Here is a 57,671-nt window from a genome sequence, read left to right on the forward strand (position 1 = left end):
GGTGCGGTGAGAGCCGCACGCCGGGTTCGGCGAGCGGCACGGAGAAACGGACCGGTGACAACACCGGCACCGCGCTCCGTGCCGACTCAACAGACGGGCACACGTGCCCGCACAGCGCGTTGAAGCAGGAAGCCCCCGGAAGGGTCAGACGACCCAGGCCGGAATCCCTGGACTTTAGGCCAGGGAGCACGTCAAGGATGTGTCATCCGCAGGACGTCCAGCGCCCGGTCGAGCTGCTGCGCCGTGAGCAGACCGCGCTCGACGTAGCCGCCCTCGACGACGACCTGACGGATCGTCTTCTGCTCGGCCAGCGCCTTCTTGGCGACCTTCGCCGCCTCCTCGTACCCGAGGTACTTGTTGAGCGGGGTGACCACGGAGGGCGAGGACTCGGCGTACTCGCGGGCCCGCTCGCGGTGGGCGACGATCCCGTCGACGGTCCGGTCGGCGAGCAGCCGGGTCACGTTGGCCAGCAGCCGGATCGACTCCAGCACGTTCTTGGCGATGACCGGGAGCATGACGTTGAGCTCGAAGTTGCCGGAGGCGCCGGCGGTGGCGACGGTGGCGTCGTTGCCGGCGACCTGGGCGCAGACCATGAGCACGGCCTCCGGAATGACCGGGTTGACCTTGCCGGGCATGATCGAGGAGCCGGGCTGGAGGTCGGGCAGGGAGATCTCGGCGAGCCCGGTCCTGGGCCCGGAGGACATCCACCGCAGATCGTTGGCGATCTTCGTCAGCCCCACGGCGACGGTCCGCAGCTGGCCGCTGGTCTCCACGATGCCGTCCCTGGCCCCCTGCGCCTCGAAGTGGTCGCGGGCCTCGGTGAGCGGCAGCCCGGTGGCGCGGGCGACCTCCTCGATCACGGCGGCGGAGAAACCGGGCGGGGTGTTGATGCCGGTGCCGACGGCGGTCCCGCCGAGCGGCAGCTCGGCCAGCCGGGGCAGGGAGGCGTTCAGGCGCTCGATGCCGTACCGCACCTGGGCGGCGTATCCGGCGAACTCCTGACCGAGGGTCACGGGGGTGGCGTCCATCAGGTGCGTCCGCCCGGACTTCACGACGTCGGCGAACTCCTCGGCCTTGCGGGTGAGGGCGCTCGCGAGGTGGTCCAGGGCGGGGACCAGGTCGCGGGTGACGGCGGCGGTGGCGGCGATGTGGATCGACGACGGGAAGACGTCGTTGGAGGACTGCGAGGCGTTGACGTGGTCGTTGGGGTGCACGTCCCGGCCCAGACGTTCGCCGGCGAGGGTGGCGATGACCTCGTTGGTGTTCATGTTGGACGAGGTCCCGGACCCGGTCTGGAACACGTCGACCGGGAAGTGCTCGTCCCACTTGCCCTCGGCCACCTCGGCCGCCGCGTCCTGGATCGCCTCGGCCACGTCCTGGTCCAGCACGCCGAGCCGCGCGTTCACCTTGGCCGCGGCGCTCTTGATCCGCGCCAGCGCCTCGATGTGCGCGCGCTCTAGCCGCTGCCCGGAGACGGGGAAGTTCTCCACCGCCCGCTGCGTCTGGGCGCGCCACTTGGCGTGGACGGGGACCTGGACTTCGCCCATGGAGTCGTGCTCGATGCGGTATTCGCTCATACCGCGTACAGCGCGGGCGGTGGTGCGGATGTTCCGGCGGCGGCCCGAACGGGCGCACGGGCGCGGGTGCCCCTCCGCCGGGCTTTCGCCCCGACGCCCGTCCTGGGGGCTGCCGCCCCCAGACCCCGTTTTCGGCCTGAACGGCCTCGTCCTCAGCCTCCCCGAGCTCTTCGAGCAGGGGGGACCCCAGACGGGCTGTGAAGAGCGTTACGCCAGGCCCGGGCCCCGGACCGGGATCGACGTGAACGTGGGCCGGGGGGCCGGGTTCTGGAAGAAGTCGTTGCCCTTGTCGTCCACGACGACGAACGCCGGGAAGTCCTCGACCTCGATCTTCCAGACGGCCTCCATGCCGAGCTCCTCGTACTCCACGACCTCGACCTTCTTGATGCAGTCCTGGGCCAGGCGGGCCGCCGGGCCGCCGATCGAGCCGAGGTAGAAGCCGCCGTGGGTGTTGCACGCGTCCGTGACCTGCTTGCTGCGGTTGCCCTTGGCCAGCATCACCTTCGAGCCGCCCGCCGCCTGGAACTGCTCGACGTAGGAGTCCATGCGGCCGGCCGTGGTCGGGCCGAAGGAACCGGACGCGTAGCCCTCGGGGGTCTTGGCCGGGCCCGCGTAGTACACCGGGTGGTCCTTGAGGTACTGCGGCATCTCCTCGCCCGCGTCGAGCCGCTCCTTGATCTTCGCGTGGGCGATGTCCCGGGCCACGACCAGCGGGCCGGTCAGCGACAGGCGGGTCTTCACCGGGTACTTCGTCAGCTCGGCGAGGATCTCGTCCATCGGCCGGTTCAGGTCGATCTTCACCACGTCGTCGTCCGACAGGTGCTCGTCCGTCGTCTCCGGCAGGAACCGCGCCGGGTCCTTCTCCAACTGCTCCAGGAACACGCCCTCGGGTGTGATCTTGGCAAGGGCCTGCCGGTCCGCCGAGCAGGACACCGCGATCGCGACCGGGCAGGACGCACCGTGCCGCGGCAGCCGGACCACGCGCACGTCGTGGCAGAAGTACTTGCCGCCGAACTGCGCCCCGATCCCGATCTTCTGCGTCAGCTCGAAGACCTTCTCCTCCAGCTCCTTGTCCCGGAAGCCGTGCCCGAGCGGCGAGCCCTCGGTCGGCAGGTTGTCCAGGTAGTGCGCGGAGGCGTACTTCGCCGTCTTCAGGGCGTACTCGGCGCTCGTGCCGCCGACCACGATCGCCAGGTGGTACGGCGGGCACGCGGCGGTGCCCAGCGAACGGATCTTCTCCTCCAGGAACTTCATCATGGAGGACTCGTTCAGGACGGCCTTCGTCTCCTGGTACAGGAAGGACTTGTTGGCCGAGCCGCCGCCCTTGGCCATGAACAGGAACTTGTACGCGCCGCCGTCCGTCGCGTACAGCTCGATCTGCGCGGGCAGGTTGGAGCCGGTGTTCTTCTCCTCCCACATGGTGAGCGGGGCCATCTGCGAGTAGCGCAGGTTCAGCCTGGTGTAGGCGTCGTGGATGCCATGGGAGAGGGCCTTCTCGTCCTCGCCCGCCGTCAGCACGTTCTGGCCGCGCTTGCCCATCACGATCGCCGTGCCCGTGTCCTGGCACATGGGCAGCACGCCGGCCGCGGCGATGTTCGCGTTCTTGAGCAGGTCCAGGGCGACGAACTTGTCGTTCGCGCTGGCCTCCGGGTCGTCGATGATGCGGCGCAGCTGGGCGAGGTGGGCCGGGCGCAGGTAGTGCTGGATGTCGTGGACGGCCTCCTCGGCCAGCTCGCGCAGCGCCTCCGGCTCGACCTTGAGGAACGTACGCCCGTCGGGCCCCTCGACGGTGGAGACGCCCTCGGACGTCACCAGCCGGTACGGGGTGGTGTCCTCACCCTGGGGGAGCAGATCGGTGTACGCGAACTCAGGCATCTGGCCCATTCCTCACTCGGCAGACGGCTGCCCGCCGACACCGGCGGGCGACAACCAGCGTAGAACCTGGCACCGACAGTGAACCTGTGAGGTCCCGCTCAGTCCCGGTGGGTCGTGGTGCGCGGCACGCCCGTCGCCCACACCCTAGTCGCGATCTATCGCGTTTCGGTACGCTGCTGCCGTGGACCTTCAGAAGCAGACCGAACCGCGTACGGCCGCCGCCCCCGTCGCCGAACTGCGCGCCTCGGACGCCGACCGTGACCGTATCGCCGACATCCTGCGCGAGGCCCTCGCCGAGGGCCGTCTGAACGCCGACGAGCACGCCGAGCGCGTCGAGGGGGTGCTGAACGCCAAGACGGTCGGAGAGTTGGAGGTCTTCATCCAGGACCTGCCCGCCGCCCACCAGGGCCCTACGGCCGCCGCGTACACCCCGGCGCCGAACCGGCCGGCGGCCGGCGCGATACCCCCCGTCGCCGACGAGAACGTGGTGGCGGTGTTCAGTCAGGCCACCCGCCGCGGCCGCTGGCGCCCCGGGCGCCGGGTGCACGCGTACGCGGTCTTCGGCAGCGTGGAGATCGACCTCAGCGAGGCGGTCTTCGAGTACCAACAGGTCGTGGTCAAGGCCGTCTCGGTCTTCGGTGACGTGCAGGTCCGCGTCCCGGAGAACGTGTCGCTGCACGGCACCGGCGGCGGCGTCCTCGGCAACTTCGAGGTGGTCACGCTGGATTCGGCCGAGTCCGAGGCACCCGTCGTCTACGTCGACGGCTGGGCCGTGCTGGGCAACGTCGAGGCGCGGCCGAAGCGGGGCAAGCTCGTCGCGGACATCCTCGACCGGGTCCAGCGCAAGATGGACAAGCATCTGCGCAAGCACATGTGACAACAGCGGTCGTCCTCGGACACCGGCGGTCACTGGTCGGGCGGTTGGGGACTCAGTGCATAGGCGCGCGTACAGCGGGTAGGCCTTGCTGCATCGTCTCTTGGACCCTCCAGCCCGCGAAGCCGTCGTCAGGAGAAGACCGTGCTGCAACCGCCGCATTCGTCGCTGCAGGTAGCTGCCGTTCCGGCCCAGCGGGCGTCGGCGCGTGACAGGGATCAGGATGCGCCCTGGCACACCGAGGCGGTGTGCCGACGCGACGAGGCGGGCCTGTTCTTCGCACCCTCCAAGGAACCCACCGCCGCGCGGCTGTCCCGCGAGGAGGCGGCCAAGCGGGTCTGCGCACGCTGCCCGGTCATGGTCGAGTGCCGCGAGCACGCGCTGCTGCAACCCGAGCCGTACGGCGTCTGGGGCGGCCTCACCGCCGCCGAGCGCCGCGTCGTCCTGGCCCGGCGCCGCCGCCGCGACCTGGAGCTGAAGAACGCGGCCCGCGCCACGGGACGCATAGCGGCGGCGGGGTAGGGTTCGCGCCGGACCGGTCTCCGGCCATGCCGTCCGGGCAACCGGTCGGCGGATCCGCCGGTGACGCCGACCCGGACCGCACCCCAGCCCGTACGCGCATGGGGCGCCCCCTCCGCACCGGGAGCGCCCCATCGCCGCAACGGGTCCGTGGACCGGCTACTTCGCGCGGTCGAAGTCGATCGCGCTGTACGCCCGCAGCTTGCTCAGCCGGTGCTCGGAGTCGATCCGGCGGACCGTGCCGGACTTGGACCGCATCACGATCGAGTCGGTCGTCGCCGTCTCGGCGCGGTAGCGCACACCGCGCAGCAGCTCGCCGTCGGTGATGCCGGTGGCGACGAAGAAGACGTTCTCGCCGGAGACCAGGTCGTCCGTGGTCAGCACGCGGTCCAGGTCGTGCCCCGCGTCGAGCGCCCGCTGCCGCTCCTCGTCGTCCTTCGGCCACAGCTTGCCCTGGATCGTGCCGCCCAGGCACTTCACGGCGCAGGCCGAGATGATGCCCTCGGGCGTGCCGCCGATGCCGAGCAGCAGGTCGATGCCGGTGCCGTCGCGCAGCGCCAGGATCGAGCCGGCCACGTCGCCGTCGGAGATCAGCTTGATCCGGGCGCCCGTCTCCCGGATCTCCCTGATCATGCCCTCGTGCCGCGGCCGGTCCAGGATGACCACCGTGACGTCCTCCGGCGTGGACCGCTTGGCCTTGGCCACGCGCCGGATGTTCACGGACACCGGCGCGTCGATGTCGACGAAGTCGGCCGCGTCCGGTCCGGTGACCAGCTTGTCCATGTAGAACACGGCGGACGGGTCGAACATCGCGCCGCGCTCGGCGGCGGCGAGGACCGCGATCGCGTTCGGCATGCCCTTGGCGGTCAGGGTGGTGCCGTCGATCGGGTCGACGGCGATGTCGACCTCCGGCCCGGTGCCGTCGCCGACGTGTTCGCCGTTGAAGAGCATCGGGGCCTCGTCCTTCTCGCCCTCGCCGATGACGACGACGCCGTTCATCGACACGGTGGAGACGAGGGAGCGCATGGCGCGCACGGCGGCGCCGTCGGCGCCGTTCTTGTCACCGCGCCCGACCCAGCGGCCCGCGGCCATCGCCGCGGCCTCGGTCACCCGGACGAGTTCCAGGGCGATGTTGCGGTCGGGTGCCTCGGAGGGCACCTCGAGTTCTGAGGGCAGATGATGATGCTCGGTCATCGGAGCGCACCTTTCTGATACGACGACGGCCGGATGAGGGTGTTGGCCCCGACTCTATCTCCGGACGGACAGAATGAGCAGGGGGCCCCACGGATGAGCGGCCCGGGCACCTGCGACGATAGGAGGCGTGGCAGGTTCGAACGGCAAGCAGAAGACGGTCCGGGACATGATCCTCTCCCTGGGCCTGATCGGGATCGCGGCGGCGGTCATCTACCTCTTCATCCCGCACGACACCCACGCTCCCGACATCCAGCGGGTCGACTACCGCATCGAGTTGACCACCGCGCGCCGGGCTGCGTCGTACCCGGTGGCCGCGCCCGAGGGCCTGCCCGACACCTGGAAGGCCACCTCGGTCCGCTTCCGGGCCCACGAGAAGGACCACTGGCACCTGGGTTTCCAGGATCCCGACGGTCAATACGTGGCGATCGAGCAGTCCGCGCAGAAGCGCAAGGACTTCATCGACGCGGCCAGCCTGGGCGGGCGCGCCACGAAGATCACCGAGCAGATCGACGGCCGCACGTGGACGCGCTACACCGGCGGCCGCTACGACGCACTCGTGCTGGAAGGCACCGAGGGATCCACGACGGTGGTGGCGGGCACGGCATCCTTCGACCAGCTGACGACGATGGCCCGGGCCCTGAAGACGTCCTGAACACCTGCCCCGGGCCGCCTGCGGGCCTGCCTCGACGCGGACCGTGGCCCTGACGGCGGGCCCTGGCCCGACCGGTGGGCCCTCTGGCCCTGACCAGCCGGCCCCCCGGCCCCGACCACAGGCCTTGGGCCCTGACGGGGGCGGGGTCCCTGGCTCCGACCGCGGACCCCGGCCCTGACCGCGAGCGCTGTCCTGACCACGGGTCCTGGCCTGCGACCGGTGGGTCCCCTTGACCGTGGGCCCTGGTCCCGGCTGCGGGCGTTGGCCCTGACGGCGGGCTTGGTCCGCGGGGCCCTGGTGGACGCGGGCCTGCGTCCCTGGCCAGCGGGTTTCCTGGCCTCGACCGTGGGCCTTGGTCCCGGCTGCGGCCCTGGTCCCGATTGCGGGGCCGGCCCCGACTGCGGGCCCGGCCTCGACCGTGGGCCTTGGTCCCGGCTGCGGCCCTGGTCCCGATTGCGGGGCCGGCCCCGACTGCGGGCCCGGCCTCGACTACGGGCCTTGGGGCCTGACCGGGGCGAGGTCCCTGGTTCCGACTGCTGGCCCGGCCCTGACCGCGGGTTCTGGTCCTGACCGTGGCCCTGGCCGCGACCAGTGGATCCCCTGGCCCTGACCACAGGTCCTGGCTCCGACGTGCGCCGTTGCCCTGACTGCGGGTCCCGGCTCCGACCGTGGCCCCGGCCCCGGCTGCGGGCCCCGGCCCTACTCCGAGCCCCGGCCCTACTCCGAGCCCTCCGTCTCGTCCTGTTGCGCCTCCTCGGCGAGGGCCGCGTCCAGTCGGGCACGGGCGCCCTCCAGCCATCGGCGGCACACCTTGGCCAGCTCCTCGCCGCGTTCCCACAGCGCGAGGGACTCCTCCAGGCTCGTACCGCCCGCCTCCAGGCGCCGGACGACCTCGATCAGCTCGTCCCGCGCCTGCTCGTAGCCGAGCGCCTCATCCGCCTTGCTTGTCATCCGCCCACCCTATGTGTCGACACGAACTGTGAACTCGCCCTCGGCGACCCGGGCCCGCAGGGCCTCGTCCGCCGCCACCTCTCCCGGGTCGCGGACCACGTGCCCGTCCGCCTTCTGGAGCACGGCGTACCCGCGCCGGAGGGTCGCGGCGGGGGAGAGGGCCACCACGCGCGCGTGCGTGTGCGTCAGCTCCGAGTCCGCGCGGTCCAGCAGGTGCCGCAGGGTACGCCGGCCGCGGTCGAGGACCGACGCGATCTGGTCCGCGCGCTCGTCGATCATGCGGTGCGGGTCCTCCATGCAGGGCCGGGCGAGCGCGTGGGCGAGCCCTCGCTCCTCCCGCTCGACGAGCGCCCGCACACACCTGCGGGCCCGGTCGCGCAGCTGCCGTACCCGCTCGTACTCCTCGCCGACGTCCGGCACGACCTTCTTCGCGGCGTCGGTCGGGGTGGAGGCGCGCAGGTCGGCGACGTAGTCGAGCAGCGGTGTGTCGGGCTCGTGCCCGATCGCGGACACGACGGGCGTACGGCAGGAGGCGACCGCGCGCACCAGCTGCTCGTCGGAGAACGGCAGCAGGTCCTCCACGCTGCCGCCGCCGCGCGCCACGATGATCACGTCCACGTCCTCGGTCTCGTCCAGCTCCTTCACGGCCTGCACGACCTGCGGGACGGCGTGCACGCCCTGCACGGCGACGTTGCGCACCTCGAAGCGGACCGCCGGCCAGCGGTGCCGGGCGTTCTCCAGCACGTCCCGCTCCGCGGCGGACGCCCGGCCGCAGACCAGCCCGACGAGCTGGGGCAGAAAGGGCAGGGGCTTCTTCCGCTCGGCCGCGAACAGTCCCTCCGCCGCGAGTGTCTTCTTCAGCTGCTCCAGCCGGGCCAGCAGCTCACCGACGCCCACCGGCCTTATCTCGGCGGCCCGCAGCGACAGCTGCCCGCGCGGCGCGTACCACTCGGGTTTGGCGTGCACCACGACCCGCGCGCCCTCGCCGACCACGTCGGCGATCGCGTCGAACACCTGGCGGTAGCAGGTCACGCGGACGGAGATGTCGTACGACGGATCGCGCAGCGTCAGGAACACCACGCCCGCACCCGGACGCCGCGACAACTGCGTGATCTGCCCCTCGACCCACACCGCGCCGAGCCGCTCGATCCAACCCCCGATCAGCCGCGACACCTCACCGACGGGCAGGGGAGCTTCCGGAGACGTGGAGACAGCCATGCCCGCGAGAGTAACCGCCTCCACGGACAACCCCCACCACCTCGCCACCGGCCCGGGCGGGCACCGCCCGGCCGCGGTCGGGCCGCGCCCATGGGGCGATCTTCGAGCCGCCGTGGCGGCCTTACGATGGGGGGCATGACTGCTTCGTCTGGCCGCCGTGTTCTGCTCGCCGCCCCCCGGGGCTACTGCGCGGGTGTGGACCGCGCCGTGATCGCCGTCGAGAAAGCCCTGGAGCAGTACGGGGCTCCGATCTATGTCCGGCACGAGATCGTCCACAACAAGTACGTCGTGCAGACCCTGGAGAAGAAGGGCGCCGTCTTCGTCGAGCGCACGGAGGAGGTGCCGCCGGGGAACATCGTGATGTTCTCGGCGCACGGCGTGGCCCCCACCGTCCACGAGGAGGCCGAGCGGGGCCGTCTGGCGACCATCGACGCCACCTGCCCCCTGGTGACCAAGGTCCACAAGGAGGCCGTCCGGTTCGCAAAGGAGGACTACGACATCCTCCTGATCGGGCACGAGGGCCACGAGGAGGTCATCGGCACCACCGGCGAGGCCCCCGACCACATCCAGCTCGTCGACGGCCCCGAGGACGTCGCGAACGTCGAGGTCCGCGACCCCTCCCGGGTCGTGTGGCTGTCGCAGACCACGCTGTCGGTCGACGAGACCATGGAGACGGTCGGCGCGCTCAAGGACAAGTTCCCGCAGCTTCTCTCCCCGCCCAGCGACGACATCTGCTACGCCACGCAGAACCGCCAGCTCGCCGTGAAGCAGATGGGCGCCGAAGCCGACCTGGTGATCGTCGTCGGCTCCCGCAACTCCTCCAACTCCAAGCGGCTGGTGGAGGTCGCCAAGCTCGCGGGCGCGCGCCAGGCATACCTCGTGGACTTCGCCGACGAGATCGACGAGAGCTGGCTGGAGGGCGTCTCCACGGTCGGCCTGACCTCGGGCGCCTCCGTGCCGGAGGTCCTGGTCGAGCAGGTGCTCGAACGGCTGGCGCAGCGCGGCTTCGAGGACGTGGAGATCGTCAAGGCGGCCGAGGAGTCCATCACCTTCTCCCTGCCCAAGGAGCTTCGCCGGGACCTGCGCGACGAGGCGGCCGCGCTGGTCGCCGAGCGCGGAGGGTCCGGTACGACGCGGCGGTGACGGTCCGTCGTACGTCGTAACGTGGAGCCATGCAGATCTTCGGTGTGGACATCGGCGGGTCCGGCATCAAGGGCGCCCCTGTGGACCTGGACAGGGGCGACCTGACCCAGGAGCGGCACAAGGTGCTCACCCCGCATCCGGCGACCCCCGACACCGTCGCCGACGGGGTCAAAGAGGTGGTCGACCACTTCGGCTGGACCGGACCGGTCGGGCTGACGTTCCCGGGCGTCGTCACCGGCGGCGCCACGGTCCGTACGGCGGCCAACGTCGACAAGAGCTGGGTCGACACCGACGCGCGCGCGTTGTTCGGCGACCGGCTGGGCGGTCTGCCGGTGACGGTGGTCAACGACGCGGACGCGGCGGGCGTCGCCGAGATGCACTTCGGCGCCGGGCGCGGCCGCAGGGGCACGGTGGTGCTGCTGACCTTCGGCACCGGCATCGGCAGCGCCGTCTTCGTCGACGGCGTCCTCGTCCCCAACACCGAGCTCGGGCATCTGGAGCTGAACGGCCGCGAGGCGGAGAAGCGGGCGTCCAGCAAGGCCAAGGACGACCACGGCCTCAGCTGGGAGCGCTGGGCGCGCCGGGTGGGGAAGTACCTCGCCCATGTCGAGATGCTCTTCAGCCCGGAGCTGTTCATCGTCGGCGGCGGCGTCAGCCGCAAGTCCGAGAAGTTCCTGCCCTTGATCGAGGACATCAAGGCGGAGATCGTTCCCGCCCAGTTGCAGAACAACGCGGGGATCGTAGGCGCGGCGATGCACGCGGTGGAGCACGGCTGAGGCGGTAGGGGCCGCGTCCCGGGGGGCGCCGGCGGCCGCTCCCACGGGGCGGCCCCCCGGGGCGTCAGCCCGCCATGCGCTTGCGCGCCGCCCGCCGCCGCGCCGCCAGCGCCACCCGCCGCACCAGCGCCGTCACGCCCGCGATGAGCGTCCCCGCGTACAGCCAGGGCGCCTGGGCGGCGAGCGCGGTCACCAGGCTCATCAGCTTGCCGAGGAACCCCGTGTCCCCGTCGATCATGGGCAGCAGCCCCACGGCGAACCCGATCGGCACGACGACGGGCGCGGTCAGCAGGTCGCCCTTGCGCACCCACAGCGCGGTCAGCGCGCACACCGGCAGGAACAGCGCGCCGTACACGATCGAGGCCCCATCGAGGAGCAGCAGGTCGAGACCGCCCAGCAGGAACATGACGGCCCCGCAGAACATCCCGGCGCCCAGACCCGTCAGCCGTGGACCGGACGGCCGCCGCGGCGCGGGCGCGGGGGCCGCCGCCGGAGCGGCCGGACCGCGTGCCGCAGGAGGCCGCCGCGCCGGGGGCACCGGCGGCCTGCCTCGTCGCGGTCCGTGCTGCTGGTGTCGCGTCCTGTGCTGCTCCACTCGACCAACCTAGGTCTGTTTATGTGGCGAATAGCCCGCCTGACACGCCGTGCGTCGCAGCCTGGCCAAGCGTTCGAACCGTCGCCGGGGCCGGATGCGACACGCCGTAGACTGGTGGATCGGCCGCCTGGCCCCCAGTCTCCTCACGTACGGGAAGTCGCAACGTGTCGCTCACGATCGGAATCGTCGGTCTGCCGAACGTCGGCAAGTCGACCCTGTTCAACGCCCTGACCAAGAACGACGTGCTCGCGGCCAACTACCCGTTCGCCACGATCGAGCCGAACGTCGGTGTCGTCGGCGTGCCGGACGGTCGTCTCGCCCAGCTCGCCTCGATCTTCAAGTCGGAGCGGATCCTCCCGGCCACCGTCGACTTCGTCGACATCGCCGGCATCGTGCGCGGCGCCAGCGAGGGCGAGGGCCTGGGCAACAAGTTCCTCGCGAACATCCGCGAGTCGGACGCGATCTGCCAGGTCATCCGCGCCTTCAAGGACGAGAACGTCGTCCACGTCGACGGCAAGGTCTCGCCGAAGGGCGACATCGAGACGATCAACACCGAGCTGATCCTCGCCGACCTCCAGACCATCGAGAAGGTCCTGCCCCGGCTCCAGAAGGAGTCGCGGATCAAGAAGGACGTCGCTGCCAAGGTCAAGGCCGTCGAGGAGGCCAAGGAGATCCTGGAGAAGGGCGACACGCTCTTCGCGCACGGCATCGTCCAGGGCAGCGAGCGCGCCGAGCTCCTGCACGACCTGCACCTGCTCACCACCAAGCCCTTCCTGTACGTCTTCAACGTCGACGAGGACGAACTGGTCGACGAGGACTTCAAGAACGAGCAGCGCGCCCTGGTCGCCCCGGCCGAGGCGATCTTCCTCAACGCCAAGCTGGAGGCCGACCTCGCCGAGCTGGACGAGGACGACGCCCTGGAACTCCTCCAGTCCGTCGGCCAGGACGAGCCCGGCCTGGCCACCCTCGCCCACGTCGGCTTCCGCACCCTCGGCCTCCAGACCTACCTGACGGCCGGCCCCAAGGAGTCCCGCGCCTGGACCATCAAGAAGGGCGCCACCGCCCCCGAGGCCGCCGGTGTCATCCACACCGACTTCCAGAAGGGCTTCATCAAGGCCGAGGTCATCTCCTTCGAGGACCTCCTGGAGTCCGGCTCGGTCGCCGAGGCGCGCGCCAAGGGCAAGGCCCGCATGGAGGGCAAGGACTACGTGATGCGCGACGGGGACGTGGTGGAGTTCCGCTTCAACGTGTAGCGGGTGACGTACCGCGAGGTCGCTGATCTGGCAAACGCGCAGGTCAGAAGGGGTCCGACGGTCAGGGTCGGGCCCCTGGTTTCCCGTGCTGGGATGGTGCTGGGATACCTGACCCCCGTCACCTGCCATCACCCCTGCTGGAGCTTGAGGTCCTCCAGGGCCTGGGCCGCACGGGCGGTGAGGTCGGCGTGGCCCACCTCGTGGTGGGCGGCCGGGAACCAGACCGTGTCGGGCTTGGTCTCCCACGTGAACATGTCCGGTGCGGCCCGGCGGAGGTGGCAGATGGTGCCCACCGGGTTGGTGTCGAAGGCGAGTTCCAGCTCCGGCAGGGCGAGGTGTATGCGGCTGCGGATTCCCCCGCTTCGAATCGGCCGCCGGCAACGAGATGAACTTCCCGGCCGGTTTTCAAGAGAGCCGATTCTCCATGTGTAGCGGTCGCCCGGATCCTTTTTCCCTTTCTCCGGGTCGGAAGCATCCCCTCTTAGCGCTGCGAAAGAAAAAGGTAAGAACAAGGGTGTGCATGCCTCAGTACACGGTCTCCAGCATGCCCCAAAGTTTCGAATGGAAAGCCCTTCACCTTGTATTTGCGGCGATCCGGGCGGGCGTATATTTGACGGGTGGTGGCTCGCTTGCGGGCGAGGAGGGCGTTATGGGGCTGGACTGGGACGACGCGCGACGCCTCGAGGAAGCGCGCCTCAAATTCCTCAGCGGCGAGCCCGTGGATCTCGCGGTGCGCAGCGCTGTGCTGTTCTCCTGGCAGCGCTGCCGCGTCCGGGGCATCGCGGCGGATCACGTCAGCATCCCCTACTTCGCAAATATGGACCAGGAGGACAGCCTCCTGCCCATCGCCGGGCCGGCCCTGGACCGACTGCAGGCCCGGCTGTCGGGGATGGATGCCGTCATAGCCCTCTGCAACCCCGAGGCACAGGTGCTGGAACGCCGGGTGGGGATCCCCTCGCTGAGCCGCTTGCTGGAGGCCCTGCAGGTCGAACCGGGATTCGGCTGGTCGGAAGGGGCCGTCGGGACCAACGGAATCGGTACGGCACTCGCGGACCGGCGCCCGGCCTTCATCCGCGGCAGTGAGCACTTCGCCGACATCAACCGGAATTTTGCCTGCGCGGCAGCGCCCGTACGCGATCCGCTCAGCGGACGGGTCCGCGGCGTGATCAATGTGTCCAGCATCAGCGATCTCGGCGACCCGGCGATGCTCGCCCTGGCACGGGAGACGGTCGACAACATCGAACGTCTCCTTCTCGACGACATCGAGGAACACGAGCGGTCCCTGCTCCGCGCGTTCCTGCGAGCCCAGCGCAGGACGGCCGGCGGCGCCACGGCGCGCCTCCTCGCGAGCGACGTCGTCAGTACGGCCGGTGAACCGCTGCACCGCGGCGACCTGGAGGTCCTCCGGAAGGCGGCGGCAGAACTCATCTCCGCCGGACGGACGGTGGTCGTCGAGGTAGCCCTTGCCCGAGGTCGCACCGCCGCGCTGCGGAGCCGGCCCGTGGAAGGCGCCACCGGTGCCCTCACCGGTTTCGTCGTCGAGGCCCTGCGCGCCGATGGCGCGCTCCAGCGCCTGGAGCCCATGAGCCCTCAGGTCGCGGAGACAACGCCCAGGCCGATATCCGTGCCGGCGAGGCCCGCCCCGGCCCACGTCTGTCCGTTCACCGGTGAGCGGCAGGGCGCCGCGGAGGGCAGGCTCGTCGCCGTGGGGGAGCCCGGCATCGGGCGGCTGGCCGTGCGGGCGCGGCAGCGCCTCGAACTGTTGTGCAGGGCGGCGGAGCGCATAGGCACGACCCTGGACGTGACCAGGACGGCCGAGGAGCTGACCGAGGCCGCGGTCCCGGCCTTCGCCGACTTCGTCTCGGTCGACCTCGCCGAGTCCGTGCTCACAGGCGGCGAACCGACCAACCCGAGCGGGGAGATGCGCCGGATCGCCCTCGGTGCCGTCCGCCCGGGTTCACACCTCTACCCGGCGGGGACGCGGATGGAATACACCCCGTCCATGCTGCAGAACCGCTGCCTGACGACCGGGCAGTCGGTCCTCGAACCGGAGCTGGAGACGGCCTACGCGTGGACGGCTTACGACCCGGCACGTGCTGAACAGGTTCGTGAGGCGGGGCTGCACTCACTCATCGCCGTCCCTCTGTGCGCCCGGGGCGTCATCCTGGGCGTGGTGACCTTCTACCGCTCCGAGCGGCCTGGTCCCTTCGAGGAGGACGACCTCTCCCTTGCCGAGGAACTCGCGAGCCGGGCAGCGGTGTGCGTCGACAACGCCCGCCGCTACACCCGCGAACACACCACCGCTCTGGCCCTGCAGCGTCGCCTGCTCCCGCACACTCTTCCCGAGCAGAACGCCGTGGACGTCGCATGCCACTACCTGCCCGCGGAGTCGGCCGTCGGCGGGGACTGGTTCGACGTCATCCCGCTGTCGGGCGCCCGGGTGGCACTCGTCGTCGGTGACGTGGTCGGCCACGGTCTGCAGGCGTCCGCCACGATGGGCCGCCTGCGCACGGCCGTCCGCAACTTCTCGGATTTCGATCTGCCGGTGGACGAGGTTCTCACCCGACTGGACGACTTGGTGATCCGCCTCGACCTCGACCCGGAGCCCGAAGGGGTCGAGCCGAGTGAGGTCGTCGGTGCGAGCTGCCTGTACGCGGTCTACGACCCCTCCTCACGGCGCTGCACCCTGGCCCGCGCAGGCCACCCGGCACCGGCCCTGGTCCTCCCCGACGGTACGGTCGACTTCCTCGACGGGCCGGCCGGGCCGCCTCTGGGCCTCGGCGGCCTGCCGTTCGAGACCCTTGATCTGGAACTGCCCGAGGGAAGCCAGCTGATCCTGTACACCGACGGCCTCGTCGAGCACCGGGATCGCGACATCGGGACGGGACTCGAGCACATGCGGCGACTGCTCCGCGGCGCCCGCGGCTCGCCCGGCGAAACCTGCCGAGTGCTGGTCGACGGTCTGCTTCCCGCCCGGCGCGGAGACGACGTCGCCCTGCTCGTCGCTCGCACCCGCGCCCTGGACGCCCGGCACATCGCGCGCTGGGATCTCGCCGATGACCCGGCCGTCGTGTCCCACCTGCGGGAAGAGGCCGTCCGTCAGTTGTCCGAATGGCAATTGGAAAGGCTGACCTTCACCACCGAGCTGATCGTCAGCGAACTGGCCACCAACGCCATCCGGTACGCGGCACAGCCGAGCGAGATGCGGCTCATCCACGACCGCACCTTGATATGCGAAGTCTCCGACTGCAGCAGTACCTCACCGCGTCTGCGGCGCGCGACCAGCACCGACGAAGGGGGCCGAGGCCTGTTCCTCGTCGCCCAGCTCGCCCAGCGCTGGGGGACCCGCTACACCCCGACCGGAAAGGTCATCTGGACAGAACAGTCACTGCGCTGAGGGCGCCTTCGCCCCCAGCACGGTGACCAACGTGCCGAGGACAACGCGGCGTTCAGCGCACGCCGTCCCAGAGCAGGCGCTCCTGACCGTGCGGGTCGTCCTCCGGCGCGGGGTCTTCGGTGAAGACCATCGTCGTGCGGGTGGTCGTGCCGTACGCGGGCCAGCCGGGGTCGCCGGTCTTCGCGAAGGAGACCCACGCCGCGTGCATCGCGTCCGCGAGGGCCCGGGGCGGCCGGGTGCCCAGCATCGGGGCGTAGGACGGGTCGTGGAGGCGGTTGAAGACGAAGGGGAGTTCCAGGGCGTGGCAGGCGCCCAGGTGACCGGCGAATCGGGGGGAGCGCCAGGCGAATTCGTACAGGTGGGAGCCGGGGACGGACTCGGCCAGGCGGATGGCGGGGATGCGGTAGAACCAGTCCGTCGCCACCGCGGAGAGGAGTTCCCCCGGGGTGGCGGCGGGGTGGGTCGCCCGGTACGTGGGGAGGGCCTGGTCCGGGTCCAGGCCGTACGCCGTCGTCGCGGCGCGGAGCCCGGACTCGGAGACCGCGTCCAGGAGTCCCGTGGGGACCAGGAACAGGCGGTACTCCTCGCGGTTGCTGCCGATCAGGAGGTCGACGCCGCAGTCGGGGCCGGGCAGGGACAGGCCGGCCGTCACAGGTTCGAAGGGCATCAAGTTGAGCACCGCCTCGCCCCACAGGGCCGGGTCCGGGCGGGCGCTCACCTCCGCGCGGAGTTCGGCCTGCGCCGGGAGGAGGTCGGCCAGGGGGACCGCGGCGAAGGCCTCCGGGGCCGCCTCGACGCCGAGCTTCGTGGCCAGGCGGTCCGTGATCAGCGCCGCCGAGGACGGGCGCAGGAAGTGGTGGCAGGCGCCGCTCTGCAGGATCGCCCGGCGGAACAGTCCGCGTGCCTGTCCGGTGGCCAGCAGGACGCCGATGCTCATCGCGCCCGCCGACTCGCCGAAGACCGTCACCTGGTCGGGGTCCCCTCCGAAGGAGGAGATGTTGGCGCGGATCCAGCGCAGGGCGGCCACCTGGTCCAGCAGCCCGCGGTTGTCCGGCACACCGGGAAGGTGGAGGAAACCGTCCGAGCCCAGGCGGTAGTTGAGGGTGACGCAGACGACCCCGTCGCGGGCGAAGGCGCTGCCCTCGTACGCCGAGACCGAGCCCGAGCCGTTGGAGAACGCCCCGCCGTGCAGCCACACCATCACCGGCAGACGGGCCCCCGGCCCCGGGGCGGGCGTCCAGATGTTGAGGTTCAGGCAGTCGTCGCCGGGGATGACGTCCTCCGGGATGAGGGCGTCGAAGGGTGGCGCGTAGGGCGCGTGCGGCGCGGTCGGGCCGTAGGCCGTGGCGTCACGCACGCCCTGCCAGGGCTCGGGCGGGCACGGTGCGAGGAAGCGGCGGGGCCCGAAGGGCGGGGCGGCGTACGGGATGCCCAGGAAGGACGCCACGCCGCCGTCCGCGGAATCGGAAAGAGTGCCGCGGACGGCGCCCTGTTCGGTGGTGCATACCGTGGTGCGTGGTGTCATGCCGTCAGGATCCCCAGCAGGGCCGCGCCGAACTCCTCGGGGCGTTCCAGGTGCACCGCGTGCCCGGCGCAGGGGACGGCGACCTCCCGGACCGTGCCGCCCCGCTCCGCGTAGCGGTCCAGGACGTGGCGGGTCTGCGCCACCATCGGCTGCGCGGGGGTCCCGTCCCAGCCGGGCACCGCGCCGATCGCGCCCAGGTGCGCCAGGTCGAACATCGAGGTGTCCGAGACGATCACGTCGTCCTCGCCGCGGATCCACAGCACCGGCGGCTTGGGGGCGATCAGGTGCAGTTCGTCGAGGCGGAAGTACAGCGGGGAAAGGCAGTTGAGGACCCCCCGAGTTCCGGGGGCGACGCCCGGCCAGGCGGTCGACGCCACGCTGTCGCCCGGGTAGTGGTCGTCGCCGGTCCGCGTGGTGAGCATGGACTCGACGTACGCGTCCTCGTGCGCGCCCTCGGGGCGCCACGGCGGCTTGACGTAGCAGTTCGCCAGGACGGAGCGGGGTGCGACCGGGGAGTCCTCGCCGCGGTCGCCCTTGGCGAGCCGCGCGACGAACTCCGGGTTGGCCGTGCCGCCGCCCGAGCCCGCCCCGTCCTCGGAGTTGAGGGTCCCGTCCACCCCGTGCGTGCCGCCGAAGCCGTACGGGGAGACCGGGTTGACCAGGGTCAGGGAGCGCACCGCGGCCGGCCGGTCGCTCAGGTACTGCATGATCACACCCCCGCCCATGGACCAGCCCACCAGGTGCGCCCGGTCGATCCCGAGGGCCGCCAGCAGCGCGGCGAGGTCGTCGGCGTGGTCGCGCAGGCCGCGGGTGGCGTCGATGGGCAGCGGGTCGGTGCCGCCGAAGCCGCGCAGGTCCACCGCGATGGGGCGGTAGCGGTCCGGCAGCAGGGGCAGGGTGGTGTGCCAGAAGGCGGACGAGGAGACGTTGCCGTGGACGAAGACGACCGGTTCGCCCTCGTCCCGGAGTTCGGTGATCTGGACGGTGAGACGGTCGGTGGGTACCCGGCGGGTGCGGATGCTGCTCGTGGTCATGGGCGGTCCTGCCTTGTCACGGTGTCGGTCGGTCCGTTACGAGAGCCAGCCGGCGATCTGGGCGGCGGCCGAGCTGTTCCAGCCCAGCTCCAGGTGGTTGGCGTCGGCGATGGTGGCGGTGCCGCCGACCGTGGGGACGCCGGTGGTGTCGAGCGCGCTGGCGATGAAGACGACACCGTCGCTCGGCCCGCGGTTCTCGTTGAAGATGCCGACGACGTCGGGGGATCCGCCGGCCAGCAGGTAGGTGGTGACGGAGGCGGGTACGCCGCCGTCGTGCAGCGGCCTGATCAGCGAGCCGGCGTCGATGGCGGCCTGGATGCCGCTGCCCGCGGTGTAGAAGCCCTGGCCGCCGTAGTACGTCGTGTACCAGTCCTGCGCGGCGCCGTCGACTCCGTACCTCCCGTCCCAGCGGGCCAGCATCTGCCGCTGGCCGGGGTAGTTGTCGTAGCCGCCGGACGGCGTCATCGAGAACTCGGGGTGCGCGGTGTACAGGCCGTAGCAGGTCATCCACGAGTGCGGCGAGGGTGCGTTGACCTTGCCGCCGCACTCGGGCCAGATGGAGAAGTCGTGCGCCCAGCCGTGCGCGTACGGGTAGTCGTAGCCGCCGTTCGGACCGCCGACGGTGATCAGCCTGCGCACGTCACCGGCGTACGCCCGCCCCCAGCTCGGCTTCAGCGACGACACGTACGCGCGGGTGGACATCTCGCCCTTGCTCCAGCCGACGAGGTCGACCTTGGCGACGCCGAGCTTCGCCTTGATGACGGCGATGGCGTCGCCGACGACCTGCGCCTGCATCAGGTTGTCGCCCTGCTTGTGCGCGAAGCCGACGGCGAAGACGCGGTGGCCCCGCCCGGACAGGTACTGCATCAGCCCGGTGGACGGGCAGGACAGGGCGCCGCAGCCGTAGCCGCCCGCCTCGCCCGGGTTGGCCCAGGCCCGGTCCGCGGTGTCGTTGGCGCCGTGCACGAGCAGGACCGGTGTGGTGCGGCTGCCGGTGTCCCAGCCGGGGGCCGAGTAGAGCAGGAAGCGGCCGGAGTAGGGGCGGGAGACGCCGCCGAAGTACGTGACGCGCTTTCCGTCCTGGTCGCCGCGGCCGTCGGGCGGGTAGCCCTCGGTGCGGAATCCGGAGGTGGTGTCGAGGTAGCGCTCCACGCGCTCCCAGCCGTTGGTGACGGTGCCGGCCCCGTAGCTCGCCTCGAGGGTGAGGTGGGACGGCGGCGGTTCGGCGGCGGACGCGGTGCCGGCGCCGGCCACCGGTCCGGCCACCACCGCCATCAGCAGGGCGAGGAGTATCCGCCACCGGCCCGCACGGCTTCGTCCGTCCCGCACATCCCCGCCCTCTCCTGCGCGCATCCACAACTCCGTCCCACTGCGGCGGCCCACATTAGGCAAGGGGCGCAGGGGAGGGCATGTGTGCGGAACCCACAAGGAAGGCGGTCTGTATAGGGCAGCAGCCCGCATCCCACCTCGTCCAGCCGACAGGGGAGTGCCAGGCGGACGAGGTGGGATGCGGGCTGGACGATGCGCGGTTCCCGGCCGGGTCGGGCCACCGGCCGGGAACCGCGGCCTCCCGGGGCGCTGCGGGCTCAGGCGGCCTGTGCCGCCCGCCGCTGGGCACCTACCCGGTACCCGTAGGCGGGCCGGCACCACGGCCCCGCTGCCTGCCGCCTGTTGGCGACCAGGTGCGCGCACGGCATCACCGCCGACCGGGACCGGCTGCGGGCGGGGGTCGAGCGCCCGATCGGGCTGGTGACCGCGCTGGTGCCGCACCTGGGGTTTCACCGGGCGACCGAGGTGGCCCAGGCGGCGCTGCGCAACGGAACAAGTGTGGTTGAGGAGATCCGCGCCCGGAACCTGCTCGACGACACGGCCCTGCTCGCCCTGCTCCGGCGACCCCGAACGGCTCGTGGGCCCGCGGCGCGAGCGGCGATCCGACGGCTGAACCGGCGCGGCGGGGAGGGCGGGCTCTGAGAAGAGGATCCGCCTCCGCGGTGGCCGGCTGTGCGGCCTCCCGCCGCACTCGGGCGGTGTGCAGACGCGCCGTGCACCAGATGCCGACCGCCGAGATGACCATCAGCAGCACGGCCGGGGGCCAGTAGTGGCCGCCCGCCAGCGCGGCCAGGGACACACAGGCCACCGGTGCGAAGCCGCCGAAGATCAGGTTGCAGACCTGGTACGACAGGGAGATCCCGGTGTAGCGGACGTGCGGTTCGAAGCCTTCGGCGAGGATCGCGGCGATCGGTCCGTACAGGGCCGACATCACGAAGCGCATCGCGAGCATCATCAGGTAGATCAGTACGACGCTGCCCGTGCCCATCACCATGAACTGCGGCGCGGCCAGGACGACGACTCCGGCCAGTCCCGCGATGACGACCTTGTGCGCGCCGACGCGGTCGCCGAGCCAGGACGGCCCCGGGGTCACGAGCAGTTCCAGGAAGGCCGCCAGTGTCAGGCCGTTGAGCAGCATCGACTCGGACAGGTGCAGGTGTCCGGTGCCGTAGGACAGCAGGTAGCTGGTCACCACGTAGTAGCCGCCGGTGGCCGTGGCCAGGGCGAAGACGCCGACCAGCACGGTGCGCCAGGCCTTCTGGAGCACCTCCGCCACCGGCAGCTTGGCCGCGGTCCCGTGCTCCTCGCGCTCCTCGCGCTCCTCGCGCACCTCGGACATCACCGGGGAGTCCTCGAGTTTGATGCGGATGACGAGTCCGATGACGACGAGGACGGCGGAGGCGAGGAACGGCACGCGCCACCCCCAGCTGAGGAACGCGTCGTGGCCGAAGAGGTTCATCAGGCTGAAGGCGCCGGTGGACAGCAGGGCGCCTACGGACGAACCGAGCTGGGCGAACGAGCCGAAGAAGGTCCTCCTGCCCTTCGGGGCGTTCTCCACCGCGATCAGCACCGCGCCGCCCCACTCGCCGCCGATCGCGACGCCCTGGACCAGGCGCAGGACGATGAGCAGGACCGGAGCCAGGGCGCCGACCTGGGCGTAGGTCGGCAGCAGGCCGATGGCGAAGGACGCGATGCCCATCATCAGCAGGGTGATGACGAGGGTCTTCTTGCGTCCCACCCGGTCGCCTATGTGCCCGAACACCACGCCGCCGAGCGGTCGCAGCAGGAAGCCGACGGCGAACGTGCCGAAGGCGGACAGGGTCTTGAGCAGCGAGGGCATGTCCGCGGGGAAGAACACGTCGTTGAACACGATGGCCGCGGCGGCGGCGCTGCTGCGCCTGCTCGACCGGACCTGCCCCGACTACAAGGACTGACCGCCACCCCTTCCGGCCCCGGCCGGGGACCGCGGTCAGATCAGCTGGCGGTGGACGCGCAGCGCCAGGTGCAGGGCCAGCGCCCGGGGCGTGCCGGTCGGGTCGCCGCCCAGGAGATCGAAGGCGCGCTGCAACCGCGCGTAGAGGGACTGGCGTTGCAGATGCAGTGCCGCCGCCGTGCGGGTCTTGTTGAAGCCGGTCTCGAAATACGTCTCCAGGGTGCTGAGCAGCAGGTCGCGTTCCTCGTGCCGCAGGGTGAGCAGAAGCCCGAGCTGTTCCCGTACGAGCCGCTCCGCCGGAATGCGCAGCTCGTCGTCGAGCAGCAGCCGCTCCGCACTCAGCTCGGTGGCGTCGACCACCCCGGCCCGGAACGCGCGCGTGGGACGGCGCAGGCACTCCAGCGCCGCGCCCAGCGAGACGGCCGCGTCCTCCAGGGCCGGCATCAGCGGACCGACCGCGATCGCCGTCCGGTCCGACGAGCGCCACTCGGTGAGATCGGCGACGAGCCGGGCCCGCAGGCCGGCGGCGCCGTCGCGGTCCCGCAGTGACAGGAGGGTGTGCACGGCGAGCGGGGACGGCACGTCCACCGCGGTCCGGCCGTAGCGGGACAGCAGGTCGTCCAGGCGGCGCAGTTCGGCCGACGGCCCGGTGGCGCGGGCGGCCACCCCGATGACCGGCGCGTCGGCGCTGAAACCGATCGACACGCCCAGCCGGCGGATCCGCTGGGGATGGGCGCCGTCCGCCGCGGCCAGCCGGACGAGTTCGCTCGCGGCGAACTCCCGCGGACCCGGCGGCCGGAACCGCAGCAGTGCCAGCTTCAGGGCCTCCACCGTCCGGTCCTGCGCCAGTTCCAGCGTCTCGACGTCCGCGTCGGCGTCCGGGTAGAGCACGAGGGTGGCCGCGGGGACCCCGCGGATCGTCAGACGCGTCCCCATACCGTCGAACGGGGTCGGCTCCCGCACGGGCCCGCCATCCGGGTCCTGCTCCGGGCTGCTGACGGTGATGAGCCGGTCGTTCGTGTCGAAGACGGCGGCCGCCGTCGACGTGTGCCGCACGAGCGCGTCCAGCACCTCCTGGACGCCACCGCCCTCGGCGAGCAGCTCGGACTGCTCCTGGGAGAGCGCGTCCACCGAGCGCAGCCGTGCCACGGAGTCGTTGATCAGGGCGCCGTTGATCACCTCGGCGACCTCCACGAACGGGACCACCCGCCGCAGCTCGACGACCGGGAAGTGTCGCGCGGCCGCCTCCTCGACGAGAGCCGCCGGAACCTCCCGCAGCTCGCCGCCGGTCTCGATCGCGACGCCCGTGACTCCCCGAACGGCCAGGCTCCGGACGTACGCGCGCTGCTCGTCCCCGCTCGCGCGGGCCAGCATGGTGCCGCCGGTCAGCAGCAGCTCACCGCCGCGCAGCAGCGGCGCCACCTCGAGGACCTCGCTGGAGTGGAGCCAGCGCACGGTCCGCTCCAGACCCCGTGATCCGGCCAGGACCCGCGGCTTCGCCGGGGCGAGGCTCGGGTGGGCGAGGACCCGCGACAGCGACATCAGCATGACGATTTGTTTAGCACGGCGGGACAACTGTATGACAGATCGTTTCTTGTTCCGTGTGACCGGGACCACCAGGATTGCGGGGCAAGCGGCCCGCCCCAGCGTGCGAACAGGCCGCCTCAACCTGGGGGTCAACCCATGTCAGCTTCTCCCGCACCCTCGTCCCCGCCACCGTCCACCGTCCCCGAGGTCGAGGCCGCGTTGCAGCCCGTCCCGGAGTCGGCCCGGACCAACAGCGTGTCCGGCCAGTTCTGGATCTGGTGCGGCGCCAACATCGCCCCGATCAACTGGGTCCTGGGCGCGCTCGGCATCCAGCTCGGTCTGGGCCTGTCCGACACGCTCACCGTGCTGGTCGTCGGCAATCTCATCGGCATGGCCTTCTTCGGCGTCTTCGTCCTCGTGGGCCAGCGCACCGGCGTGACCGGCATGGTCCTGGGCCGCGCCGCCTTCGGACGCCGCGGCAACTATCTGCCCGCCGCCATCCAGGCACTCCTGGCGGTCGGCTGGTGTTCGGTCAACACCTGGATCATCCTGGACCTGGTCATGGCCCTGCTGGGCAAGATCGGCCTGGTCGATCCGCACGGCGCCAACCACGCCTGGAAGATCGCCGTCGCGGCCGTGATCATGGCGGTCCAGGTGTGCATCTCGTGGATCGGCTACCGCGCGATCTCCGCCTTCGAACGCTGGACGGTACCGCCCACCATCGCGGTCCTGGTGGCCATGTCGGTGGTGGCCTGGTTCTTCCTGCACATCGACTGGTCGTACGCGGGTCCGCCCGGACACGTGCTCACCGGCGGTGCGCGCCTGGCCGCCATGACCGGAGTGATGACCGCGATCGGCATCGGCTGGGGCATCACCTGGTTCACCTACGCGGCGGACTACTCGCGCTTCGTCAGCACCGGCATGCCCCGGAGAAGGCTCTATCTGGCCAGCGCCCTGGGCCAGTTCATCCCCGTGGTGTGGCTGGGGGTGCTCGGCGCCACCCTCGCCACCAAGAACGGCTCCGTCGACCCGGGCCGCCTCATCGTGGACAACTTCGGGGCGCTCGCCATCCCCGTGCTGCTGCTCGTCCTGCACGGCCCCGTGGCGACCAACATCCTGAACATCTACACCTTCACCGTCGCCACCCAGGCCCTGGACATCCGGGTGCCGCGGCGCACGCTGAGCAGCGTGGTCGGCGTGCTGTCCATGGCCGCCGTGGTCTTCTTCATCTACCAGTCGGACTTCGCCTCCGTCCTCGACACCTGGCTGGTCGGCCTCGTGGCCTGGGTGTCCACCTGGGGCGGCATCATGCTCGTCCACTACTACCGGGTCGAGCGCGGCTCGATCCAGGTCGACCGGCTCTTCGACCCCGTGGGCACCAGGCGGCTGCCCGACGTCAACTGGGCCGGTTACACCGCGTTCTTCGTCGGCGTCCTCGCCACCTGGCTGTTCATGTACGGGGTGATCCCGGTCTTCCAGGGGCCCGTCGCCGTCGCCCTCGGCGGCGTGGACCTGTCGTGGCTGGCCGGCGGGGTCACCAGCGCGACGGTCTACGCGGTGCTCGGACCGCGTGCGGCACGCCCGGCCCGGGTCGCCACCCTCCCCTCCGCCCCGGAAAGGACCGACGATGAACTTCCCCTGGCCTGACGGCCGCCGCGCCGCCGCCGTGTTCACCTTCGACGTCGACGCCGAGTCGTGCGTCCTCGCGCACGACCCCTCGGCCTCGTCGCGGATGTCGCTGATGACCCACCAGGCCTACGGCCCGCGGGTCGGCGTGCCCAGGCTGCTGCGGCTGCTGCGGCGGCAGGACGTGAAGGCCACGTTCTTCGTCCCGGGGTTCACCGCCGACACCTATCCCGCCATGGTGCGCAGCATCGTCGACGAGGGTCACGAGGTGGCGCACCACGGCTACCTCCACGAGCCGATGCGGGGCATCGACGCGGCGCGGGAGGCCGAGTACCTCGACCGCGGCCTGGAGGCGCTGGACCGGCTCGGCGTCCGCCCGGCCGGCTACCGGGCCCCGTGGTGGGAGATGAACTGGCACACCCCCGACCTGCTCATCGAGCGCGGCTTCCAGTACGACTCCAGTCTGCTCGACGGCGACACCCCGTACCGGCTGCACGGCACCGAGTCGGCGGGCAGCCTGGTCGAGATCCCCGTCGACTGGGGCCTGGACGACTGGGAGCAGTACGCCTTCTACCCCGGCTGGACGGGCAGCGGGGTGATCGAGAGCCCGCGCAAGGTGCACGAGATGTGGCTGCTGGAGGCGCAGGCGCACCACGCCGAGAGCGGCTGCTTCGTCCTGACCAACCACCCCTTCATCTCCGGTCGCCCCTCCCGGGCGGCGGCGCTGGAGCGGCTGATCGAGGACGTGCGCGCCCTGGACGGCATGTGGATCACCACGCTGGGGGAGATCGCGGCCCACACGGCCGGGGCCGTCGAGGAGATCCGGCGCATCGAACGGATCGAGGCGCCCGGCTCGCTCGCCACGAGCCACGGGTAGCACCGGACGGGCAGCGCCCGACGCATGCGCCGAGCTCCCGCGGAACCGCCCGGGCGGACCGCCGGGAGCTCGGCGCGTGCGGTCCCCGGCGGCCGGGCGCCTGAGAGCGAGACCTGTTCCGACGAGCTCTCAGAAAGGCGCCGAACGTGGTCGGTTCGGACCGTGGTCGCCGAGTCGTCGGGTCACCTGGTCGGCGGCGGCGCGCACCGCCTCGCCGAGAACCGGCAGTCGGTCGGGGAAGACGCGGAAGCGGGGTGCCGAGGCCAGGACGGCGGCGGCCACCTCGCCGCGGTGGTCGAAGACCGGTGCGGCCGTGCCGACCTCCTGCGACGAGTTCGGGTCCGTCCGCTTGTCCGCCATGGGCGCTCCCTCGGTGCCGCACGGGTGGGGACGGCGCGGTGCCGCACCGGCCCGTGCGGCCGGTGCGGCACCGTGTGCCGTCGGGTTCCCGGTCAGACGCCCAGGATGTTGTGCTCCGGGCCGAAGGGGAACTTGGTGATGTTCTCGGCGCCGTTCTCGGTCACGACCAGGATGTCGTGCTCACGATAACCACCGGCGCCCGGCTCGCCCTCGGGCACCATGATCATCGGCTCCATGGACACCACCATGTTCGGTTCGAGCACGGTGTCGATGTCCTCGCGCAGTTCGAGCCCCGCCTCACGGCCGTAGTAGTGGGACAGCACGCCGAACGAGTGGCCGTAGCCGAAGGTGCGGTTGGGCAGCAGGCCGTGGCCGATGTAGATCTCGTTGAGCGTGTGGGCTATCTCCGCGCAGCTGATCCCCGGCTTGATCAGTTCCAGACCGCGCCGGTGCACCTCGACGTTGATCTCCCACAGTTCCAGCGACCGGGCGTCGGGCTCGCCGTAGAAGAGGGTCCGCTCCAGCGCGGTGTAGTAACCGGAGATCATCGGGAAGCAGTTGAGGCTGAGGATGTCGCCGCGGCCCACCTTGCGGGTGGTGGGCCAGTTGTGGGCGCCGTCGGTGTTGATGCCCGACTGGAACCACACCCAGGTGTCGCGGATCTCGGTGTGCGGGTAAGCACGGGCGATCTCGCGGACCATGGCATCGGTGCCCGCCAGCGCGACCTCGTACTCCGAGACGCCCTCGTGGATGGCCGCGCGGATGGCCTCGCCGCCCAGGTCGCCGACCCGCGCGCCCTCCTTGATCAGGGCGATCTCCTCGTCCGACTTGACCATCCGCTGCCGCATGGCGGCCTGCGCGATGTCGGCGAACTCCGCACCGGGGAAGGCGGCTTCGAACTTCCGCAGGGTGTCTAGCGGCAGGCTGTCGTGCTCGACGCCGATCCGGCGCGGCGTGACGGCCCGCCCCCTCAGCGTCTCCTTGACGACGTGGATGTAGTTGTCGCGGTGCCAGTCCGTGTAGACGGCGTTGTCGCCGAAGGTGCGCCGCCACGGCATGCCGGCGTCGATGTTGGCGGAGACGGTGATCTGGTCGTCCGTGGTGACGATCAGCGCGTAGGGGCGGCCGAAGGAGGTGTAGAGGAAGTCGGAGTAGTACTTGATGTTGTGGTACGAGGTGAACAGGGCGATGTCGACGCCCGTTTCGGCCATCGCCTTGCGGAGCAGCGACAGCCGGCGCTCCATCTCGGCGTCGGAGAAGGTCAGTCGCTCCTTCTCACCGTTGCGGATCAGCTTCAGGCGCTCGAGGCCGGCAGCGGACACGGGTACTCCCTTTCATCGGTGTTCGGCTTCTCTGCTTCGACTGGGAAGAAGAGCGGTCGGTGGGTGGGTGGCCCTCGGTGCTCACGAAGCGGCTCGCGTGAGGTCTCCTTCGAGGCCAGGACGGCCCAGAGCGAGACCAGCGCCGCGGCGACGAGGTACCAGGCGGGGGAGAGGCTGCTGCCGGTCCAGGAGATGAGCAGCGTGGCGACGAACGCCGCGGTGCCGCCGAAGAGGGCGTTCGCCAGGTTGAAGCTGATGGCGAAGCCGCTGTAGCGGACCGGGGTCGGGAACTGCTCGGCGAGGAAGCCCGGCAGCGTTCGCCAGACAGCCGTAGGCGGCGTAGTCGAACCACTCGGCGAAGTTGCCGATGAAGCCGGCCGCCACCACGCGGCGGCGTACCGCGGTGCTGTCGGCGGGCGAGCCGGTCATGTCGTCGGCGGAGGGGGCGAGCGGCGGGGGTGGATCGGGCGGCTGGGGCCGCACCGGGGCGCTTGGCTGGTCGTTCATGGAACGGACTCCCCAACATGGAGTTGCATATCCAGCAACGTTGTTGCACAAGGTAGGTGGAGCCCTGGGATTGCGCAAGAGAATCACGTATGGTCTTTCCAGGCGCGCATCTCTGTTGCGTCAAAAGCAACAAGCCGCCGACCTGAGGCCGGCGGCTGAGGGGATTGTCGCGCTCAGATCGCTGCGCGGATCGCCCGCTCGAAGCCCACGACATGGCTTCGTGCGAGCTCCGAGGCCTTGTCGGGGTCGCCGTCGACGATGGCCCGCAGCAGCGGTCCGTGCTCGACGACGTGCCCCGCCATGCCGGGCAGCCGGTTCACGAACAGGCACCAGATCCGGGTGGCCAGGTTGTCGTAGCGGACGAGGGTGTCCTCGAGGTACGGGTTGTGGGTCGCGGCGTAGATGGCGCGGTGCACCCGCAGGTCGAGGCGCATCAGGGCGTCCGCGCCCTGCCCGGGGGTGTCCTCGCCCTCCAGCCGCCGCAGCAGCGCGGCCAGCGCATCGCGGTCGACGGCCGCGGCGCGCTCGGCCGCGCACGCCGCCGCCATCGGCTCCAACTGCCGCCGCACCTCGGAGATGTGGGCGAGGTCGGTGATGTTGACCTCGGTGGCGAAGGTTCCGCGCCGCGGGTAGGCCACGATCAGTCGCTCGTGCTGGAGCCGCTTGAGGGCTTCGCGCACCGGAGTGCGCCCGAAGCCGACGCTCTGGGCGAGCAGGTCCTCGTTCACCGGGGCGCCGGGCGGGATCTCGAGCATGATCAGCCGGTCGCGGATGTCGCGGTACGCGCGCTCGGCGAGGGTGAGCGTCTCCTCGGCGGTCGCCGGCGAGGTCTCTGCCTGATCCATCGCGCTACCCCCCTTGACCCGTTCCGTCGCCTTGTCCTACGTTACCGCAGACAACTGATATATCAGTTTGGGAGCAGTCGCATATTAAGGTGGTGCTCACTATGGCAGCGAGTCCGTCGACGACGCAGGACAGCGGCCTTCTCTCCCTCCCCCTGGCCGCGCTGGACCCCGAGATCGCCGTCGCCGTCTCCGAGGAGCTGAGGCGCCAGCAGTCGACACTCGAGATGATCGCGTCGGAGAACTTCGCGCCGGCGGCCGTGATGGAGGCCCAGGGCTCGGTTTTGACGAACAAGTACGCCGAGGGCTACCCCGGCCGCCGCTACTACGGCGGCTGCGAGCACGTCGACGTCGTCGAGCAGCTGGCGATCGACCGGGTCAAGGCACTCTTCGGCGCGGAGGCGGCCAACGTCCAGCCGCACTCGGGCGCCCAGGCCAACGCCGCCGCGATGTCCGCCCTGCTCGACCCAGGGGACACGATCCTCGGACTCGACCTCGCGCACGGCGGCCACCTCACCCACGGCATGCGCATCAATTTCTCCGGCAAGCTCTACAACGTCGTGCCGTACCACGTCCGCGAGTCCGACCTGCGCGTCGACATGGGCGAGGTGGCCGAACTGGCCCGCGCGCACCGGCCGAAGCTGATCGTGGCCGGTTGGTCGGCCTATCCCCGACGGCTGGACTTCGCCGCCTTCCGGCGCATCGCCGACGAGGTCGGCGCGTACCTCATGGTCGACATGGCGCACTTCGCGGGACTGGTCGCGGCCGGACTGCACCCCAGCCCCGTGCCGTACGCGGACGTCGTGACGACCACCACCCACAAGACCCTCGGGGGTCCCCGAGGCGGTGTGATCCTCAGCCGGGCCGGACTCGCCAAGAAGATCAACTCAGCGGTGTTCCCCGGCCAGCAGGGCGGCCCCCTGGAGCACGTCGTCGCGGCCAAGGCGGTCGCCTTCAAGGTCGCCGCGAGCGAGGAGTTCAAGGAGCGCCAGCGGCGCACCCTGGAGGGCGCCCGGATCCTCGCCGGCCGGCTGCTCGCCGACGACGTCGCCGAGGCCGGGATCTCCGTCCTCACCGGCGGCACGGAAGTCCACCTCGTCCTGGTCGACCTGCGCGACTCCGCGCTCGACGGACAGCAGGCCGAGGACCGCCTCCACCGCGTCGGCATCACCGTCAACCGCAACGCCGTGCCCTTCGACCCCCGCCCGCCGATGGTCTCCTCCGGCCTGCGCATCGGCACCCCCGCCCTGGCCACCCGGGGCTTCGGGGCGGAGGAGTTCCGCGAGGTCGCCGACGTCATCGCCCGCGCCCTGAAGGAGGAGGACCTCACCGACGAGGGCGCCGGCCTGCTGCGCGGCCGGGTCACCGCGCTCGCCGAGAAGTTCCCGCTCTACGCCGGCCGGACCGCCCCTGACGGCCGGACCACCCCCGACGGCCGGACCGCCTCCGCTGACCGGACCGCGAACGCCGACCCGACCGGACCCGCCGAGCAGAACGGAACCGCCGGATGACCGCCACCCCGCTCCCGGAGCACCCCGACTGGCTCTGGCGCACCCCCGAACCACGCTCCTCCTACGACGTCGTCATCGTCGGCGCCGGAGGCCACGGCCTGGCCACCGCCTACTACCTCGCCAAGAACCACGGCATCACCAACGTCGCCGTCCTGGAGAAGGGCTGGCTGGCCGGCGGCAACATGGCCCGCAACACCACCATCATCCGGTCCAACTACCTGTGGGACGAGAGCGCCGCCATCTACGAGCACGCCCTGAAGCTGTGGGAGGGACTGCCCGAGGAACTGGACTACGACTTCCTGTTCAGCCAGCGCGGCGTGCTCAACCTCGCGCACACCCTCCAGGACGTCCGCGAGGGCGTGCGCCGCGTCAACGCCAACCGCCTCAACGGAGTCGACGCCGAATGGCTGGAGACGGACGAGGTCGCCAAGGTCTGTCCGATCCTCAACGTCTCGCCCACCACCCGCTACCCGGTCCTCGGCGGCACCTACCAGCCGCGCGCCGGCATCGCCAAGCACGACCACGTCGCCTGGGCGCTCGCCCGCCGCGCCGACGAGATGGGCGTCGACCTCGTCCAGGGCTGCGAGGTCACCGGCTTCGTCAAGGACGGCGACCGGGTCGTCGGCGTGGAGACCAGCCGGGGCCGCATCCTGGCCGGCCGGGTCGGTCTCGCGGGCGCCGGGCACAGCAGCGTCCTGGCCGAGCGGGCCGGGTTCCGGCTGCCGGTGCAGTCGCACCCGCTCCAGGCGCTGGTCTCCGAACTGCACGAGCCGGTGCACCCCACCGTCGTGATGTCGAACCACGTGCACGTCTACGTCTCCCAGGCGCACAAGGGCGAGCTGGTGATGGGCGCGGGAGTCGACGCGTACAACGGCTACGGCCAGCGAGGCTCGTTCCATGTGATCGAGCATCAGATGGCCGCCGCGGTCGAACTGTTCCCCGTCTTCGCCCGCGCGCACGTGCTGCGGACCTGGGGCGGCATCGTCGACGTCACCCCGGACGCCTCCCCGATCATCGGCACCACGCCGGTGGAGAACCTCTACGTCAACTGCGGCTGGGGCACCGGAGGTTTCAAGGCGACCCCGGCCGCCGGCTGGACCTTCGCCCACACCATCGCCACCGGTGAGCCGCACGCCCTGAACAAGCCCTTCGCCCTGGACCGCTTCACCACGGGCGCCCTGATCGACGAGCACGGCGCCGCGGCCGTGGCCCACTGAGAGGAGGACACCGTGCTGCTGCTGAACTGCCCCTGGTGCGGTCCGCGAGACGAGACCGAGTACCACTACGGGGGTCAGGCCCACATTCCCTTCCCCGAGACCCCCGGGGACCTCACCGACGAGCAGTGGGCCGAGTACGTCTTCTACCGGGACAACCCCAAGGGGCCCTTCGCCGAGCGGTGGGTGCACTCCACGGGCTGCCGCCGCTGGTTCAACGTCGTACGCGACACCGTCAGTTACGAAGTGATCGCCGTCTACCGGCTCGACGAGCCCCGCCCCGACCTCCCCGGGCTTCCCGGGCGGAGCGGCCTTCTCCAGTCCGCCGATCCGGCCGGGGGAAACCGATGACCGACCAGGAATTCCGTCTGCCGCACGGCGGGCGCGTCGACCGCGACACCGTGCTGCGGTTCACCGTCGACGGACGGCAATTGACCGGCCACCCCGGTGACACCGTCGCCTCCGCCCTGCTGGCCAGTGGTGTCGTCGAGGTCGGAGCGTCCCTCTACCGGGACCGCCCGCGCGGCATCGTCTCCGCCGGTGTCGAGGAGCCCAACGCCCTGCTCCAGCTCGACGGCCCGTGCTCGGAGAGCATGCTGCCCGCGACGACCGTCGAGCTGTACGACGGGCTGTCCGCCACCACCCTGTCCGGGATGGGCCGGCTCGACCCGAACCCCGACCCGGCCGTCTACGACAAGAAGTACGCGCACACCGACGTCCTGGTCGTCGGAGCGGGCCCGGCCGGACTCGCGGCGGCCGTCGCCGCCGCCGGTTCCGGCGCTCGCGTGATCCTCGTCGACGACCAGCCCGAGCCCGGCGGTTCGCTGCTGTCCGGGCGCACCGAGACGGTCGGCGAGCGGGCCGCCCTCGACTGGGTCGCCGACATGCGCGCGGCCCTCGACGCCGCGCCCGAGGCCGTCGTACTGCCCCGCACCACCGCCTTCGGTTCCTACGACGACAACTACGTCCTGGCCCTGCAACGGCGCACCGACCACCTCGGCGCCGACGCCCCCGGCGCCTCCGAGGGCGTCTCGCGCCAGCGGCTGTGGCACATCCGGGCCCGCCAGGTGGTCCTGGCCACCGGCGCCCACGAGCGGCCGCTGGTGTTCGCGGGCAACGACCGCCCCGGCGTGATGCTCGCCTCCGCCGTGCGCACCTACGTCAACCGGTACGCGGTGGCACCCGGTTCGCGCGCCGTCGTGAGCACCACCAACGACAGCGCCTACGACACGGTGGCCGACCTGCGCGCGGCCGGCGTCGAGATCGCCGCCGTCGTCGACGCGCGGCCCCTGCTGTCCCAGCGGGCGGCCGAGGTGGCCGTGGCGACCGGAGTCAGGGTGCTGACCGGCAGCGCGGTGACCGGCACCGCGGGCGAGGGCCGGATCACCGCGGTCACCGTCCAGTCCCTCGACGACGACGGCGAACTCACCGGCGAGCCGGTCTCGTTCGACTGCGACCTGCTCGCCGTCTCGGGCGGCTGGAGCCCGGTGGTGCACCTGCACAGCCAGCGCCAGGGCAGGCTGCGCTGGGACGAGGACCTGGCCGCCTTCGTCCCCGACGGCACGGTGCGCGACCAGCACATCGCGGGCGCGGCCCGCGGGGCGTACGACCTCGACGGCGCGCTCGCCGAAGGGGCCCGCGCCGGTGCGCTGGCCGCCACGGACGCCGGGTTCCCGGTGCCCGTGCCCGCCCCGCCGGCCGGCCACGCCCGCGACCGCGCCCCGGTGCGCGCGCTGTGGCTGGTGCCCGCACCCAGCAACGGCTCCGTCGGCTCCGACGGCGATCCCGGCACCTGGGACACCCACTTCGTCGACCACCAGCGCGATGTCACCGTCGCCGACGTCTGGCGGTCCACCGGCGCCGGGATGCGCAGCGTCGAGCACGTCAAGCGCTACACCTCGCTCGGCACGGCCAACGACCAGGGCAAGACCTCCGGCGTCAACGCGATCGGCGTGATCGCCGCCGCCCTCGGCGACGGCGCCTCCCCGGGCGAGATCGGCACGACCGCCTACCGGGCGCCGTACACCCCGGTGGCCTTCGCCGCCCTCGCCGGACGCGAGCGCGGCGACCTGTTCGACCCGGAGCGCATGACCGCGATCCACGGCTGGCACGTCGCGCACGGCGCGGAGTTCGAGAACGTGGGGCAGTGGAAGCGGCCCTGGTACTACCCCCAACAGGGGGAGGACATGGACGCGGCGGTGGCGCGCGAGTGCCGCGCGGCCCGCGAGGGCGTCGCCTTCATGGACGCCTCCACCCTCGGCAAGATCGAGATCCGGGGCGCGGACGCGGGCGAGTTCCTCAACCGGATCTACACCAACGCCTTCAAGAAGCTCAAGCCCGGCTCCGCCCGTTACGGCGTGATGTGCAAGCCCGACGGCATGATCTTCGACGACGGTGTGACCCTGCGCCTCGACGAGGGCCGCTACTTCATGACCACCACGACCGGCGGCGCCGCCGCCGTACTGGACTGGCTGGAGGAGTGGCTCCAGACCGAGTGGCCCGAACTCGACGTGCACTGCACCTCGGTGACCGAGCAGTGGAGCACGATCGCCGTCGTCGGACCCAAGTCCCGTGAGGTCGTCGCCCAGGTCGCCCCCGACCTCGACCTGTCCAACGAGGCGTTCCCGTTCATGACGTTCCGCGAGACCACCCTGGCCTCCGGCGTCCCCGCCCGCATCTGCCGGATCTCCTTCTCCGGAGAACTCGCCTACGAGATCAACGTCTCCGCGTGGTACGGGCTCGCCGTCTGGGAGCAGGTGCACGCGGCCGGACAGCCGTACGGCATCACCCCGTACGGCACCGAGACCATGCACGTGCTGCGTGCCGAGAAGGGCTACGTCATCGTCGGCCAGGACACCGACGGGACGGTCACCCCGCACGACGCGGGCATGTCCTGGGCGGTCTCCAAGCAGAAGGACTTCATCGGCAAGCGCTCCTACAGCCGCCCCGACACCGCCCGCACCGACCGCAAGCACCTGGTCGGCCTGCTGCCCGCCGACGGCAGCACCCGGCTGCCGGAGGGATCCCAGATCGTCGCGCCGGACGTCCCCGTCACCCCGCAGGACGGGCCGGTGCCGATGCTCGGCCACGTCACCTCCAGCTACCACAGCCAGGCCCTCGGCAGGCCGTTCGCCCTCGCGCTCGTCGCCGGCGGACGCGACCGGATCGGCGAGACCCTGCTCGCCCCGGTCGGCGACGACCTGGTGCCCGTCCTGGTGGCCGACCCCGTGCTCTACGACCCCGAAGGGACCAAGCGAGATGGCTGAGCCGACCGACGCGGGACCCGCGGCGCTGCGCCGCGGCCCCCTGACGCACCTTCAGGACCGGATGCGCGCCGCCACGGTGACGGGCGAGCGCGGTGTGTCGCTGGAGGAGTGGCCCTTCGTCACCATGGTGAGCCTGCGTGTCGACCCCGTCTCCCAGGCGGCCGGCCGCATCGGCTCGGCGCTCGGCGCTCCGCTGCCCGGCCACTGCGGCGCGACCGCGCAGGCCGGCCCGCACACGGCGGTGTGGCTCGGCCCCGACGAATGGCTCGTCGTGTCGCAGAGCGAAGGTCCGGCGCTGGTCGCCGAACTGCTGGACGCGCTCGCCGGGGACCCGGGCTCGGTCGTCGACGTGTCGGCGAACCGGACCACGCTGGAGCTGAGCGGCCCCTCGGCCCGCCAGGTCCTGGAGAAGGGCTGCGCCCTGGACCTGCACCCGCGCTCCTTCGGTCCGGGCCGGGCGGTGTCCACGCGGGTCGGACCGGTCCCGGTGGTGCTCTGGCAGACCGGCGACACGGCCTACCGGCTCTTCCCGCGGTCCTCGTTCGCCGACTACCTGGCCCGCTGGCTCATCGACGCGATGAGCGAGTTCCAGGGCGCCGAGGTGCCGTGATGGCCCTCAGCGTCTTCGACCTGTACTCGGTCGGCATCGGCCCCTCCTCCTCGCACACGGTGGGGCCGATGCGGGCGGCCCGGCGCTTCGTCCGGCTGCTGGAGCGGGACGGACTGCTGGACGACGTGGCCGGCGTCCGGGCGGAGCTGTACGGCTCGCTCGGCGCCACCGGCCGGGGACACGGCTCCGACAAGGCCGTGGTCCTCGGCCTGGAGGGCGAGGACCCGGCCACCGTCGACACGGACCGGTCCGGCGACCGGGTCGCGCGGGTCCGCTCCGACGGCACGCTGCTGCTCGGCGGCAAGCACCAGATCCGTTTCGACAGCGACAAGGACCTGGTGCTGCACCGGCGCAAGTCCCTGCCCGCCCACCCCAACGGCATGACGTTCCGTGCCCTGGCCGCCGACGGCCGGGAACTGGCCGCCCGCACCTACTACTCCGTCGGCGGCGGCTTCGTCGTCGACGAGGACGCCACCGGCGCCGACCGCATCGTCGCGGACACCACGCCCGTGCGGTTCCCCTTCCGCTCCGGCGCCGAACTGCTCGACATCTGCGCCCGCGAGAACCTGTCGATCAGCGAGGTGATGCTCGCCAACGAGCAGGCCTGGCGGCCCGAGTCGGAGGTGCGTGCCGGACTGCTCGACCTGTGGGCGGTGATGCGGGCGTGCGTGGACCGCGGCTGCCGCCGCGAGGGCGTGCTGCCCGGCGGCCTGCGCGTGCCGCGCCGCGCGCCGGGGCTCTTCCATGAGCTGAGCGCCGCCGCGGGGGACAGCTCGGACCCACTGCGGGTCATGGACTGGGTGAACCTGTTCGCCCTCGCCGTCAACGAGGAGAACGCCTCGGGCGGCCGCGTCGTGACCGCGCCCACCAACGGTGCGGCCGGGATCGTGCCCGCCGTACTGCACTACTACGCGCGCTTCGTGCCCGGCGCCGACGACGACGGTGTCGTCCGCTTCCTGCTGACCGCCGCCGCCATCGGCATCCTGTTCAAGGAGAACGCCTCCATCTCCGGCGCCGAGGTCGGCTGCCAGGGCGAGGTCGGATCGGCCTGCGCCATGGCGGCGGGGGCGCTGTGCGAAGTGCTCGGCGGCAGCCCCGCTCAGGTGGAGAACGCGGCCGAGGTCGGGATCGAGCACAATCTGGGCCTCACCTGCGACCCGGTGGGCGGTCTCGTGCAGATCCCCTGCATCGAACGCAACGCCGTCGCGAGCGTCAAGGCGATCAACGCGGCCCGGCTCGCCCTGGCCGGCGACGGCACGCACAAGGTCAGCCTGGACAAGGCGATCAAGACCATGCGGGACACCGGCCGCGACATGAAGGTCAAGTACAAGGAGACCGCCCGCGGCGGCCTCGCCGTCAACGTCATCGAGTGCTGACGCGCCGCGCGACCGCCCACCATGTCACGGCCGAGCTCGACGAGGGGCCGATCACCGCCCAGGAGGTCATCGGCGTCGACCACGCCCACACCCCCGAGGACCTCGTCGCCGTCGGCCGGGACGTGGAGTCGGCCGCACTGGTCAAGGCGGTGCGTTGGCACTGCGAGGGGCGGGTGGTGGTCCACGGCCGGCGCACCGTGGTGCTCCAGTGACCGCTCAACCGGCCTGCTGACCGGGCGGGTTGGCCGGTGACTCCGGCGGCAGCCGCCGGTGCTCGTGCACGCGGCTCGGAAGGCCTTCAGGGTTGGGGCCGTACACGGCCAGCAGGCGGGCGTACACCGGTGCCCAGTACCGGCCCGTGGCACCGGTGGGGACCTGGACGACGTCCCCTGCACGCGCCTCGACGGTGACTCCGTCGCACTCGACGTACAAGCGGCCCGCCAGGACGTAGTTGAACTCGTCGTGCGGATGCTCGTCCGTCCACGACTCGCCCCGCAGTTCCCATTCCATGAGCGCGGGAGAGGTCCGGGGGCCGTCGCCGGCCGGGACGAAGACACGCCCCATGAGGCCCGAGGGGCGCAGTTCCAGGGGCGCGAGGGGGTACTTCCGCGGTGGCATCCGAGTCTCCTGCCGTCCTCTGCTTCTGCGCCCCGCGGCGGTGCGGAAGCCGCGGGGCGCGGCGGGACCACCATGGTGGGCCCGCGCGGGCCGGCCGTCACGGCCACTGTGACGCACCCCACGCGCCGCTCGTCGACCACCGCCCTCCCACCGGGCCGCCGGGGTCCGGTGCCGGTGCCGCGTGCCACGATGGACGCGCACCGCGCGGCGGGGAGGCCCGGCGGTACGGAGAGACGGGGGTGCCGTGGAGGGGGAGGTTCCGCCGCGGGCCGGGCGAGGGGTCCGCGAGGCGCGCGAGCAGGGCGCGCGGCTGCACGAGGCGGCGCGGAGCCTGCGCACGGACCACGCCGCCGCCGTGGCCGCCGTCCGCGCGGCCTTCGAGCCCTTGCAGGCCGAACTCGTCGCCCTGGAGCTGGAGTCCATCCCCGTGGCGCGGCTCAGGGACGTCACCGAGGGACGGCTGCGCCTCGGCGCCGTGGAGGCGGCGGGCCTGCGCACGGTGCGCGCGGTGTGAACCTCAGGTCAAGCCAACCCTGGAGCACCAGGCCGTGGCGCGGGCCCACCGCATGGGCCAGATACGCGCCGTCCGGGTCCACCGGCTGCTGGCCACCGACAGCGTCGACGACCGGCTGCTGCGCATCCTGGCGCGCAAGGAACGGCTGTTCGACGCGTTCGCCCGGCGCAGCGACATGGCCGACGCCACTCCGGACGCCGTCGACGTCTCCGACGCCGGCCTCGCCCGGCGCATCGTCGAGGAGGAACAGCAGCGCCTGTCCGAGAACACGGAGGCCGGAACGGGCTGACCGGCCGGCCCGTCGCATCCGGCCGACCGGCGCGACGGTATCGATGTGCCGACGCGTCGATGTGTCGATGCTAGGCGCCCTACGCCTTGCCCACGCCGACCGTGGAGCGGTCGGCTGCGATCCGCTGGCGAACGCCCTGGCCGTACGAGCCAAGCGGGTCTCTCGCCGCCGATGCCACCGACGAGAAGCACGGGCTGCCGGGGCCCGGCCCGCCGGTCCGCCGCGAGCCGTCGCACAACGGGAGCCGCGGAGCCGCCGGACAGGCCCGTGCCGGGGCAGCGCGGGCAGGGTGGGCCGGCACGGCACCACCGCGCCGGGCCGGACACGGCACCGCCACCGGACCGCGCCGGACCGGACCCAGCCGGACCGGGGCGACGGGCAGGCCTGGCCCGGCCGGGGTCACGGCCGGGCCAGGCCCGACTTCAGGCCCGCGCCGCACAGGGGGACCACCGCCGATTTCCCGCCGAGGGCGCCCTCGCGGATCGCCGCCCAGCAGACCGCGCCCGTCGACTCGACGTACAGGCCGCGGGAGGCCAGGTCCAGCTGGGCGTGGCGGATGCGGTCCTCCGTCACGGTCAGGAAGGTGCCGCCCGAGTCCCGTACCGCGCGCAGGATCTGGCGGGCCCGGGGCGGGCGGGGGACCGCGATGCCCTCGGCGTGGGTGGGCGCCACGGGGGTCGTGCCGGTGAGTTCCTCCGCGCCCTCCGCCCAGGCGTGGGCGAGCGGGGCGACCGCGGCCGCCTGCACCGCCCACAGCGCCGGGCGCCGGTCCAGCAGACCGGCCCCGTACAGCTCGGCGATCGCCAGCGCGGCGCCCAGCAGCAGGGTGCCGTTGCCCACCGGCAGGACCAGGACCTCCGGCAGGCGCCCGCCGAGGTCCTCCCACAGCTCGTGCACGTAGGTCTTGGTGCCGTGCAGGAAGTACGGGTTGAAGACGTGCGAGGCGTAGAAGGTGTCCGGCTCGTCCGCGACGCGCTGCGCGGCCCTGCCCGCCGCCTCACGGTTGCCGTCGACCAGCTCCACGCGGGCGCCGTGCGCCTCGATCTGCTCCAGCTTCTTCGCGGACGTGCCGAGCGGGACGTACACCGTGCACGGCAGCCGCGCGCGGGCGCAGTACGCGGCGACCGCGGTGCCCGCGTTGCCGCTGCTGTCGGCGACCACCCGGCGCGGGCCGGCGCGCAGTGCCAGTTCGGCCAGCAGCACCGCGCCCCGGTCCTTGAACGACAGCGTCGGCATCAGGAAGTCCAGCTTCGCCGAGACCTCGTCGGTCAGCGGCACCAGGGGGGTGCGGCCCTCGCCGAGGGACAGCGAGGGCGTCGCCATCGGCAGCGTCTCGGCGTACCGCCACAGGGAGTTCACCCGTCCGGTGAGGGATTTCAGGGACGCCGGGGTGGGGGAGAAATCTAGGTCGAGCGGGCCGTGGCAGGTCGGGCAGCACCAGGCGAGGGAGTCGCCGGGGACGCGGACGCCGTCGGTGGGGCAGTAGCGGTCCGGCAGAGGTGTCATGCACGCAGGTTAAGGGGCGAGGTTCGCCGACGCCCCGTCATGACTCCCGCACGGCCGTCTGTCACAACTCGGCCTCGCTTCCCCGTCCGCGTCGCCTCCGCTTTTCGTCACGCGGAGGTGTGACGGCGGCCGTAGGGGGGAGAAAGCGCCTGGGCATGCCTTCGCTCCCCGCAAGTCATCACTTCGAGTGATTCTCTGGCCCCTGCTTGCAAGTACAACCCGTGGTTGCCACGCTGTTGCTGTCTGTACAACTTGATGGGAGCGGCCAGTGACTTTCGGTGAGCAGCCGGCGTACCTGCGCGTCGCGGATGATCTCCGCAAGAAGATCGTCGACGGTCTGCTGCCCCCACACACCCGGCTGCCCTCACAGGCCAGAATCCGCGAGGAGTACGGCGTCTCGGACACGGTCGCGCTCGAGGCCCGCAAGGTGCTGATGGCCGAGGGGCTGGTCGAGGGCCGCTCCGGCTCGGGGACGTATGTGCGCGAGCGGCCCGTGCCACGCCGGGTCGCCCGTTCCGGCTTCCGTCTGGCCGGCGGCGCCACGCCGTTCCGGCAGGAGCAGGCCGACGCCGAGGCGCGCGGCACCTGGGAGTCGAACAGCACCCAGACCGGGGCGAGCGGCGCGATCGCCGAGCGGCTCGGCATCAAGCCCGGTGACCGCGTGATGCGCACCAAGTACGTGTTCCGGGACGCCGGCGAGGTGATGATGCTCTCCACGTCCTGGGAGCCGCTCGCGCTCACCGGCCGCACCCCCGTCATGCTCCCCGAGGAGGGTCCGCTCGGCGGCATGGGCGTGGTCGAGCGGATGCGCGCCATCGACGTCATCGTCGACAACGTCACCGAGGAGGTCGGCGCCCGCCCGGGCCTGGCCGAGGAACTGCACGCCCTCGGTGGCGTCCCCGGCCATGTCGTGGTCGTCGTCCAGCGCACCTTCTACGCCTCCGGCCGCCCCGTGGAGACGGCGGACGTCGTGATCCCCGCCGACCGCTACCGGGTGGCGTACCACCTGCCGGTGAAGTAGGAGACACGAAGCAGGAGCCGCGAAGGAGGAGACACGGCGGGGCGGGCGCCGGCCCGGAAGCGGTGATTCCCCCGGGGGTGGTGTGCGCCCCCTGGGTGCCCGGTCCGCGCGCCCGGCTGCCGGGGCCTCCCCGCCCGGGCGCCGTATTCCGGCCGTTTCGCAGGTCCCCGACGCGGCTGCCGCATGCCCCCGAGCGGAAGTCCAGGGCCCTCGCACGGCGCGTTCGCCTCCGTGCGCCCCAGGCGGCCGATTCCGGTAGTGGCCGGTTGCCCACCTCTTTGTGAAAAGCCGTATTCGCTCCGTGAAGGTAGGGCGTAGGCTCGGGCATATGCGGAGTGCGGTTTCCTCAACGGGCGGGACGCGGCGGGGGCCGGGAGCCGGACGCACAGGGGCGGGAAGGAGCAGTGGGGCGCGATGAACGACGGCACGATCACCCTTCCCTGGCTCGTCGTCCGGCAGGACGACAACGGCAATCGGTACAGCGTGGGCAGGTACGCCACCCGCGCCGAGGCCCAGAAGATCGCGGAAAGTCTCGACGGTCCGGACACCCGGCTGTACTGGGTCGAGCGGATCGGGCAGAACGCGGGCGGCGACGGCTGACCCCTTCGCCGTACGCCGGCCCCCTCCCGTAGGCTCCGGCGCATGAGCGAACGGATCGTGGTGGTCGGTGCCGCCCTGCTCGACGGCGGCCGCCTGCTCGCCGCGCGCCGCAGCGCGCCTGCCGAGCTGGCCGGCCGCTGGGAGCTGCCCGGCGGCAAGGTCGAGCCCGGTGAGCGTCCCGAGGCCGCCCTCGTGCGCGAGTTGCGCGAGGAACTCGGCGTCGAGAGCGAGGCCGTCGAGCGCGTGCCGGGCAGCTGGCCCCTGCGACCGCCGTACGAACTCCAGGTGTGGACCGCGCGGCTGCGCCCCGGCTCCGCCGACCCCAAGCCCCTCCAGGACCACGACGACCTGCGCTGGCTCACCCCGGCCGAGATCTGGAGCGTCCCCTGGCTGGACCAGGACGTGCCCGCCGTACGGCAGACCCTCACCCACCTCGGCGCAGACCCGGCGGACGGCGCCCCGGGGGCGTGAGCGTCACCGTGCGCTCCGTCAAAATCCGTGGAGCACGGGAGACGTAGGGCGCGCTCCGGGTACGCCGTTCGTGCCACACCGCGCCGTCGCGCGCGGTACCGCCCCGCGGATACCGGGTATGTCTCCCTTAGCCCTATGAAACCGGACATGGGTGGACTTGCTGGCCTGCGAATTGATCGGCGTGCCTGGGAAGTGAACGGCGTGATCGACACCGATGGTGACACCGCCGAGTGGACCTTTCCCGCGGATCCCGGCGCGGTGCGCACGGCGCGCGCCGCCGTCCGCGGCAAGCTGCGCAGCTGGGACCTGGACGCGCTCGGTGACACCGCGGCCCTGCTGGTGAGCGAACTGGTCACCAACTCCCTGCGGTACGCCACCGGTCCCATCGGAGTTCGGCTGCTGCGCCCCGCGGACCTGCCCAAGGTGCTGCTTGTCGAGGTCTCCGACCCGCTGCCCGACCCGCCCCGCGAGCGCCCGGCCCGCCCGTACGACGAGTCCGGCCGCGGCCTGCAACTGGTCGCATCCACCTCGCGCCGCTGGGGCACCCGGCCGAACGACGCAGGCAAGACGGTCTGGTTCGAACTGGCCGTGCCGGGGTGAGTCGACGGTTGTCCGCGAGCGGGATTCGACCGGGTCCCGCCCGGTTAGAAGACTGATGGTGTTGTCGCAGGCCGGACCGGAAAGCATCGGGATGGTCCTGTGATCGTGAACACCGTGTTGCGCGGCGCCGTAGTGCTGGATACTGCGGGCAGCCGCCCCCGGTGACCGGTGCCGGACGCGGTGAGCTGGAGGGGACGGTTCGCGTGAGCGAGATACCAGCGAAGGCCACGGAGTCCGAGGACCCGTCGGACGGCGCGAGGGCGGGGTCCGCGGGCGGCGGTGCCGCCGACGGGGCGCCGTCCGCGGACGCGATGTGGCAGAGCAGCCCGCCCGGCTCGATGTACGACTACATCAAGGTGGCCTCCTTCTCCATCGGTCCCGACGGACACGTCGACCAGTGGAGCCTGCGCGCCGAGCGGCTCTTCGGCATCTCCGCCGAACGCGCCGTCGGGATGGACCCCATCGAGGCGTTCGTGGACCCCGACCTGCGCGAGCACGGCCAGCGCAAGATGGCCGAGATCCTCGACGGGCGGGAGTGGACCGGCGTGGTCCCCTTCCGGATCCCGGACGGCGAGGACGGCCGGCGCGGTGAGGAGGGACTCGCCGAGGTCTACGTGATGCCGACGACCACGGTGGAGGGCGACAGGGCCGCCGTGTGCACCGTCGTCGACGTCCGCACCCTGCGGCGTATCGAGACCGACCTCGCCGCCTCGCAGGCGATTTTCGGCCAATCCCCGTTCGGTTTCCTGCTGATCGACACCGACCTCAGGGTCCGCCGCGCCAACGAGCGGTTCGCCTCCATCTTCGGCGGCTCGCCGGACGACCACCGCGGCAAGGGCGTACACGACTACCTGCCGCGCGGCGAGGCCGAGCGGGTCACCGCCACCCTGCGCCGGGTACTGGAGAACGGCCAGTCCATCACGGACATGCACGTCTCCGGTTTCGTGCCGGGAACCGACGAGCGCCGTCACTGGTCCGTCAACCTCTATCGCGTGCACAGCGGCAGCGGCCGGCCCATCGGAATCGCCTGGCTCGGGACCGACATCACCGCCCGCCGCGACGCCGCCCGCGAGGCCGCCGCCGCGCGGCGCAACCTCGCCCTCCTCAACGAGGCCGGCGCCCGCATCGGCAACTCCCTCGACCTGGAGACCACCGCGCGCGAACTCCTCGACGTCGTGGTCCCCGGCTTCTGTGACCTGGCGACCGTCGACCTCTACCAGGGTCTGCTGGCCGGTGACGAGACCCCGCCCGGCCTCGCCGACGGCAGTGCCGAACTGCGCCGCGTCGCCTTCGCCAGCGCGGTCTCCGGCGCTCCGTTCGGCGGCACCGGCGCACCCGTCGAGCTCGGCGCCGTCCACCACTACCCCTTCAACTCGCCCCGCGCGGACGCCCTGCGCACCGCCCGCCCGACGACCGTGCCCGGCGAGGACGGCGGCCTCGTGCAGACCACGCTGGCCGTGCCGATGGTCGCCCAGGACACGGTGGTGGGACTCGCGCAGTTCGCCCGGACCAAGGGCAGCGAGCCGTTCGGTCAGCGCGACCGCGACCTCGCCGTCGAACTCGCCGCGCGCGCCGCCGTCTGCATCGACAACGCCCGCCTGTACCGGCGCGAACACGAACGCGCCCTGATACTGCAGCGGTCCCTGCTGCCGCCCGGCGACCCGGAGGCCTCCGGCCTCGACATCGCCTGCCGCTACCTGCCCGGCAGCGCCGCCACGGGCCGGCCCAGCGAGGTCGGCGGCGACTGGTTCGACGTCATCGAACTCCCCGGCCACCGCACCGCGCTGGTCGTCGGCGACGTCATGGGCCGCGGTCTGCGCGCCGCCGTCGCCATGGGCGAACTGCGCACGGCCGTACGCACGCTGGCCCTGCTCGACCTGGAACCGGCCGAGGTGCTCTCCCAGTTGGACGAGATCGCCCGCGGCCTCGGCGCGCCCGGCGGTGTCCAGCAGGCCACCCGGGCCGCCCGCCGCCCCCGCGAGGCCGACCTCTCCGAGGTGTACCTGGCGACCTGCATCTACGCCGTCTACGACGCGGTCACCCGAAGGTGCACCTTCGCCAACGCCGGCCACCTGCCCCCGGTGCTCGTCGAATCCGGCGAGTCCGCGCTGATGCTGGACGTGCCGCCCGGCATGCCGCTCGGCGTCGGCGGCGAACCCTTCGAGGAGGTGGAGGTCGAACTCCCCGAGGGCGCCCTGCTGGCGCTCTACACGGACGGCCTGGTCGAATCGCGCGACCACCCCCTGGACGAGGGCCTCCAGGCCTTCGTCGGAGCCCTCACGGCCCCCTCCCGACCGCTGGAGGACGTCTGCGACCACATCCTCAACACGCTCGGATCCCACCACGGCGAGGACGACATCGCGCTGCTGATGGCCCGCGTCCAGGGCCTGCCCGCGGAGTCCGTCGGCGACTGGGCCCTGCCGCGCGAACCCCGCAGCGTCGGCCGCGCCCGCGAGTACGCCCGCGCCCAGCTGACCGCCTGGGACCTCGAACCGCTGATCGACACCACCGAACTCCTCGTCAGCGAACTGGTCACCAACGCCCTGCGCTACGGCGAGGGCGAGATCAGGCTCCGCCTCCTGCTCGACCGTACCCTTGTCTGCGAGGTGTGGGACTCCGGCCTCGTCCAGCCGCGCCGCCGCCGCGCCCGCGACACCGACGAGGGCGGCCGCGGCCTGCAGCTCGTGGGGCTGCTCAGCGCCGCCTGGGGCTCCCGCCGCACCCCCCGCGGCAAGACGGTCTGGTTCGAACTCCCCCTGCCCGACGGGGAGAACGTCCTGACCGACCCGGCGGAGGCGCTGCTGAGCCTGTTCTGACCGCCGCACCCGGCCACCGCCTACGCCGGTCCCGGGCGGCGACGCCCCCGCGTCCGCGGGCCGCCGTAGCAGGCGGGCGGACCGCCGTCGGGGTCCTCGGCCAGGAGGATGCCGCCGAGCACCGCGGCGGTGGCGCCGGCGGACGGGTCGGTGGCGGCGGGGCACGGGTTGCCGTGCAGGCGTACGTCCTGTTCGGCGAGGTCGCGGGCCTGGCGGGCCAAGGTGTCGGCGGTCTGCGGGTCGGTCGGGAGGAGGCGCAGCGCTTCCGCGAGCCGGATGCGGGCCGTGGACCCGACCGCGCCCCGGTGTGTGCCGACGAAGTCGTCGGCGGCGGCGACGGCGCTGCGCGCGACGAGTTCCTCGGCGGCCGACAGGACACCGGCCCGCCGGGTACCGACCGGCGCGGTCGCCCGTACGATCCGCCGCAGCGCGTCCAGCGGGTCGTACGGCCCCTCAGCCCGTTCGGCGTGTACGCGGGCCAGTTCCAGGTCGGCGTGCGTGACGCGGGCGCGCAGCTCACCTGCGGCGACGTCGACGGGGACGGCCGCCGACGACGTGCCCGGTACGGGGACGGGCGCCGCGCCGGAGGCGGCGGCCGTTCCCGGACCCGCCCCGGGTGGGGGCTGCGACGCCGACCTGCCGGCCGTACGCTGCGGGGGCTTGGGGAACTTGGCGGACTCCGGGGAGCCCGGGGAGCCCGGGGCGTCCTGGGTGGGCGCGGTCGTGCGGTCCGGGCCGCCGGTCAGCTGCGCGGCGGCGGACTCGGCCGCTCGCCGGATCGCCTCGAGGTCCGCCTCCGCGCCGCTGAGCGCCGCCGGTACGAGGTGCTCGGCTGCCGGCAGCTCCTCGGCCAGCCGCTCGACGCCGTGCACGAACACCGATGTCTGGGCGACCGCGCCCTCGGCCACGCGCAGGTGACAGGCGGCCGCCCGGAGGTTCCCCGAGTCGGCCGACTGGCGGGCCCGGTTCAGCCGGGACGTGGCCAGCACCAGCCGGTCCTTGGCCTGCTCCACGTGTCCCGTGACGGATGCGACGGCTGTCGGCCCGTACCGTTCGCGAAGCCCGGCGACTGTCGAAGCGGCGCCCCCCGTGCGCCCCGCCAGTTCCCGGAACCGCGCCTCCGCGACCTCCAGCGCCTCACCCAGCCCCCGTTCCAGCCCGCGCAGTTCGTCGAACGCGGCGGCCACCGCGTCCAGCAGCCGTCCCGCCTCCTCGCAGCGCCCGACCACGCCGGCCAGCGCCTGCCCCCGCGCGGCCGCGTCCTCGGGGACACCGTGGTCGTACCGCTCCCGCATCCGGCAGGCGGCGGCGAGCTCCGCCGCCGCATCCCGCACCGCTCGTGCGAACGGCTCGACGGCCGCCGCGCCGAACCGCGCCTCGGCGAAGCCGAGTTCCTCCCGGCTGGTGCGCACCCAGTCGTCCGCGAGGGCGATCAACTCCGTGGAGTGTCCGTCGAGTTCATCGGACGGCGGCGGTGACCGCCACGGCACGGAGGGCGGGGCGGGACCGCCGCCGGGGGTCGTACGGGTCCTGGACCGCCGGGTCCGCCGGACGTACCCGTACCCGGCGAGCACCCCCGCCGTGCCCACCGCCACGAGCGGCAGGGCGAGATAGCCCGGCGACGTCTCGTCCTGCCGCGGTGCGGCGGTGGCGGTCACCGGAGAGGTCCGGGGGAGCGCAACCGCGGTGCCGCTGTTGATCGTCATCCCCGGAAGCACCAGCCACACGATGCCCACCGTGCCGGCCAGCACGGTGTGCGCCACCCGCCCCGACAGCCGGCGGGTCGCGCACCGCGGCCGGGCCGCCCGGAACACCGATGCCGTCACATTGGGGAGCGTATGACCGCCCGAGCGGGCACGCGACCGGGGCTGCGGCACTGGTGGGGCGTACGGGACACGGCAACGCGGGAGGGGACACCGGCATGAAGAACACCACCGGCAGCCAGGAGAACGCTGGCGCGGGGAACACGTCCGGTGTGGAGGGCACTGTCGGCGGGCAGGAGACCGCCGGTGCGGAGGATGTGTCCGGTGCGGAGAGCGGGATCGGCGGGGCTGGCGGTACTGGCGCGGGGAACGCTTGCGGTGTGGAGGGCACTGTCGGCGGGCAGGAGACCGCCGGTGCGGAGGATGTGTCCGGTGCGGAGAGCGGGGCCGGCGGGGCTGGCGGTACCGGCGCGGGGAACGCTTGCGGTGTGGAGGGCACCGTCGGCGGGCAGGAGACCGCCGGTGCGGAGGATGTGTCCGGTGCGGAGAGCGCGGCCGGCGCGGAGGGCGCGTCCGGTACGGACGACACCGCCGGCGGGCGAGGGACCACCGGCACGGAAAGCGCGTCCGGCGCAGACATCACCTGCACGGCGAAGCCGTCTGCCACGGACGACGCCTCCCTCAGGCACCAGACCACCAAAACGCAACGCACCACGGACACAACGCCCCCCGACCCCGACCAGGGGCGCGCGAGCCCGCCCCGTCGCCCGCGCCGCGGTCTGCGCCGGGGGCGCCGGATCGTCCTCGGCCTCGTGCTGCTGCTGGTTCTGCCGCTGCTCGCCGCCGAGACCGCCCTCCGGGTGAACTACATGGGCGACCCCGCCGACGGGACGCACACAAGGGGCCAGGACGCGATCTGGCTGGGCCATGCCTGGGTGGACGGCCGGAAGAAGGACACCGACGTCGCCGCCCTCGCCCGCCGACTGCGCGGAACCGGCATCCGCGACCTGTACGTGCACGCGGGCCCGCTCGAACACGACGGCACCCTCCCCAAGTCGTCGTATCCCAGAGCGGGTTGGCTGATACCCGCCGTGCATCGCGCGCTGCCCGGCGTCCGCGTGCAGGCCTGGCTCGGCGACAAGCTGGCCACCGAGAGCCCGGACGGGATGCGACTGGAGCGGGCCGAGACGCGCGCGGCCGTGGTCACCTCCACCCGCGAGATCCTGGCCGCCGGTTTCGACGGCGCCCACTTCGACCTGGAGCCACTGCACTCCGGCGACCGCGACTACCTCGACCTGCTCGACGACCTGCGGGCCGTCACCCGCGCCCACGGCGTCCCCCTGTCCGTCGCCGCCCACCAGATCGACCCGCTGCCCGCCTTCCACTCCCTGTGGGGCACGCTCGCCAACCACCCCAAGTGGTGGTCGCAGGCGTACTTCGCCCAGGTCGCCCGCCGCGTCGACCAGATCGCCCTGATGTCGTACGACACCATGCAGCCGCTGCCGAGCCTGTACGGCGGCTACGTAGCCCAGCAGACCTCCCTCGCCCTGGAGGTCACCCCGCCCACGACCGACCTGCTGATGGGCCTGCCGTTCTTCCACGACAACCGCTTCGGCCACCGCGCCGCCGCCGAAACGGTCCCCGCCGCCGTCCGCGGCGTGCGCCTCGGCCTCTCCCGCACGGACGCCGACCGCGAGCGCTTCGGCGTCGCGCTGTACGTCGACTTCGCCGCCACGGAGGACGACTGGACCGCGTACCGGCGAGGCTGGGCTCGCCTGTCGTGATCACGGCCTTGATGAGAGGGTGATCGGTACGCACTGGATGGTGGGGGGAGCGGCCGCGCCGGCCGTCGTGGCCGTGGCGGGGCCGGCCGTGATCGGGATCCTGGGGATCACGACCGGATGGGTGGCGCCGGTCGGCCGGAACAAGGTCCTGCGGCCCGGGCTGTGGGGGCACGGCTCATCGACCGGTGCCGCCGGCACGGGCGCGTTCCTGTACTTCGGCCCGCTCAGCAGCAGGCCGGCCCCCGCTTCAACCGCGCGCTCGTCGGCATGGCCGTGTTCTTCCTGGGCCTGTTCCTGCAGACCCCGTCCCAGCGCCCCGGCCGCACGGGCTCCCTGAACCACCTCTGGGACAGGACCTAGGACGACCGCCGCCCGATCTTCGACCCCAGCCACACCAGCGGGTCGTACTTGCGGTCAACCGCCCGTTCCTTCAGGGGGATCAGCGCGTTGTCGGTGATCCTGATGCCCTCGGGGCAGACCTCCGTGCAGCACTTGGTGATGTTGCAGTAGCCCAGGCCGTGGTCGTCCTGGGCCGCGCGCTTGCGGTCCAGGCCCACGTCCGCGGCGGCGTCCAGCGGGTGCATGTCGAGTTCGGCGACGCGCATCAGGAAGCGGGGGCCCGCGTACGCCCGCTTGTTGTCCTCGTGGTCGCGTACGACATGGCACACGTCCTGGCACAGGAAGCACTCGATGCACTTGCGGAACTCCTGCGCCCGGTCCACGTCCTCCTGGAACATGCGGTACTCGCCGGGCTCGAGACCGGCCGGCGGTACGAAGGCCGGAACCTCGCGCGCCTTGGCGTAGTTGTAGCCGACGTCCGTCACCAGGTCACGGACGACCGGGAAGGTCCGCAGCGGGGAGACGGTGATGGTCTCCTCGCGGTCGAAGACCGACATGCGGGTCATGCACATCAGCCGGGGCCGCCCGTTGATCTCCGCGGAGCACGAACCGCACTTGCCCGCCTTGCAGTTCCAGCGCACGGCGAGATCCGGCGCCTGGGTGGCCTGGATCCGGTGGATGATGTCCAGCACCACCTCGCCGTCGTTGACCTCGACCTCGAAGTCCTCCAGGCCGCCGCCCCGAGCGTCACCCCGCCACACCTTGAAGCGGGCCACATAGCTGCTCACTCGTACAGCTCCTCTTCGGCGAGGTACTTGACCAGCTCCTCCTTCTCGAAGAGGGCGAGCAGGTCGGGGCGAATGGGTTCGGTGGTCTCCCGGGAGAGGGTGATCTGGCCGCGCACGGGGTCCGTCGCCGCCAGCCCGCCCGTCGGGTCGGTCAGGCGGCACAGCAGGTTGATCCGGCGCCAGTCGCGCTCCATCGCCGGGCAGTCCTCGCGGGTGTGCCCGCCGCGCGACTCGGTGCGCTCCAGCGCGGCCCGCGCCACGCACTCGCTGACCAGCAGCATGTTCCGCAGGTCGAGCGCGAGGTGCCAGCCGGGGTTGAACTGCCGGTGCCCCTCGACCCCGGCCCGCCGCGCCCGCACCCGCAGCTCGGCGAGCTTCCTCAGCGCCTGCTCCATCTCGCCCTCGCGGCGGATGATGCCGACCAGGTCGTTCATGGTCTGCTGGAGTTCCTGGTGCAGGGTGTACGGGTTCTCCGGCGGCCCGCCCGCCGGCTCCCCGCCCTGCGCGCCCTCCGCCGAGAACGGCCGCAGCGCCTCCGCGGCCGCCGCGTCCACCTGGGTGCCGTCCACGCTCGGGCGTTCGCGCGCCGCCCCCTGCGCGTACTCGGCCGCGTGCCACCCGGCCCGGCGCCCGAACACCAGCAGGTCGGACAGCGAGTTGCCGCCGAGCCGGTTGGAGCCGTGCATACCGCCCGCGACCTCCCCGGCCGCGAACAGCCCCGGCACCCCGCGGGCCGCCGCCGTGTCGGAGTCGACCGCGATACCGCCCATGACGTAGTGGCAGGTCGGCCCGACCTCCATCGGCTCCGCCGTGATGTCGACGTCGGCCAGTTCCTTGAACTGGTGGTACATCGAGGGCAGCCGGCGCCGGACGACCTCGGCCGGCATCCGTGTCGACACGTCGAGGAACACCCCGCCGTGCGGCGAGCCGCGGCCCGCCTTGACCTCGGCGTTGATCGCGCGGGCCACCTCGTCGCGGGGCAGCAGCTCCGGCGGGCGCCGGTTGTTGTCCGGGTCCTCGTACCAGCGGTCCGCCTCCTCCTCCGACTCGGCGTACTTCTCCTTGAAGACGTCGGGGATGTAGTCGAACATGAACCGCTTGTCCTCGGAGTTGCGCAGCACTCCGCCGTCGCCGCGGACCGACTCGGTGACGAGGATGCCCTTCACCGACGGTGGCCAGACCATGCCCGTCGGATGGAACTGCACGAACTCCATGTTCAGCAGCGGCGCCCCGGCGAGCAGCGCGAGCGCGTGCCCGTCGCCGGTGTACTCCCACGAGTTCGACGTCACCTTGAACGACTTGCCGATGCCGCCGGTCGCGATGACGACCGCGGGCGCCTCCAGCACGAAGAAACGGCCGCTCTCGCGCTCGTAGGCGAAGACCCCCGAGACTCGCCCCAAGCCTTCGGCCGGGGGGACCCCCGCCTCGCTTCGCGCGCCGTCCTTGAGGATCCTCGTCACCGTGCACTCCTGGAAGACCTTCAGCCGGGACTCGTAGTCCCCGGTCTCCCGGTGGTCCTCCTGCTGCAACGAGACGATCTTCTGCTGGAGCGTCCGGATCAGCTCCAGGCCCGTACGGTCGCCGACGTGCGCAAGGCGCGGGTACTCGTGCCCGCCGAAGTTGCGCTGCGAGATCCGGCCGTCCTTCGTACGGTCGAACAGCGCGCCCCAGGTCTCCAGCTCCCACACCCGCTGCGGCGCCTCCTGCGCGTGCAGCTCGGCCATCCGCCACTGGTTGAGGAACTTGCCGCCGCGCATGGTGTCGCGGAAGTGGACCTGCCAGGTGTCGTGCTCGTTGGCGTTGGCCATGGCCGCCGCGATGCCGCCCTCGGCCATCACCGTGTGCGCCTTGCCGAACAGCGACTTGCAGATCACCGCGGTACGCGCCCCGCGCTCGCGCGCCTCGATCGCGGCCCGCAGCCCGGCGCCGCCCGCGCCGACCACGACGACGTCCCATTCCTGCCGCTCCACCACGGACATCACAAGGCCCCACTCGTCGGACTCATCAGAAGAACCGCGGATCGTCGAAGACGCCGGAGGCGACCAGGTACACGTAGAAGTCGGCGAGCGCCACGCTGAACAGCGAGGCCCAGGCCAGCTGCATGTGGCGGGCGTTCAGCCGGCTCACGAACTGCCAGAGGCGGTAGCGCACCGGATGCTTCGAGAAGTGCTTGAGCTGCCCGCCCACGATGTGCCGGCAGGAGTGGCAGGAGACCGTGTACGCCCAGATCAGCACGATGTTGACCAGGAAGACGACGGTGCCCAGACCCATGTGGCCCCAGCGGTAGTGCTGATCGCGGAAGGCCAGCACGGTGTCGTAGGTCAGCACGCCGGCGACCAGGATCGCCGCGTAGAAGAAGTACCGGTGGACGTTCTGCAGGATCAGCGGGAAGCGGGTCTCACCCGTGTACGTGCGGTGCGGCTCGGCGACCGCGCAGGCCGGCGGGGACGCCCAGAAGCCCCGGTAGTAGGCCTTGCGGTAGTAGTAGCAGGTCAGCCGGAAGCCCAGCGGGAAGATCAGGATGATGATCGCCGGGGAGATCGCCCACCAGCTGCCGAACAGGTCGGCGTTGGGGCCGGCGCGCATGGTCCGGCAGTTCTGCGCCAGGCACGGCGAATAGAACGGCGAGACGTACGGCGCCGCGTAGTAGTGCGCGTTCGCGAAGGCACGCCAGGTCGAGTAGACGACGAACGCGAGCAGTCCGGCCGCGGTGCCGGCGGGCGCCAGCCACCAGCGGTCGGTCCGCAGGTGCCGGGCGGCGATCCTGGCCCGCCCGGGGGAGCGGACGCCGCCGCCGAGCGTATGGGGTTGTGTGCCGGGAGGTTCCGTACCTGTGGCCAATGCGGGACGCACCTTCCTGTCGGGCTCGTCTCCGGGCCACTGGAGCCGGTGTCGAGCCCCTTCGGTTCACTCGGGGTCGGTTCAGGGGGCGTGGCGGTCGCGGGCGCCGAGTCCCTCGTCGTCCGAGTCCGTCCACAGGGAGATGTCGTAGGGCGCGTCGGAGATGGTGACGAGCGGGGGCCGCTGCGGGGCGGCCTGGCCCTGGGAGGCCTCGCGCAGCAGGGAGACGCTCTCGCGCAGGTGGTCGGCGTCGGTGCGCACGCGGCGTATCTCCAGCCCGCCGCCGAGCTGCTGCTCCAGCCGGCCCACCGACCGCAGCAGATCGTCGAGGGCGTGCTGGACCGACGTCAGGTCGTCGTGCACGGACATGACGTGACCTCGCTTCCACGGGCCGTATGGCCCTAGGCGGCAACGTTCATGCGCCTGCGAGTGTCGCGCGTCACACCTGTCGGTGGGAAGGGATGTGCAGCGATTGGCGGATGGCACATCCCACACGCACGCCCGCACGCGCTCTGTGTGCGCCGGGGGCTGCCTGCGCCGAACGGGTGACCTTCCAGGCCCGCGCCGCCGTGTCGCCTCCGGCTGACGAACCCTTTCCCTTTCAGTGGGCCGTAGATCTGATGAACACCAAAATACCGCCAAATGCGATCAAACCCCACCCGTGCCACCGGCGGGAGCGGCTCCACGGAGGTAGCACAGATGTCCTACGACGGTGTCGGTCCGCGCGCGGCCATGCGCGCGGTCGCCTTCCTGACCGCGGGCGCCCTCACGGTGCCCCTGCTCGCCGGCTGCGGCTCGGACGACGAGAGCAGCAAGCCGCTGGCCGCCCAGGACATCGCGCCCGCCGCCCGCAACCAGGTCGCCGACGGAGGCAGGCTGCGCTGGGCCGTGGACGCGATGCCGCAGACGCTGAACGCCTTCCAGGCGGACGCCGACGCCGGCACCACCCGCATCGCCCAGGCGGTGCTGCCCGCCATGTTCCGGCTCGACGCGAACGGCCACCCGCAGCGCGACGCCGACTACCTGGAGTCCGCCCGGGTGGTCGAGACCGAACCCAAGCAGGTCGTCGTCTACCGGCTCGACCAGCAGGCCGTCTGGAGTGACGGCCGCGAGATCGGAGCCGCCGACTTCGCCGCCCAGTGGCGCGCCCTGTCCGGCAAGGACTCGGCGTACTGGACCGCCCGCAACGCCGGATACGACCGCATCGAGAAGATCGAGCGCGGCGCCAACGACCTGGAGGTCCGGGTCACCTTCGCCCGCCCCTACGCCGACTGGCGGTCGCTGTTCTCACCGCTGTACCCCAAGGACGTCATGGGCACCGCGAACGCCTTCAACGACGGCGCCCGCAGGAAGCTGGCGGTCAGCGCCGGACCGTTCGCCGTGCAGAAGATCGACACCAAGGCCAAGGACGTCGTCCTCGGCCGCAACCCGCGCTGGTGGGGCCACCCGGTCAAGCTGTCCGAGATCGTGCTGCACGAGGTGCCGCGCGACAAGCGGGCCGCCGCTCTCGCCGAGGGGTCCGTGGACGTGGCCGACATCGACCCCGCCGATGTCCAGCGGATCAAGGCCGCCGGCGCCCAGGGCGGCAGCCTGTTCCAGAGCCCGGCCGGCGGCCGCACCGCCGCCAAGGCGCTGCTCTCCTGGTCGGTGCTGCACGGCTCCGACGACAAGGCCGCCGACCGCGAGCGCCGCGCGCTGGAGAAGGAGCGCACGTCGCTCACCACGTACCTGCGGCAGCAGGCGGCGCTGCGCGACTTCCAGGTGCGCAAGTCGCTGGAGCCCGCGTACACCCAGCTCGCCCTCAACGGTTCCGCGGGCCCCCTGGCCGACGAGCGCGTCCGCCACGCGGTGGCGCACGCGCTGGACCGCAAGGAACTCGCCGAGATCGTCCTGAAGCCGCTCGGCCTGCCCGCGGTCCCGGTCGGCAGCCACCTCGCCCTGTCCGGCCAGAACGCCTACGCCGACAGCAGCGACGCCCTCGGTGGGCAGGACACCGCCCAGGCGCGGGACCTGCTCGCGGACGCCGGCTGGGTGCCCGGCCCGGTCAAGGAGCAGAAGGACCCCAAGAAGGGGGGCAAGGCGGCCGGCGGCCAGGGCCACGGCTCACAGAACTCCGGCGGGGACGGCGACGGCACGTACGTCGTCGGCGAGAACGACAACGTGGAGGACGGCAAGGCACCCGGCCCGAGCGAGCGGGACCGGGACCGGGACCACAAGGACCACCAGGAGAAGCGCGGGCCGGGCGACGACGGCGCCACGCAACTCGCCCAGGACGGCAGGCAGTCCACCAACGACCATCTCACACAGGGCGGCGTGCCCGGCGCCTACGCCCCCAAGGGCACCGCCGCGCCGGCGCCCGGAGCCGCCGCCGGGCCGCTGGCCAAGGACGGCAAGCCGCTCACGCTGCGTTTCGTGGTTCCCTCGGGCCCCGGCTCGGACACGCTGCGCAAGGTGGCCGACCGGGTGACCGCCATGCTCAAGAAGGTCGGCGTCGGCACGGAGATCATCAAGGTCCCCGACGAGAGCTACTTCCGGGACCACATCGCCTCCGGGCAGTTCGACCTCGCGCTGTACTCCTGGCCCGCCTCCGCCTGGCCGGCCACCGACGCCCGCCCCATCTACGCCAAGCCCGCACCGGCCGCCGACGGCTCGCTGAACGTCCAGCAGAACTACACCCGCGTCGGCACCGACCAGGTCGACCAGCTCTTCGACCAGGCCATCGCCGCCCTGGACGAGGGCGAGCAGACAGGCCTGCTGCGCAAGGCCGACGCCCGCATCTGGGCGGCGGCCGGCTCGATCCCCCTCTACCAGCGCCCCCAGCTGACCGTCGTCCGCAAGAACCTCGCGAACGTCGGGGCCTTCGGCTTCCAGACCCCCGTCTACGAGGACATGGGCTTCCTGAAGAAGGGAGCACAGCCCTCGGGCGGCGCGTCGCCGAAGGGCTGAGACCGAGAAGCCACGGTCAGGCGATCCCCGGGCCCCGTCGGCCCGGGGATCGCCGCCCTTTTGTGCGGGAAGCCCGACTTGTGATCACGCGGACACACTCCGCGTTCCCGTGGGCGCTCGCCCCGCCCTTTTTCGGCCGCACCTCGGCGGCCCGTACCATGGGTCGAGGCCGTGGCGTGTCCCGCCCGGCAGGGCCCGCGTAACACCGACGTACGCGCAGGTCGTCCGCACACTTCGGGAGTACGCCTCACTATGGCCACGCGCCACGACATCCGCAACGTCGCCATCGTCGCCCACGTCGACCACGGCAAGACCACCATCGTCGACGCCATGCTGAAGCAGGCCGGCGCCTTCGCCGCGCACCAGCTCGACCAGGTCGACGAGCGCATGATGGACTCGAACGACCTGGAGCGTGAGAAGGGCATCACGATCCTCGCCAAGAACACGGCGGTGAAGTACCACCCCAAGGACGGCGGGGAGCCCATCACGATCAACATCATCGACACCCCCGGCCACGCCGACTTCGGCGGCGAGGTCGAGCGCGGACTGTCGATGGTCGACGGCGTCGTCCTGCTCGTCGACGCCTCCGAGGGCCCGCTGCCGCAGACCCGCTTCGTCCTGCGCAAGGCCCTCCAGGCCCGTCTGCCCGTGATCCTCTGCATCAACAAGACGGACCGGCCCGACGCCCGGATCGACGAGGTCGTCAACGAGGCCTACGACCTGTTCCTGGACCTGGACGCCGACGAGGACCAGATCGAGTTCCCGATCGTCTACGCGTGCGGCCGGGACGGCATCGCCTCGCTCACCAAGCCCGAGGACGGGACGGTTCCCACGGACTCCACCAGCCTGGAGCCGTTCTTCTCCACGATCCTCCAGCACATCCCGGCCCCCACCTACGACGAGGCCGGCCCCCTCCAGGCGCACGTCACGAACCTCGACGCGGACAACTTCCTCGGCCGTATCGCGCTGCTGCGGGTGGAGCAGGGCGAGCTGCGCAAGGGCCAGACGGTCGCGTGGATCAAGCGCGACGGCTCCGTGCAGAACGTGCGGATCTCCGAGCTGATGATGACCGAGGCGCTCACCCGCAAGCCCGCCGAGAAGGCCGGCCCCGGTGACATCTGCGCGGTCGCGGGCATCCCGGACATCATGATCGGTGAGACCCTGGCGGACCCCGAGAACCCTGTCCCGCTGCCGCTGATCACGGTCGACGAGCCGGCGATCTCCATGACCATCGGCACCAACACCTCCCCGCTGGTCGGCCGTGGCGGCACCGGCAAGGGCGCCGACGCGAAGGCGGCCGTCAAGGACCGCAAGGTGACCGCCCGCCAGGTCAAGGACCGCCTGGACCGCGAGCTGATCGGCAATGTGTCGCTGCGCGTGCTGGACACCGACCGCCCCGACGCCTGGGAGGTCCAGGGCCGCGGAGAGCTGGCGCTGGCGATCCTGGTGGAAACCATGCGCCGCGAGGGCTACGAGCTGACCGTGGGCAAGCCGCAGGTCGTCACCAAGGAGATCGACGGCAAGACGTACGAGCCGGTCGAGCGCATGACGATCGACGTGCCCGAGGAGCACATGGGCGCCGTCACCCAGCTCATGGGCGTGCGCAAGGGCCGGATGGACAACATGTCCAACCATGGCTCCGGCTGGGTCCGCATGGAGTTCGTGGTGCCCTCCCGGGGTCTGATCGGCTTCCGGACCGAGTTCCTCACCCAGACCCGCGGCACGGGCATCGGCCACTCCATCCACGAGGGCTTCGAGCCCTGGTTCGGCACGCTGCAGACCCGTAACAACGGCTCCCTGGTCGCCGACCGCTCCGGCGCCGTCACCGCCTTCGCGATGACCAACCTCCAGGAGCGCGGCGTGCTCTTCGTGGAGCCGGGCACCGAGGTGTACGAGGGCATGATCGTCGGCGAGAACTCCCGCTCCGACGACATGGACGTCAACATCACCAA

At 72.0% G+C, this 57,671-nt stretch carries 47 protein-coding genes and 3 pseudogenes (1 of these 50 running past the window's edge); 28 read left to right on the forward strand and 22 right to left on the reverse strand.

The window, feature by feature from the left end; genetic code table 11:
- Positions 1-191: 191 nt before the first annotated feature.
- Positions 192-1,577 carry a class II fumarate hydratase gene (locus tag ACFY4A_RS07875; protein ID WP_390828535.1) on the reverse strand — a complete coding sequence of 462 codons (1,386 nt, stop codon included), beginning with the start codon at positions 1,575-1,577 and terminating at the stop codon, positions 192-194.
- A 207-nt stretch (positions 1,578-1,784) separates the two neighbouring features.
- Positions 1,785-3,461, reverse strand: coding sequence for a fumarate hydratase (locus tag ACFY4A_RS07880; protein WP_390828537.1), 1,677 nt, complete (start codon positions 3,459-3,461; stop codon positions 1,785-1,787).
- Between the two features lie 172 nt (positions 3,462-3,633).
- Between ACFY4A_RS07880 and ACFY4A_RS07885 the strand changes: the two genes are divergently transcribed.
- Together ACFY4A_RS07885 and ACFY4A_RS07890 are read left to right on the forward strand one after the other, a co-directional pair.
- The gene (locus ACFY4A_RS07885; protein WP_390828538.1) at positions 3,634-4,329 is read left to right on the forward strand and encodes a DUF1707 domain-containing protein; all 696 of its coding nucleotides are present in this window, start codon (positions 3,634-3,636) and stop codon (positions 4,327-4,329) included.
- Positions 4,330-4,470: 141 nt separating this feature from the next.
- Positions 4,471-4,848, forward strand: a complete 378-nt coding sequence (locus ACFY4A_RS07890; protein ID WP_390828539.1) for a WhiB family transcriptional regulator — start codon at positions 4,471-4,473, stop codon at positions 4,846-4,848.
- 156 nt (positions 4,849-5,004) lie between these two features.
- Here ACFY4A_RS07890 and glpX read toward each other — a convergent pair whose 3' ends face one another.
- Positions 5,005-6,039, reverse strand: a complete 1,035-nt coding sequence (gene glpX, locus ACFY4A_RS07895; protein WP_390828540.1) for a class II fructose-bisphosphatase — start codon at positions 6,037-6,039, stop codon at positions 5,005-5,007.
- Between the two features lie 127 nt (positions 6,040-6,166).
- On the opposite strand from glpX, the gene ACFY4A_RS07900 reads away from it, so the two are divergent.
- Positions 6,167-6,691, forward strand: coding sequence for a DUF4245 domain-containing protein (locus ACFY4A_RS07900; protein ID WP_390828541.1), 525 nt, complete (start codon positions 6,167-6,169; stop codon positions 6,689-6,691).
- A gap of 717 nt (positions 6,692-7,408) precedes the next feature.
- On the opposite strand, the gene ACFY4A_RS07905 is transcribed toward ACFY4A_RS07900, so the two are convergent.
- Complete coding sequence (locus ACFY4A_RS07905) at positions 7,409-7,642, reverse strand: exodeoxyribonuclease VII small subunit (protein ID WP_390828542.1); 234 nt, start codon at positions 7,640-7,642, stop codon at positions 7,409-7,411.
- 9 nt (positions 7,643-7,651) lie between these two features.
- Entirely contained in the window at positions 7,652-8,860 is a 1,209-nt protein-coding gene (gene xseA / locus ACFY4A_RS07910; protein WP_390828543.1) for an exodeoxyribonuclease VII large subunit, read from the reverse strand.
- 126 nt (positions 8,861-8,986) lie between these two features.
- Between xseA and ACFY4A_RS07915 the strand changes: the two genes are divergently transcribed.
- Entirely contained in the window at positions 8,987-10,003 is a 1,017-nt protein-coding gene (locus tag ACFY4A_RS07915; RefSeq protein ID WP_390828544.1) for a 4-hydroxy-3-methylbut-2-enyl diphosphate reductase, read from the forward strand.
- 29 nt (positions 10,004-10,032) lie between these two features.
- A complete protein-coding gene (gene ppgK, locus ACFY4A_RS07920; protein WP_390828545.1) occupies positions 10,033-10,779 on the forward strand; it encodes a polyphosphate--glucose phosphotransferase in 747 nt (248 codons plus the stop codon).
- Between the two features lie 64 nt (positions 10,780-10,843).
- On the opposite strand, the gene ACFY4A_RS07925 is transcribed toward ppgK, so the two are convergent.
- Positions 10,844-11,224, reverse strand: coding sequence for a DUF6542 domain-containing protein (locus ACFY4A_RS07925; protein ID WP_390828755.1), 381 nt, complete (start codon positions 11,222-11,224; stop codon positions 10,844-10,846).
- 314 nt (positions 11,225-11,538) lie between these two features.
- On the opposite strand from ACFY4A_RS07925, the gene ychF reads away from it, so the two are divergent.
- Positions 11,539-12,627: a redox-regulated ATPase YchF gene (ychF, locus tag ACFY4A_RS07930; RefSeq protein WP_390828546.1), complete on the forward strand. Its 1,089-nt coding sequence runs from the start codon at positions 11,539-11,541 to the stop codon at positions 12,625-12,627.
- A 128-nt stretch (positions 12,628-12,755) separates the two neighbouring features.
- On the opposite strand, the gene ACFY4A_RS07935 is transcribed toward ychF, so the two are convergent.
- Positions 12,756-12,920, reverse strand: coding sequence for a hypothetical protein (locus ACFY4A_RS07935; RefSeq protein WP_390828547.1), 165 nt, complete (start codon positions 12,918-12,920; stop codon positions 12,756-12,758).
- Positions 12,921-13,276: 356 nt separating this feature from the next.
- On the opposite strand from ACFY4A_RS07935, the gene ACFY4A_RS07940 reads away from it, so the two are divergent.
- Positions 13,277-16,024: a SpoIIE family protein phosphatase gene (locus ACFY4A_RS07940; protein WP_390828548.1), complete on the forward strand. Its 2,748-nt coding sequence runs from the start codon at positions 13,277-13,279 to the stop codon at positions 16,022-16,024.
- 52 nt (positions 16,025-16,076) lie between these two features.
- Here ACFY4A_RS07940 and ACFY4A_RS07945 read toward each other — a convergent pair whose 3' ends face one another.
- From ACFY4A_RS07945 to ACFY4A_RS07955, 3 genes are read right to left on the reverse strand one after another with little or no spacing between them, the layout of a single operon-like run.
- Positions 16,077-17,549: a carboxylesterase/lipase family protein gene (locus ACFY4A_RS07945; protein WP_390828549.1), complete on the reverse strand. Its 1,473-nt coding sequence runs from the start codon at positions 17,547-17,549 to the stop codon at positions 16,077-16,079.
- On the reverse strand, positions 17,546-18,583 hold the full coding sequence (locus ACFY4A_RS07950; protein WP_390828551.1) for an alpha/beta fold hydrolase: 1,038 nt from the start codon (positions 18,581-18,583) through the stop codon (positions 17,546-17,548). The genes ACFY4A_RS07945 and ACFY4A_RS07950 overlap by 4 nt, the downstream gene beginning before the upstream one ends.
- A gap of 36 nt (positions 18,584-18,619) precedes the next feature.
- Positions 18,620-19,936, reverse strand: a complete 1,317-nt coding sequence (locus tag ACFY4A_RS07955) for an esterase/lipase family protein (RefSeq protein WP_390828552.1) — start codon at positions 19,934-19,936, stop codon at positions 18,620-18,622.
- 441 nt (positions 19,937-20,377) lie between these two features.
- Between ACFY4A_RS07955 and ACFY4A_RS07960 the strand changes: the two genes are divergently transcribed.
- Positions 20,378-20,554 (forward strand): hypothetical protein, encoded by a 177-nt coding sequence (locus tag ACFY4A_RS07960; protein WP_390828757.1) that lies wholly within the window; start codon positions 20,378-20,380, stop codon positions 20,552-20,554.
- 97 nt (positions 20,555-20,651) lie between these two features.
- Here the strand turns inward: ACFY4A_RS07960 and ACFY4A_RS07965 are convergent.
- A pseudogene (locus tag ACFY4A_RS07965) lies at positions 20,652-21,752 on the reverse strand (MFS transporter); the annotation flags it as partial.
- 129 nt (positions 21,753-21,881) lie between these two features.
- Positions 21,882-23,393: a PucR family transcriptional regulator gene (locus ACFY4A_RS07970; RefSeq protein ID WP_390828553.1), complete on the reverse strand. Its 1,512-nt coding sequence runs from the start codon at positions 23,391-23,393 to the stop codon at positions 21,882-21,884.
- A 135-nt stretch (positions 23,394-23,528) separates the two neighbouring features.
- Here ACFY4A_RS07970 and ACFY4A_RS07975 point away from each other — a divergent pair, with 135 nt between their 5' ends.
- Positions 23,529-25,019, forward strand: a complete 1,491-nt coding sequence (locus ACFY4A_RS07975) for a purine-cytosine permease family protein (RefSeq protein ID WP_390828554.1) — start codon at positions 23,529-23,531, stop codon at positions 25,017-25,019.
- On the forward strand, positions 25,000-25,875 hold the full coding sequence (locus ACFY4A_RS07980; protein WP_390828555.1) for a polysaccharide deacetylase: 876 nt from the start codon (positions 25,000-25,002) through the stop codon (positions 25,873-25,875). The genes ACFY4A_RS07975 and ACFY4A_RS07980 overlap by 20 nt, the downstream gene beginning before the upstream one ends.
- A gap of 129 nt (positions 25,876-26,004) precedes the next feature.
- On the opposite strand, the gene ACFY4A_RS07985 is transcribed toward ACFY4A_RS07980, so the two are convergent.
- Positions 26,005-26,235 carry an IclR family transcriptional regulator C-terminal domain-containing protein gene (locus ACFY4A_RS07985; protein WP_390828556.1) on the reverse strand — a complete coding sequence of 77 codons (231 nt, stop codon included), beginning with the start codon at positions 26,233-26,235 and terminating at the stop codon, positions 26,005-26,007.
- Between the two features lie 92 nt (positions 26,236-26,327).
- Positions 26,328-27,557, reverse strand: a complete 1,230-nt coding sequence (locus ACFY4A_RS07990; RefSeq protein WP_390828557.1) for an aminopeptidase P family protein — start codon at positions 27,555-27,557, stop codon at positions 26,328-26,330.
- A gap of 63 nt (positions 27,558-27,620) precedes the next feature.
- On the opposite strand from ACFY4A_RS07990, the gene ACFY4A_RS07995 reads away from it, so the two are divergent.
- Entirely contained in the window at positions 27,621-27,830 is a 210-nt protein-coding gene (locus tag ACFY4A_RS07995) for a hypothetical protein (RefSeq protein ID WP_390828558.1), read from the forward strand.
- A gap of 407 nt (positions 27,831-28,237) precedes the next feature.
- Here the strand turns inward: ACFY4A_RS07995 and ACFY4A_RS08000 are convergent, their stop codons facing one another.
- Positions 28,238-28,909 (reverse strand): GntR family transcriptional regulator, encoded by a 672-nt coding sequence (locus tag ACFY4A_RS08000; protein ID WP_390828559.1) that lies wholly within the window; start codon positions 28,907-28,909, stop codon positions 28,238-28,240.
- A gap of 101 nt (positions 28,910-29,010) precedes the next feature.
- Between ACFY4A_RS08000 and glyA the strand changes: the two are divergent.
- The 7 genes and pseudogenes from glyA to ACFY4A_RS08035 form a co-directional block, all read left to right on the forward strand.
- A pseudogene (glyA, locus tag ACFY4A_RS08005) lies at positions 29,011-30,306 on the forward strand (serine hydroxymethyltransferase); the annotation flags it as partial.
- A gap of 107 nt (positions 30,307-30,413) precedes the next feature.
- Positions 30,414-31,634: a sarcosine oxidase subunit beta family protein gene (locus tag ACFY4A_RS08010; RefSeq protein ID WP_390828560.1), complete on the forward strand. Its 1,221-nt coding sequence runs from the start codon at positions 30,414-30,416 to the stop codon at positions 31,632-31,634.
- Positions 31,635-31,646: 12 nt separating this feature from the next.
- Positions 31,647-31,982, forward strand: coding sequence for a sarcosine oxidase subunit delta (locus ACFY4A_RS08015; RefSeq protein WP_390828561.1), 336 nt, complete (start codon positions 31,647-31,649; stop codon positions 31,980-31,982).
- Complete coding sequence (locus ACFY4A_RS08020; RefSeq protein WP_390828562.1) at positions 31,979-34,897, forward strand: sarcosine oxidase subunit alpha family protein; 2,919 nt, start codon at positions 31,979-31,981, stop codon at positions 34,895-34,897. The genes ACFY4A_RS08015 and ACFY4A_RS08020 overlap by 4 nt, the downstream gene beginning before the upstream one ends.
- Positions 34,890-35,507: a sarcosine oxidase subunit gamma gene (locus ACFY4A_RS08025; RefSeq protein WP_390828563.1), complete on the forward strand. Its 618-nt coding sequence runs from the start codon at positions 34,890-34,892 to the stop codon at positions 35,505-35,507. The genes ACFY4A_RS08020 and ACFY4A_RS08025 overlap by 8 nt, the downstream gene beginning before the upstream one ends.
- Entirely contained in the window at positions 35,507-36,883 is a 1,377-nt protein-coding gene (locus tag ACFY4A_RS08030) for an L-serine ammonia-lyase (RefSeq protein ID WP_390828564.1), read from the forward strand. The genes ACFY4A_RS08025 and ACFY4A_RS08030 overlap by 1 nt, the downstream gene beginning before the upstream one ends.
- A complete protein-coding gene (locus ACFY4A_RS08035) occupies positions 36,877-37,095 on the forward strand; it encodes a formyltransferase family protein (protein ID WP_390828565.1) in 219 nt (72 codons plus the stop codon). Before ACFY4A_RS08030 ends, ACFY4A_RS08035 begins: the two co-directional genes overlap by 7 nt.
- Before the next feature lie 4 nt (positions 37,096-37,099).
- On the opposite strand, the gene ACFY4A_RS08040 is transcribed toward ACFY4A_RS08035, so the two are convergent.
- Positions 37,100-37,501, reverse strand: a complete 402-nt coding sequence (locus ACFY4A_RS08040) for a cupin domain-containing protein (protein ID WP_390828566.1) — start codon at positions 37,499-37,501, stop codon at positions 37,100-37,102.
- Positions 37,502-37,745: 244 nt separating this feature from the next.
- Between ACFY4A_RS08040 and ACFY4A_RS08045 the strand changes: the two genes are divergently transcribed.
- Together ACFY4A_RS08045 and ACFY4A_RS08050 are read left to right on the forward strand one after the other, a co-directional pair.
- Positions 37,746-38,015, forward strand: a complete 270-nt coding sequence (locus ACFY4A_RS08045) for a hypothetical protein (RefSeq protein ID WP_390828766.1) — start codon at positions 37,746-37,748, stop codon at positions 38,013-38,015.
- Positions 38,011-38,304, forward strand: a pseudogene (locus ACFY4A_RS08050) (ATP-dependent helicase); the annotation flags it as partial. The gene ACFY4A_RS08045 and the pseudogene ACFY4A_RS08050, both read left to right, overlap by 5 nt.
- Before the next feature lie 399 nt (positions 38,305-38,703).
- Here the strand turns inward: ACFY4A_RS08050 and ACFY4A_RS08055 are convergent.
- Entirely contained in the window at positions 38,704-39,810 is a 1,107-nt protein-coding gene (locus ACFY4A_RS08055; RefSeq protein ID WP_390828567.1) for a threonine synthase, read from the reverse strand.
- A 268-nt stretch (positions 39,811-40,078) separates the two neighbouring features.
- On the opposite strand from ACFY4A_RS08055, the gene ACFY4A_RS08060 reads away from it, so the two are divergent.
- The 5 genes from ACFY4A_RS08060 (at position 40,079) to ACFY4A_RS08080 (ending at position 45,318) form a co-directional block, all read left to right on the forward strand.
- Complete coding sequence (locus ACFY4A_RS08060; RefSeq protein WP_390828568.1) at positions 40,079-40,831, forward strand: GntR family transcriptional regulator; 753 nt, start codon at positions 40,079-40,081, stop codon at positions 40,829-40,831.
- Positions 40,832-41,245: 414 nt separating this feature from the next.
- Positions 41,246-41,431 (forward strand): SPOR domain-containing protein, encoded by a 186-nt coding sequence (locus ACFY4A_RS08065; protein WP_390828569.1) that lies wholly within the window; start codon positions 41,246-41,248, stop codon positions 41,429-41,431.
- Between the two features lie 42 nt (positions 41,432-41,473).
- Positions 41,474-41,902: a (deoxy)nucleoside triphosphate pyrophosphohydrolase gene (locus tag ACFY4A_RS08070; RefSeq protein ID WP_390828570.1), complete on the forward strand. Its 429-nt coding sequence runs from the start codon at positions 41,474-41,476 to the stop codon at positions 41,900-41,902.
- A gap of 135 nt (positions 41,903-42,037) precedes the next feature.
- Positions 42,038-42,502: an ATP-binding protein gene (locus ACFY4A_RS08075; RefSeq protein ID WP_390828571.1), complete on the forward strand. Its 465-nt coding sequence runs from the start codon at positions 42,038-42,040 to the stop codon at positions 42,500-42,502.
- A gap of 203 nt (positions 42,503-42,705) precedes the next feature.
- Positions 42,706-45,318, forward strand: coding sequence for a SpoIIE family protein phosphatase (locus ACFY4A_RS08080; protein ID WP_390828572.1), 2,613 nt, complete (start codon positions 42,706-42,708; stop codon positions 45,316-45,318).
- 20 nt (positions 45,319-45,338) lie between these two features.
- On the opposite strand, the gene ACFY4A_RS08085 is transcribed toward ACFY4A_RS08080, so the two are convergent.
- Complete coding sequence (locus tag ACFY4A_RS08085; RefSeq protein ID WP_390828573.1) at positions 45,339-47,144, reverse strand: hypothetical protein; 1,806 nt, start codon at positions 47,142-47,144, stop codon at positions 45,339-45,341.
- A 410-nt stretch (positions 47,145-47,554) separates the two neighbouring features.
- Between ACFY4A_RS08085 and ACFY4A_RS08090 the strand changes: the two genes are divergently transcribed.
- Entirely contained in the window at positions 47,555-48,805 is a 1,251-nt protein-coding gene (locus ACFY4A_RS08090) for a hypothetical protein (RefSeq protein WP_390828758.1), read from the forward strand.
- Between the two features lie 356 nt (positions 48,806-49,161).
- On the opposite strand, the gene ACFY4A_RS08095 is transcribed toward ACFY4A_RS08090, so the two are convergent.
- From ACFY4A_RS08095 to ACFY4A_RS08110, 4 genes are all read right to left on the reverse strand, one after another.
- On the reverse strand, positions 49,162-49,932 hold the full coding sequence (locus tag ACFY4A_RS08095) for a succinate dehydrogenase/fumarate reductase iron-sulfur subunit (protein WP_390828574.1): 771 nt from the start codon (positions 49,930-49,932) through the stop codon (positions 49,162-49,164).
- A complete protein-coding gene (locus ACFY4A_RS08100) occupies positions 49,929-51,911 on the reverse strand; it encodes a fumarate reductase/succinate dehydrogenase flavoprotein subunit (RefSeq protein ID WP_390828575.1) in 1,983 nt (660 codons plus the stop codon). Before ACFY4A_RS08100 ends, ACFY4A_RS08095 begins: the two co-directional genes overlap by 4 nt.
- Before the next feature lie 25 nt (positions 51,912-51,936).
- A complete protein-coding gene (locus ACFY4A_RS08105; protein WP_390828576.1) occupies positions 51,937-52,773 on the reverse strand; it encodes a hypothetical protein in 837 nt (278 codons plus the stop codon).
- Between the two features lie 81 nt (positions 52,774-52,854).
- Entirely contained in the window at positions 52,855-53,142 is a 288-nt protein-coding gene (locus tag ACFY4A_RS08110) for a hypothetical protein (RefSeq protein ID WP_390828577.1), read from the reverse strand.
- 330 nt (positions 53,143-53,472) lie between these two features.
- Here ACFY4A_RS08110 and ACFY4A_RS08115 point away from each other — a divergent pair, with 330 nt between their 5' ends.
- Both ACFY4A_RS08115 and typA read left to right on the forward strand, forming a co-directional pair.
- Positions 53,473-55,719 (forward strand): ABC transporter family substrate-binding protein, encoded by a 2,247-nt coding sequence (locus tag ACFY4A_RS08115; RefSeq protein ID WP_390828578.1) that lies wholly within the window; start codon positions 53,473-53,475, stop codon positions 55,717-55,719.
- A gap of 252 nt (positions 55,720-55,971) precedes the next feature.
- On the forward strand, positions 55,972-57,671 hold the 5' portion of the coding sequence (gene typA, locus ACFY4A_RS08120; protein WP_390828579.1) for a translational GTPase TypA. It continues 208 nt past the right edge of the window; the window shows 1,700 of its 1,908 coding nt (coding positions 1-1,700); its start codon is at positions 55,972-55,974; its stop codon lies beyond the right edge, outside the window.

Source organism: Streptomyces sp. NPDC001292 (assembly GCF_042896465.1).
Taxonomy (GTDB): domain Bacteria; phylum Actinomycetota; class Actinomycetes; order Streptomycetales; family Streptomycetaceae; genus Streptomyces.

Coding starts and splice junctions, on each gene's coding strand:
- ACFY4A_RS07880 (WP_390828537.1), bottom strand. CDS start 3,461: ATGGGCCAGATGCCTGAGTTCGCGTACACCGATCTGCTCCCCCAGGGT.
- glpX (WP_390828540.1), bottom strand. CDS start 6,039: ATGACCGAGCATCATCATCTGCCCTCAGAACTCGAGGTGCCCTCCGAG.
- ACFY4A_RS07975 (WP_390828554.1), top strand. CDS start 23,529: ATGTCAGCTTCTCCCGCACCCTCGTCCCCGCCACCGTCCACCGTCCCC.
- ACFY4A_RS07945 (WP_390828549.1), bottom strand. CDS start 17,549: ATGACACCACGCACCACGGTATGCACCACCGAACAGGGCGCCGTCCGC.
- ACFY4A_RS08040 (WP_390828566.1), bottom strand. CDS start 37,501: ATGCCACCGCGGAAGTACCCCCTCGCGCCCCTGGAACTGCGCCCCTCG.
- ACFY4A_RS07905 (WP_390828542.1), bottom strand. CDS start 7,642: ATGACAAGCAAGGCGGATGAGGCGCTCGGCTACGAGCAGGCGCGGGAC.
- ACFY4A_RS08000 (WP_390828559.1), bottom strand. CDS start 28,909: ATGGATCAGGCAGAGACCTCGCCGGCGACCGCCGAGGAGACGCTCACC.
- ACFY4A_RS07950 (WP_390828551.1), bottom strand. CDS start 18,583: ATGACCACGAGCAGCATCCGCACCCGCCGGGTACCCACCGACCGTCTC.
- ACFY4A_RS08020 (WP_390828562.1), top strand. CDS start 31,979: ATGACCGACCAGGAATTCCGTCTGCCGCACGGCGGGCGCGTCGACCGC.
- ACFY4A_RS07970 (WP_390828553.1), bottom strand. CDS start 23,393: ATGCTGATGTCGCTGTCGCGGGTCCTCGCCCACCCGAGCCTCGCCCCG.
- ACFY4A_RS08025 (WP_390828563.1), top strand. CDS start 34,890: ATGGCTGAGCCGACCGACGCGGGACCCGCGGCGCTGCGCCGCGGCCCC.
- ACFY4A_RS07915 (WP_390828544.1), top strand. CDS start 8,987: ATGGGGGGCATGACTGCTTCGTCTGGCCGCCGTGTTCTGCTCGCCGCC.
- ACFY4A_RS08070 (WP_390828570.1), top strand. CDS start 41,474: ATGAGCGAACGGATCGTGGTGGTCGGTGCCGCCCTGCTCGACGGCGGC.
- ACFY4A_RS08065 (WP_390828569.1), top strand. CDS start 41,246: ATGAACGACGGCACGATCACCCTTCCCTGGCTCGTCGTCCGGCAGGAC.
- ACFY4A_RS08055 (WP_390828567.1), bottom strand. CDS start 39,810: ATGACACCTCTGCCGGACCGCTACTGCCCCACCGACGGCGTCCGCGTC.
- xseA (WP_390828543.1), bottom strand. CDS start 8,860: ATGGCTGTCTCCACGTCTCCGGAAGCTCCCCTGCCCGTCGGTGAGGTG.
- ACFY4A_RS08030 (WP_390828564.1), top strand. CDS start 35,507: ATGGCCCTCAGCGTCTTCGACCTGTACTCGGTCGGCATCGGCCCCTCC.
- ACFY4A_RS07875 (WP_390828535.1), bottom strand. CDS start 1,577: ATGAGCGAATACCGCATCGAGCACGACTCCATGGGCGAAGTCCAGGTC.
- ACFY4A_RS07980 (WP_390828555.1), top strand. CDS start 25,000: ATGAACTTCCCCTGGCCTGACGGCCGCCGCGCCGCCGCCGTGTTCACC.
- ACFY4A_RS08010 (WP_390828560.1), top strand. CDS start 30,414: ATGACCGCCACCCCGCTCCCGGAGCACCCCGACTGGCTCTGGCGCACC.
- ACFY4A_RS08100 (WP_390828575.1), bottom strand. CDS start 51,911: ATGTCCGTGGTGGAGCGGCAGGAATGGGACGTCGTCGTGGTCGGCGCG.
- ACFY4A_RS07940 (WP_390828548.1), top strand. CDS start 13,277: ATGGGGCTGGACTGGGACGACGCGCGACGCCTCGAGGAAGCGCGCCTC.
- ACFY4A_RS07955 (WP_390828552.1), bottom strand. CDS start 19,936: ATGCGCGCAGGAGAGGGCGGGGATGTGCGGGACGGACGAAGCCGTGCG.
- ppgK (WP_390828545.1), top strand. CDS start 10,033: ATGCAGATCTTCGGTGTGGACATCGGCGGGTCCGGCATCAAGGGCGCC.
- ACFY4A_RS08115 (WP_390828578.1), top strand. CDS start 53,473: ATGTCCTACGACGGTGTCGGTCCGCGCGCGGCCATGCGCGCGGTCGCC.
- ACFY4A_RS07985 (WP_390828556.1), bottom strand. CDS start 26,235: ATGGCGGACAAGCGGACGGACCCGAACTCGTCGCAGGAGGTCGGCACG.
- ACFY4A_RS08075 (WP_390828571.1), top strand. CDS start 42,038: ATGAAACCGGACATGGGTGGACTTGCTGGCCTGCGAATTGATCGGCGT.
- ACFY4A_RS08110 (WP_390828577.1), bottom strand. CDS start 53,142: ATGTCCGTGCACGACGACCTGACGTCGGTCCAGCACGCCCTCGACGAT.